The 56,190-nt window shown below is 68.3% G+C and carries 57 protein-coding genes and 1 pseudogene (1 of these 58 only partly in view); 22 read left to right on the top strand and 36 right to left on the bottom strand.

Translation table 11 applies throughout. The annotated features are described in order from the left end of the window. Positions 1-352: 352 nt before the first annotated feature. Positions 353-1,450: a S1 family peptidase gene (locus tag JX005_RS12155; protein WP_214467817.1), complete on the bottom strand. Its 1,098-nt coding sequence runs from the start codon at positions 1,448-1,450 to the stop codon at positions 353-355. A gap of 109 nt (positions 1,451-1,559) precedes the next feature. Between JX005_RS12155 and JX005_RS12160 the strand changes: the two genes are divergently transcribed. Then, positions 1,560-1,913 (top strand): DUF6188 family protein, encoded by a 354-nt coding sequence (locus tag JX005_RS12160; RefSeq protein WP_214467818.1) that lies wholly within the window; start codon positions 1,560-1,562, stop codon positions 1,911-1,913. A gap of 303 nt (positions 1,914-2,216) precedes the next feature. Here JX005_RS12160 and JX005_RS12165 read toward each other — a convergent pair whose 3' ends face one another. The 3 genes from JX005_RS12165 to JX005_RS12175 all read right to left on the bottom strand — a co-directional run bounded on the left by JX005_RS12165 (position 2,217) and on the right by JX005_RS12175 (position 3,650). Next, on the bottom strand, positions 2,217-2,906 hold the full coding sequence (locus JX005_RS12165; RefSeq protein WP_214467819.1) for a hypothetical protein: 690 nt from the start codon (positions 2,904-2,906) through the stop codon (positions 2,217-2,219). A 186-nt stretch (positions 2,907-3,092) separates the two neighbouring features. Continuing rightward, positions 3,093-3,242 carry a hypothetical protein gene (locus tag JX005_RS12170; protein ID WP_214467820.1) on the bottom strand — a complete coding sequence of 50 codons (150 nt, stop codon included), beginning with the start codon at positions 3,240-3,242 and terminating at the stop codon, positions 3,093-3,095. A 183-nt stretch (positions 3,243-3,425) separates the two neighbouring features. Continuing rightward, the gene (locus JX005_RS12175; protein WP_214467821.1) at positions 3,426-3,650 is read right to left on the bottom strand and encodes a hypothetical protein; all 225 of its coding nucleotides are present in this window, start codon (positions 3,648-3,650) and stop codon (positions 3,426-3,428) included. A gap of 213 nt (positions 3,651-3,863) precedes the next feature. Here JX005_RS12175 and JX005_RS12180 point away from each other — a divergent pair, with 213 nt between their 5' ends. Then, the gene (locus JX005_RS12180) at positions 3,864-4,028 is read left to right on the top strand and encodes a hypothetical protein (protein ID WP_214467822.1); all 165 of its coding nucleotides are present in this window, start codon (positions 3,864-3,866) and stop codon (positions 4,026-4,028) included. Between the two features lie 133 nt (positions 4,029-4,161). Here the strand turns inward: JX005_RS12180 and JX005_RS12185 are convergent, their stop codons facing one another. The 6 genes from JX005_RS12185 to JX005_RS12210 form a co-directional block, all read right to left on the bottom strand. Further along, positions 4,162-4,629, bottom strand: a complete 468-nt coding sequence (locus tag JX005_RS12185; RefSeq protein WP_214467823.1) for a hypothetical protein — start codon at positions 4,627-4,629, stop codon at positions 4,162-4,164. After that, positions 4,626-4,823: a hypothetical protein gene (locus JX005_RS12190; protein ID WP_214467824.1), complete on the bottom strand. Its 198-nt coding sequence runs from the start codon at positions 4,821-4,823 to the stop codon at positions 4,626-4,628. Before JX005_RS12190 ends, JX005_RS12185 begins: the two co-directional genes overlap by 4 nt. Positions 4,824-4,965: 142 nt before the next feature. Further along, on the bottom strand, positions 4,966-5,217 hold the full coding sequence (locus JX005_RS12195; RefSeq protein ID WP_214467825.1) for a hypothetical protein: 252 nt from the start codon (positions 5,215-5,217) through the stop codon (positions 4,966-4,968). 96 nt (positions 5,218-5,313) lie between these two features. Next, the gene (locus JX005_RS12200) at positions 5,314-5,901 is read right to left on the bottom strand and encodes a recombinase family protein (protein ID WP_214467826.1); all 588 of its coding nucleotides are present in this window, start codon (positions 5,899-5,901) and stop codon (positions 5,314-5,316) included. 320 nt (positions 5,902-6,221) lie between these two features. Then, a complete protein-coding gene (locus JX005_RS12205; protein ID WP_214467827.1) occupies positions 6,222-7,352 on the bottom strand; it encodes a Gfo/Idh/MocA family protein in 1,131 nt (376 codons plus the stop codon). Then, positions 7,352-8,158, bottom strand: coding sequence for a sugar phosphate isomerase/epimerase family protein (locus tag JX005_RS12210; protein ID WP_214467828.1), 807 nt, complete (start codon positions 8,156-8,158; stop codon positions 7,352-7,354). The genes JX005_RS12205 and JX005_RS12210 overlap by 1 nt, the downstream gene beginning before the upstream one ends. 107 nt (positions 8,159-8,265) lie before the next feature. On the opposite strand from JX005_RS12210, the gene JX005_RS12215 reads away from it, so the two are divergent. After that, complete coding sequence (locus JX005_RS12215) at positions 8,266-8,913, top strand: TetR/AcrR family transcriptional regulator (RefSeq protein ID WP_214467829.1); 648 nt, start codon at positions 8,266-8,268, stop codon at positions 8,911-8,913. A gap of 9 nt (positions 8,914-8,922) precedes the next feature. Further along, positions 8,923-9,225, top strand: a pseudogene (locus tag JX005_RS12220) (DUF7882 family protein); the annotation flags it as partial. A 139-nt stretch (positions 9,226-9,364) separates the two neighbouring features. On the opposite strand, the gene JX005_RS12225 reads toward JX005_RS12220, so the two are convergent. From JX005_RS12225 to JX005_RS12250, 6 genes are all read right to left on the bottom strand, one after another. Further along, positions 9,365-9,679, bottom strand: coding sequence for a DUF7882 family protein (locus tag JX005_RS12225; RefSeq protein WP_214467830.1), 315 nt, complete (start codon positions 9,677-9,679; stop codon positions 9,365-9,367). Between the two features lie 21 nt (positions 9,680-9,700). Then, complete coding sequence (locus tag JX005_RS12230; protein WP_214467831.1) at positions 9,701-10,264, bottom strand: TetR/AcrR family transcriptional regulator; 564 nt, start codon at positions 10,262-10,264, stop codon at positions 9,701-9,703. Positions 10,265-10,363: 99 nt separating this feature from the next. Further along, complete coding sequence (locus JX005_RS12235; protein WP_214467832.1) at positions 10,364-11,926, bottom strand: SLC13 family permease; 1,563 nt, start codon at positions 11,924-11,926, stop codon at positions 10,364-10,366. A 72-nt stretch (positions 11,927-11,998) separates the two neighbouring features. Beyond that, positions 11,999-14,011: an oxidoreductase gene (locus JX005_RS12240; RefSeq protein ID WP_214467833.1), complete on the bottom strand. Its 2,013-nt coding sequence runs from the start codon at positions 14,009-14,011 to the stop codon at positions 11,999-12,001. Between the two features lie 47 nt (positions 14,012-14,058). Continuing rightward, entirely contained in the window at positions 14,059-15,219 is a 1,161-nt protein-coding gene (locus tag JX005_RS12245) for a cystathionine gamma-synthase (RefSeq protein WP_214467834.1), read from the bottom strand. Further along, on the bottom strand, positions 15,216-16,229 hold the full coding sequence (locus tag JX005_RS12250) for a pyridoxal-phosphate dependent enzyme (protein WP_214467835.1): 1,014 nt from the start codon (positions 16,227-16,229) through the stop codon (positions 15,216-15,218). Before JX005_RS12250 ends, JX005_RS12245 begins: the two co-directional genes overlap by 4 nt. 302 nt (positions 16,230-16,531) lie before the next feature. Here JX005_RS12250 and JX005_RS12255 point away from each other — a divergent pair, with 302 nt between their 5' ends. The 5 genes from JX005_RS12255 to panB all read left to right on the top strand — a co-directional run bounded on the left by JX005_RS12255 (position 16,532) and on the right by panB (position 20,279). Then, a complete protein-coding gene (locus JX005_RS12255) occupies positions 16,532-16,810 on the top strand; it encodes a DUF6412 domain-containing protein (RefSeq protein ID WP_214467836.1) in 279 nt (92 codons plus the stop codon). Between the two features lie 114 nt (positions 16,811-16,924). Continuing rightward, positions 16,925-17,677, top strand: coding sequence for a YidC/Oxa1 family membrane protein insertase (locus JX005_RS12260; RefSeq protein ID WP_214467837.1), 753 nt, complete (start codon positions 16,925-16,927; stop codon positions 17,675-17,677). 72 nt (positions 17,678-17,749) lie between these two features. After that, the gene (locus JX005_RS12265) at positions 17,750-18,511 is read left to right on the top strand and encodes a DUF2520 domain-containing protein (RefSeq protein ID WP_214467838.1); all 762 of its coding nucleotides are present in this window, start codon (positions 17,750-17,752) and stop codon (positions 18,509-18,511) included. Next, positions 18,508-19,359 (top strand): pantoate--beta-alanine ligase, encoded by an 852-nt coding sequence (panC, locus tag JX005_RS12270; RefSeq protein WP_214467839.1) that lies wholly within the window; start codon positions 18,508-18,510, stop codon positions 19,357-19,359. Before JX005_RS12265 ends, panC begins: the two co-directional genes overlap by 4 nt. Further along, entirely contained in the window at positions 19,356-20,279 is a 924-nt protein-coding gene (panB, locus tag JX005_RS12275) for a 3-methyl-2-oxobutanoate hydroxymethyltransferase (RefSeq protein ID WP_214467840.1), read from the top strand. The genes panC and panB overlap by 4 nt, the downstream gene beginning before the upstream one ends. 61 nt (positions 20,280-20,340) lie before the next feature. On the opposite strand, the gene JX005_RS12280 is transcribed toward panB, so the two are convergent. The 5 genes from JX005_RS12280 to JX005_RS12300 all read right to left on the bottom strand — a co-directional run bounded on the left by JX005_RS12280 (position 20,341) and on the right by JX005_RS12300 (position 23,674). Continuing rightward, a complete protein-coding gene (locus tag JX005_RS12280) occupies positions 20,341-20,520 on the bottom strand; it encodes a CsbD family protein (protein WP_214467841.1) in 180 nt (59 codons plus the stop codon). A gap of 41 nt (positions 20,521-20,561) precedes the next feature. Further along, positions 20,562-21,224, bottom strand: a complete 663-nt coding sequence (locus JX005_RS12285) for a hypothetical protein (protein WP_214467842.1) — start codon at positions 21,222-21,224, stop codon at positions 20,562-20,564. A gap of 190 nt (positions 21,225-21,414) precedes the next feature. Then, a complete protein-coding gene (locus tag JX005_RS12290) occupies positions 21,415-21,954 on the bottom strand; it encodes a YaeQ family protein (protein ID WP_214467843.1) in 540 nt (179 codons plus the stop codon). Positions 21,955-21,965: 11 nt separating this feature from the next. Next, positions 21,966-22,178, bottom strand: a complete 213-nt coding sequence (locus JX005_RS12295; RefSeq protein WP_214467844.1) for a putative acetyltransferase — start codon at positions 22,176-22,178, stop codon at positions 21,966-21,968. After that, positions 22,172-23,674: an SDR family NAD(P)-dependent oxidoreductase gene (locus JX005_RS12300; RefSeq protein ID WP_214467845.1), complete on the bottom strand. Its 1,503-nt coding sequence runs from the start codon at positions 23,672-23,674 to the stop codon at positions 22,172-22,174. Before JX005_RS12300 ends, JX005_RS12295 begins: the two co-directional genes overlap by 7 nt. Before the next feature lie 25 nt (positions 23,675-23,699). Between JX005_RS12300 and JX005_RS12305 the strand changes: the two genes are divergently transcribed. After that, positions 23,700-24,116, top strand: coding sequence for an NUDIX hydrolase (locus tag JX005_RS12305; protein WP_214467846.1), 417 nt, complete (start codon positions 23,700-23,702; stop codon positions 24,114-24,116). Positions 24,117-24,285: 169 nt separating this feature from the next. Then, on the top strand, positions 24,286-25,500 hold the full coding sequence (locus JX005_RS12310) for an MFS transporter (RefSeq protein ID WP_214468069.1): 1,215 nt from the start codon (positions 24,286-24,288) through the stop codon (positions 25,498-25,500). Positions 25,501-25,528: 28 nt separating this feature from the next. On the opposite strand, the gene JX005_RS12315 is transcribed toward JX005_RS12310, so the two are convergent. Then, positions 25,529-26,200, bottom strand: a complete 672-nt coding sequence (locus JX005_RS12315; protein WP_214467847.1) for a GAP family protein — start codon at positions 26,198-26,200, stop codon at positions 25,529-25,531. Positions 26,201-26,306: 106 nt separating this feature from the next. Between JX005_RS12315 and ctaD the strand changes: the two genes are divergently transcribed. Further along, a complete protein-coding gene (ctaD, locus tag JX005_RS12320; RefSeq protein ID WP_214467848.1) occupies positions 26,307-28,067 on the top strand; it encodes an aa3-type cytochrome oxidase subunit I in 1,761 nt (586 codons plus the stop codon). 61 nt (positions 28,068-28,128) lie between these two features. Here ctaD and JX005_RS12325 read toward each other — a convergent pair whose 3' ends face one another. Together JX005_RS12325 and JX005_RS12330 are read right to left on the bottom strand one after the other, a co-directional pair. Beyond that, on the bottom strand, positions 28,129-29,010 hold the full coding sequence (locus tag JX005_RS12325; protein WP_214467849.1) for a manganese catalase: 882 nt from the start codon (positions 29,008-29,010) through the stop codon (positions 28,129-28,131). Positions 29,011-29,160: 150 nt separating this feature from the next. Continuing rightward, positions 29,161-29,889, bottom strand: coding sequence for an MBL fold metallo-hydrolase (locus tag JX005_RS12330; RefSeq protein WP_307858576.1), 729 nt, complete (start codon positions 29,887-29,889; stop codon positions 29,161-29,163). A gap of 268 nt (positions 29,890-30,157) precedes the next feature. Between JX005_RS12330 and JX005_RS12335 the strand changes: the two genes are divergently transcribed. Next, positions 30,158-30,955 (top strand): SDR family oxidoreductase, encoded by a 798-nt coding sequence (locus tag JX005_RS12335; RefSeq protein ID WP_214467851.1) that lies wholly within the window; start codon positions 30,158-30,160, stop codon positions 30,953-30,955. Between the two features lie 21 nt (positions 30,956-30,976). Here the strand turns inward: JX005_RS12335 and JX005_RS12340 are convergent, their stop codons facing one another. The 7 genes from JX005_RS12340 to JX005_RS12370 all read right to left on the bottom strand — a co-directional run bounded on the left by JX005_RS12340 (position 30,977) and on the right by JX005_RS12370 (position 39,534). Beyond that, positions 30,977-31,525, bottom strand: coding sequence for a type 1 glutamine amidotransferase domain-containing protein (locus JX005_RS12340; protein WP_214467852.1), 549 nt, complete (start codon positions 31,523-31,525; stop codon positions 30,977-30,979). Positions 31,526-31,646: 121 nt separating this feature from the next. Further along, a complete protein-coding gene (locus JX005_RS12345) occupies positions 31,647-32,525 on the bottom strand; it encodes a rhamnogalacturonan lyase family protein (protein ID WP_214467853.1) in 879 nt (292 codons plus the stop codon). Beyond that, positions 32,446-34,788 carry a rhamnogalacturonan lyase family protein gene (locus tag JX005_RS12350; protein ID WP_214467854.1) on the bottom strand — a complete coding sequence of 781 codons (2,343 nt, stop codon included), beginning with the start codon at positions 34,786-34,788 and terminating at the stop codon, positions 32,446-32,448. Before JX005_RS12350 ends, JX005_RS12345 begins: the two co-directional genes overlap by 80 nt. A 467-nt stretch (positions 34,789-35,255) precedes the next feature. Further along, a complete protein-coding gene (locus tag JX005_RS12355; RefSeq protein ID WP_214467855.1) occupies positions 35,256-36,701 on the bottom strand; it encodes a DUF1254 domain-containing protein in 1,446 nt (481 codons plus the stop codon). A gap of 141 nt (positions 36,702-36,842) precedes the next feature. Further along, positions 36,843-37,418 (bottom strand): TetR/AcrR family transcriptional regulator, encoded by a 576-nt coding sequence (locus JX005_RS12360; protein ID WP_214467856.1) that lies wholly within the window; start codon positions 37,416-37,418, stop codon positions 36,843-36,845. Positions 37,419-37,493: 75 nt separating this feature from the next. Continuing rightward, positions 37,494-37,847, bottom strand: coding sequence for a hypothetical protein (locus tag JX005_RS12365; protein WP_214467857.1), 354 nt, complete (start codon positions 37,845-37,847; stop codon positions 37,494-37,496). 73 nt (positions 37,848-37,920) lie between these two features. Further along, positions 37,921-39,534 carry an MFS transporter gene (locus JX005_RS12370; RefSeq protein ID WP_307858577.1) on the bottom strand — a complete coding sequence of 538 codons (1,614 nt, stop codon included), beginning with the start codon at positions 39,532-39,534 and terminating at the stop codon, positions 37,921-37,923. A gap of 94 nt (positions 39,535-39,628) precedes the next feature. Here JX005_RS12370 and JX005_RS12375 point away from each other — a divergent pair, with 94 nt between their 5' ends. Genes JX005_RS12375 through JX005_RS12395 form a run of 5 tightly spaced genes read left to right on the top strand, consistent with a single transcriptional unit; the run spans position 39,629 to position 47,637 of the window. Next, positions 39,629-43,330: a nitrate reductase subunit alpha gene (locus JX005_RS12375; RefSeq protein WP_214467858.1), complete on the top strand. Its 3,702-nt coding sequence runs from the start codon at positions 39,629-39,631 to the stop codon at positions 43,328-43,330. Next, positions 43,330-45,021 carry a nitrate reductase subunit beta gene (narH, locus tag JX005_RS12380; protein ID WP_214467859.1) on the top strand — a complete coding sequence of 564 codons (1,692 nt, stop codon included), beginning with the start codon at positions 43,330-43,332 and terminating at the stop codon, positions 45,019-45,021. Before JX005_RS12375 ends, narH begins: the two co-directional genes overlap by 1 nt. Next, complete coding sequence (gene narJ, locus JX005_RS12385) at positions 45,018-45,638, top strand: nitrate reductase molybdenum cofactor assembly chaperone (protein ID WP_214467860.1); 621 nt, start codon at positions 45,018-45,020, stop codon at positions 45,636-45,638. The genes narH and narJ overlap by 4 nt, the downstream gene beginning before the upstream one ends. Beyond that, the gene (gene narI / locus JX005_RS12390; RefSeq protein WP_214467861.1) at positions 45,638-46,420 is read left to right on the top strand and encodes a respiratory nitrate reductase subunit gamma; all 783 of its coding nucleotides are present in this window, start codon (positions 45,638-45,640) and stop codon (positions 46,418-46,420) included. Before narJ ends, narI begins: the two co-directional genes overlap by 1 nt. After that, the gene (locus tag JX005_RS12395) at positions 46,417-47,637 is read left to right on the top strand and encodes an MFS transporter (protein WP_214467862.1); all 1,221 of its coding nucleotides are present in this window, start codon (positions 46,417-46,419) and stop codon (positions 47,635-47,637) included. The genes narI and JX005_RS12395 overlap by 4 nt, the downstream gene beginning before the upstream one ends. A 21-nt stretch (positions 47,638-47,658) precedes the next feature. Here JX005_RS12395 and JX005_RS12400 read toward each other — a convergent pair whose 3' ends face one another. Both JX005_RS12400 and JX005_RS12405 read right to left on the bottom strand, forming a co-directional pair. Then, complete coding sequence (locus tag JX005_RS12400; RefSeq protein WP_214467863.1) at positions 47,659-47,991, bottom strand: cupin domain-containing protein; 333 nt, start codon at positions 47,989-47,991, stop codon at positions 47,659-47,661. A gap of 130 nt (positions 47,992-48,121) precedes the next feature. Next, positions 48,122-48,898, bottom strand: coding sequence for an alpha/beta fold hydrolase (locus JX005_RS12405; protein WP_214467864.1), 777 nt, complete (start codon positions 48,896-48,898; stop codon positions 48,122-48,124). Between the two features lie 34 nt (positions 48,899-48,932). Between JX005_RS12405 and JX005_RS16305 the strand changes: the two genes are divergently transcribed. Next, positions 48,933-51,716: a GH32 C-terminal domain-containing protein gene (locus JX005_RS16305; protein ID WP_281422072.1), complete on the top strand. Its 2,784-nt coding sequence runs from the start codon at positions 48,933-48,935 to the stop codon at positions 51,714-51,716. A gap of 297 nt (positions 51,717-52,013) precedes the next feature. Here the strand turns inward: JX005_RS16305 and JX005_RS12415 are convergent, their stop codons facing one another. The 3 genes from JX005_RS12415 to JX005_RS12425 are packed head-to-tail and all read right to left on the bottom strand — an operon-like array spanning position 52,014 to position 54,204. Further along, a complete protein-coding gene (locus JX005_RS12415; RefSeq protein WP_214467865.1) occupies positions 52,014-53,168 on the bottom strand; it encodes an MFS transporter in 1,155 nt (384 codons plus the stop codon). Beyond that, positions 53,168-53,857, bottom strand: a complete 690-nt coding sequence (locus tag JX005_RS12420) for an aquaporin (protein WP_214467866.1) — start codon at positions 53,855-53,857, stop codon at positions 53,168-53,170. Before JX005_RS12420 ends, JX005_RS12415 begins: the two co-directional genes overlap by 1 nt. Continuing rightward, complete coding sequence (locus JX005_RS12425; protein WP_214467867.1) at positions 53,854-54,204, bottom strand: ArsR/SmtB family transcription factor; 351 nt, start codon at positions 54,202-54,204, stop codon at positions 53,854-53,856. The genes JX005_RS12420 and JX005_RS12425 overlap by 4 nt, the downstream gene beginning before the upstream one ends. A gap of 87 nt (positions 54,205-54,291) precedes the next feature. On the opposite strand from JX005_RS12425, the gene JX005_RS12430 reads away from it, so the two are divergent. The 3 genes in view from JX005_RS12430 to JX005_RS12440 are tightly spaced (at most 14 nt apart) and all read left to right on the top strand, a layout consistent with a single transcriptional unit that may run on beyond the window. Beyond that, positions 54,292-55,608, top strand: a complete 1,317-nt coding sequence (locus tag JX005_RS12430) for an FAD-dependent oxidoreductase (protein WP_214467868.1) — start codon at positions 54,292-54,294, stop codon at positions 55,606-55,608. 14 nt (positions 55,609-55,622) lie between these two features. Further along, complete coding sequence (locus JX005_RS12435; protein WP_214467869.1) at positions 55,623-56,111, top strand: GNAT family N-acetyltransferase; 489 nt, start codon at positions 55,623-55,625, stop codon at positions 56,109-56,111. Positions 56,112-56,115: 4 nt separating this feature from the next. Beyond that, on the top strand, positions 56,116-56,190 hold the beginning of the coding sequence (locus JX005_RS12440) for a hypothetical protein (protein ID WP_214467870.1). The gene runs 204 nt beyond the window's last position; 75 of the gene's 279 nt are visible here — the first part of the coding sequence; its start codon is at positions 56,116-56,118; its stop codon lies beyond the right edge, outside the window.

Here is a 56,190-nt window from a genome sequence, read left to right on the forward strand (position 1 = left end):
CCCCCCGCCGCAAGAGCCCCCCCCCCCCCCCCCCCCCCCGAGCGATGAAGTCGGAGCGCGGGCGATCCCAGATCAACTTGGGCCAGGCTTCAAGCGATGTGCCGGATTTCCTAAAGTGCCCCACGGAACCAGGCAATGACTTTCGCACCGTCGTGTCCGCCACTCGGCCTACGTTCGACGCGGCACCGATCGGTGTCGACGAGCACGTTCGGCGTCACACCCGGTTCGGCGACAAGTACGCGACCGCGATCTTCGACCTCCCGCCGGCCCGCGAGAAGACCAAGAATGGAGCAGCCAGCTCGATCTCGCCTGGGCTGCGTCAAAGTCAACCCGACGGCATCGAGCGGTCTACCTAACCCGGAACTATCTCGAGGCTCGTGTAGTAGGACTTGATCCGTTGCCACGGCGTGAAATAGACCGTGGACGAGTTGCCACCAAGAACGATTCCCCGGGCTAGGGCGTAAGAGGCGGGCTTGCCGTAGAACGGCCCACCCGAATCCCCAGGGATGACCCCCGTGTTGTTCGTGGTGACGAGGCTCGGCGTGCATCCGCCCGAGTCGCAGAAGGTTGCGGAGAGACTTGTGACGCCCATTCCGCAATGCTCGTAGCCGAACGCACCAGACGCGCAGTAGTTGCCACCCATTCCGGGATTCCCGACGCTGCCGCCCACCAACATCGCCGTTCCGGTGGATCCGCCTCCATAAACGACTCCGGTGTATGTGCTCGACGCGAGCCATGCCACGTCGTACGCCGGGAAAGGCAGCCTGTATGTCATCGTTCCGACATAGTGCAAGCCCGATGTCGCGACTGAGTTCAAGGCGCCACAGTGCGCTGCTGTTAGCATGCGCCTCACGTTGTCGTTGAACTTAGTCGTGAACCCAGTAGAGCAATTCGAGTTGATACGAGCCCCACCATAGTGGGGCGTGCTGTCACTCGTCCGGGTTCCAGAGAACCTGGCGGGTGCGTCCTCAGGAACGAAGCGATAAACATAGACGACGTCGCCAAGTTGTTCCGCCAGCAGTTCAGGTGCGAGGTTGCCTTCAAATGCAAGAACATCGGCGCGGGGATCGTACGAACTGCCCACGCTGACTCCGTCGCTCAATTCTAATTGCGAGCTAGCAAGAACAACTGCGTTGAAACCTTCGGCCGAGTACGCAGAGCGTTCGAAGATGACCGGATGCTCTAGGTTCGCAGCTGCTCGTCGTACGCTGCCGTCGCTGTCAGCGAACTCGCGGACTACTGCAATTCCGTCATCGCGGATGTAGTAGCCAGGACTGAACCCGGCCGTTACCAACGAACTTGGCTCGCTCCTACGTTGCTCGTCCTCCAGGAACTCGTCCTCCGCTTCCTGCTCGGCCTTCTCATCCATACTGGCCCGCAGCGCCTCGTTCGCCGCGTCCGGATCGCTCGACGACGCGACAGCAGGGTCAGCCAGTGCCCCGAGAAGCACGCACGCGCTCACAGCAAGCGCTAGCGTTCGCAATCGACGCATCCTCTGTCCTTTCATGGTTGGGAGGATCATTCCACCGAACCGGGTATCTGGAAAGGTCGTCCGGCAATTGGCGATCCCGCAGGGCGAGAATTTCGAGTTACTCAGAGGGAGATCTCTGGATCAGCTTCGCTTCGGGCGCCATGCGCTCACGCTCCAGTTCGACGAGATGGTCTGGATTACTGTCGAGAGTGATCTTCGCGTTCGTGATGCCGGTGGCGAGGAGACCGTGGTGCAGGACTCTCGATTGGTAGCCACCCCCTTGCTTAGCTCGCTCGTTAACCGAGTCGCCGACGTCCGCGTGGACGATCCCCGCAGCTTGTCTATCGTCTTCGACGGCGGATTGACGGTCCGATTCATCGACGGTCATGACCGATACGAGGCATTTCAAGTCGGGCACGGCGAGCGGCTGATCATCGTCTGAGTGGGCGGGCCCTCCCGCCAGGAGGACGCCCGCCGGACGGTCCCTCGCCGCGCATCATGGGCGTCTGTTGATGTCCGCGTATCGGCGATACTGATCGGTTCACGGCGAGAAGGGCCGGCGCTGGGGCCGACCCTTCTTGCGGTGCGGTGCAGGAGGAGCTACTGAGGGCGCTTCTTGCGAGCGCGCGCCCAGAGCACTGCGCCGACGATGAGGGCCGCGATGACGACCACCGAAACAATCACGTATGTGTTCCACACTGCCAGAGAGTCCATGGTTGGTTCCTTTCCTCGACGGGCCGCCGCGTCAGCTATAGACGTGCGTGGCCTGGTTGCCGCCGACGTGGAGGTACGACGGGAAATTGACCGTGAAGCTCGTCGCGCACATTGTGGCCTGCGCCGTCAAGCCCGCGACTGCCTTGCCCGTGGACGATTCGGTGCCCTTCACGACTCGGGCCTCGGGGACGTTCTGGCTGCACGCGCCGCCGGCGAACAGGGTACCGCTCCACGCGCTGGTGATCTTGTCGTACCCCGTCTTACTGATCGTGAAGTTCGCGTAGAAGCCCAACTGGACCACGCCGACCCAATAGTAGATGTGACACGACGAGAAGTTGCCTGTGGCGCCTGCCTTGTAGCCGCAGCCATCCACGCCGAACGGGGTAACGCCGCCCGCGCTGGCCGGACCCTCGCCGATGCCTTCTGCCCTTACTGAGCCATCAGCGTAGGTGCTGACGGTCCAGGACACGCCGTCGATCTCGCGGACGGACTTCTTGCGGGCCTTCGCCGTAGAGGACTGTGCGTCCCATGTGCCGCCGGCTTCAAACTCCGCGATAAGTCGATCTTGCGTGTCTTCTGCCACGTTGAATTTGTCGAAGAACTCTCGGACCTTGACCTCGTCGGAGTCCGACAGATCGACGATCGGCGCTGGCTCTGCCGCGGCGGCGGGACTCACGATCGAGACACCCATCAGCAAAGCCGCTGTTGTAGCGAGTGCCATCTTTGTGGCGCTACGAATAACCATGTCCATTCCTTCCAGGGGGAGACGAGGTGGGACGTCTTGGAGCCTACGGACCGGCGAACTACACCGATGTAGGACCTTTGGGGGACAGCGTGGGCCTCGGGCTATCGGTCTCGCCGATGGAGGTCGGGCGTACTTCGACCGGTCGCTCACCGCGCGGTGCTCTTACAGGAGATCTCGTTCCGGATCGATGTCGTCGAGACCTAACTCGGTGAGGTCGATACCGAACGCAACTGCTTGCTGTTGCATCAGCGAGATCACCTCGACGTAGGCGAACAGGCGGCCGGCCTCGAACGGACCCTCAGCCTCGTTCAAAGCTGCGTCTCGCCGTGCTCGAGCTTGAACGGCTGACCTCTTCACAAGGTCGCCTAGGTCATGAAGGTATAAGGGGGCGGTCTCACTGCTCACGTCTGCCGGCTCTCGGGTCATTCGGGCGATGTCGAATCGTTCTATCACGTCCATTCCCAGGCCCCGTGCCGGTCCGACACCGGGCGCGTCTCAGTCGGACTCGTCGTTGGCTGCGGCCTCGATCCAGTCGACTGCTTCGTCCGAGAGAAAGAACCCGTCCGGTCCTGACTCGCCGACCCACGCGCCCGAATTGACGGAGCCGCCCACCGCGATGATCTCGCTCAACACTTCGGGAGAGACCGGTTCGCCGTTGTGGGCGATGAGCCACGCCTTAGCGTCAGAGTCCAGCTTCGGCCACCACTCGACAATCTCCATGCGGCCACCCTGACACCGACTGGAGCCGGTCGATAGCCAGTCCGTGACCGAGCATTGCGAAGTCCATCGGCGGACTAGCGTAAACGCATGGAATCGTGGGGCGGGCTAACGATCGACACCGGGGAACTCCGTGAAGTGTTCGAGCGACTAATCTCTCATCTGGAGCAGACGAAGGGCCGGTCCCTCACTCTGCACGAGGACTACTTTTACTCGATGCCATTTCCCGAGATCTACGACGTGACGAGTCGCCCGCCGGCCCCGACGATCGGTCAGCTCACCGAGTCGTGGGCCAACCTCCAGCGCGGCCAGGGCGACACGATCTCGTTCGAACTCGTATGGCTAGCAGACGTTCTCAAAGCCCTGGGGCACCTGACGTAGAGGGGTCCCGCGCCGGACGATGATCGGTCCCGCAGCGGTCACTTCACCCGCCTGACAGGTCGAGCGAGGGTGGCGCGCACGCCGCTCGTGCCTATGTCTCGCCTCTTGCGCTCGATCCGCGGCCGCCGGAAGTTCAGCGCGGCGAGCTTGGGACCTCCTGTGCCAGCCGGAGCGCGCCAAGGAACCCCACTGAAGAAGCGACTGCGCTTGTTGAGGCCACCACGGCGAAGGGCACCAAGAAGGTCTGCCAAAGGAGCATGAGGGCCGCGCCCCCGAGTAGCAGGACGACCGGACCAATCGATGCTGAGACGACCCGCTTCCTTGGCGTGGAAAGTGGTCGAGCCAGCGCCATGACGGTCCCCGAGATCAGTCCCGCAAACAGGCCTGCTCCAGCAAAGAGCCCGAAGTCGGTCACCTCGTAAGGGCCGAGGTAGATGTGGACTTCGCCATTCCTGTCCGCGAAGAACAGCGGGTCATATGCGAGTGCCCAGAACCCGGCGACGGCTACGACGACGATCGCCATGCCCGCAACAAGTACGGCTGCGCCTAGCGCCGTCCCGTGGCGGGTGTTGGTGCCCCCGATCCGGTTGTTGGAGGTCACACGTTCACCTCGGCGATCATGTCGAGCAGTTCCCGGAGCGGTCCGAGACCGGCGAGCTCACGCAGGGCTTCTCCATTTCGGCCGGCGACGAGAGCCGCCAACGCGCCGTCGACTGCGAGCACCGCGAATCCGCCGCCGGCGATGGCGCGCGCCCGCGCAGTGACGAGCAGGTCCACAGCATCCCGAAAAGACATCGACCCCCCCCTCACGCTCGAGTACGCCAGCGTACAACCATTCCGGCCGGCGGCCTCGCCCAATCGCGGGCCCCGAGCGGTCTGTGAAGTGAGCGGCTCGTCGGGCGAGCCCGCTCGACCGCGCGAGCAATCGCGATGACGTTTAGGCGAGCCCGAACCCGTTGAGTAGGCGCCAGATCAGTATGCAGAGACTTAGGCCGCCAAACGGGACAAATCCGACTCCTGCAGCTTTCGCGCCGCTCTCTGTGTAGATCTTGTCGCGCTTCGCGGCGCTATAGAGCGGTTCGGCCGCGTGATGGAAGAACTGGGCGACTTTTCTGGGCCACCGCAGAATCGCCAACCCGCCTCCGATGCCCACAAGCGTAAAGATGAGCATCGCGATATTGGCCGCCATGACTGAGAACCTACGGGGTGTCCCGAGACCAGACCGCAAACCGGTCCATTTGCGAGCACGACAGTGCGCCCGCGTCGGACGCGGGCGCTGCCGTGATTACGGATGGGGCGTCGCCGCTCGGCGTCGTGTCTCACGATAGATGGTTGCCCGTGAGACCCCGAAGAGTTCGGCGATCTCGGTCTGGGTGTAGGCGCCACCGTCGAGCAACTCATAGAGATGCGCTCGTTGAGTGCGGGTCAGTTTGGGTTGCTTGCCCTTGAGCTTGCCCTTGGCACGCGCGATCGCCATCCCCTCCTTGGTGCGCATGCGGATCAGGTCTGCTTCGAATTCGGCCACCATTCCAAGCACATTGAACAGCAGCTTGCCGATCGGGTCGGTCGGGTCATATGTGCTGCCGCCCATGCTCAGCGCTACGCCCTTGGCGGTCAGCTCATCGGCGATGTCCCGGGCGTCGCGCAGCGAACGGGCGAGTCGGTCGAGCTTCGTGACGACGAGCGTGTCGCCGGATCTCACCGCTGCCAGCGCTTCGCGTAAGCCGGGACGCGCTCGATTCGCTCCCGTCATCCCGTGGTCGACGAAGATGTGGTCCTCGTCGACACCCAGCCGCCTGAGCGCTTCACGTTGAGCAGAGAGGTCCTGCTCGATCGTGGACACCCTGGCATATCCAATCTTGATCTCATTCATGACCAAGGGTCCGCCCGCGGGCAGCGATCCACCAGAGCTGCAGTGCCCGATTAGCCCGCCCGCAGATTCTGCGCGGTTGGGTGCGGTATGCGAGCGCGTTTGCGGGGGAGGCAGGATGCGCTTCGTCTCGTCGCTTCGTCTCGTCGCTTCGCTCCTCGCTCAATGACCCGGAGAGGGAGAGTGCCCGCGCGAACGCGTTTCGTCTCGTCGCTTCGCTCCTCGCTCAACGACCCGGGAGTCAGCGCGTTTCGTCTCGTCGCTCAACGACCCGGGAGTGGGAGAGTGCCCGCGCGAACGCGACCGGAGAGCGAGAGACGGGGTCAGAGGGTGGCGGCGTAGGGGTCGAAGTCCGCCGCGATCGAGCCGACCTCGTCGACCGTGCTCTGCACCGGCACGAAGGCGCCCAACTCGACGGACTCCTCGATCGAGAGCAGCGTATCGAGCACGTGGTAGCCGAACCGGCCGGTCGCGACGTGCGGACGACCGGCATGGATCGAGCGCACCATATCGAGCAGCCCGAGTCCGCGCCCGGCGAGCACGCCTTCCTGCTCGACCTCGACGACCTCCTGCACGATGGGCGCCGGCGGCACGATCATCTCAGCGAGCGGGCGCGTGATCACGATGCGCCCGCCGAACGTGTTCGGGTCGGGAATGACGAGCGTGCCCTCGGTGCCGGTGATCTCGACGATCCCCTGCCGAAGTAGCGGCGAGTCGGTGCTGTAGAGACTCGACGCTTGGCCGCCGTCCTCGAACTGCGTCAGCACCGAGACGGTCGACGGGATCTCGACGGGGAACTCCTGACCGGCGAGCGGCCCGACCTGCACCACGCGAGAGTCGGTCGCGCGCTGGCCGACAGCTGCGACAGAGGCGACCGGACCGAAGACGTGGATGAGCGCCGACACGTAGTACGGCCCCATGTCGAGAAGCGGTCCGCCGCCCCGGGCGTAGAGGAAGGAGGGGTTCGGGTGGAAGATCTCGGGACCCTGCCACTGGAACGTCGTCTGCGCGAAGAGCGGACGCCCGATGTCGCCGCGCGCGATCGCACGCTTCGCGGTCTGCACGCCGGGGCCGAGCACGGTGTCGGGCGCGACGCCGACGCGCAGGCCCGCGGCATCCGCTCTCTCCAGCATGCGCAGCGACGACTCGCGATCCACGCCGATCGGCTTCTCGGTCCACACGTGCTTGCCGGCGGCCAGAATCGCCTCGGACACCTCGACGTGCACGGCCGGGATCGTGAGGTTGACGACGATCTCGATGTCGGGGTCGCCCAGCACGAGATCGACGCCGCCCGCCTGGGGAACGCCGTACTTCGCCGCCTGCTCGCGCGCGCGGTCCTCCATGAGGTCGCCGATGGCGATGACCTTCACGTCGGGGAACTTCGTGAGGTTCGTCAGGTACTGATCGCTGATGTTCCCCGCGCCGATGATGCCGACGCCGACGGGCGCAGCCATCAGCGAGCCGCCCGCTCGTCGAGGAAGACCCGGCTCTGCTCGATCGCCTCGAAGAGATCGCCCGCGTAGGTGTCGAACTCCACGATCGCGAATTCGAGAGCGGATGCCGCGTCCAGCGCCTCGGCCAGCGGAACGCCGCCCATCCCGGCCGGCACCTGGTCGGCCGGCGGATAGGCCTGGATCGCTTCGGCGTCGAGCGTGCCGTCCTTGACGTGCACGGCGACCACACGGTCGCCCAGCCGCTGCAGAAGGGCGACCGGGTCGACTCCGGCGCGGGCGGCCCAGTAGAGGTCGACCTCGAGCACGACCCGGGGGTCGAGCAGCTCGGCGAGCAGTTCCAGCCCGGTCTGCCCGTCGAACTGCGCCTCGAGCTCGTGAGCGTGGTTGTGATAGCCGACGCGCAGCCCCCGGCCGGCCGCGATCTCGGCGGCGGCGTTGAGCAGGCGCGCCGTCTCGGCGATCTGCTCGCGCGACTCCCAGCGCGCGGGCTCGGTGTACGGGTCGATGACGGTTCCCATGCCGAGGATCTCGGCTGCGTCGAAGACCTCGTCGGGCGTGGGCACCGGAAGGGTCGTGCCGCTGCCGTCGGGGTTCACGAAGGACGGCGAGGCGAGGAACGCGTGACCGGTCGGCGCTGCGAGTCCATGAGCGGTGAGGGATGCCGCGAGCGGCGCCGCGCGGCGGACGAAGTCGTACGGCTCGACCGCGGAGAACCCACGGCGGGCGACTTCGGCGAGGGTGCCGTCGAGATCGGCTTCCAGTGCGTCCTTCACGGTGAACAGCTGAACCGATGTGAGTGCCGTCATGGAACCTCTCCTGTGCGGTCGACGTCGACGTGCGCCGAGCGGGCGCCACGTCAGCACGCTAGCACAAAACCTCCGCGTGGAGGTTTTGATTCGGTTAGGATGCCTGCATGTCCGAAGAGCCTGCGGCCGTCGCCGACGACGACTTCGCCGCGCGTGCTCGCGGACCGTACGCGAAGGGACTCGCCCGGCGGCAGCAGATCCTCGACCAGGCCATCGAGGTGTTCGCGCGGCGCGGATCGGCCGGCACGAGCCTCCGCTCGATCGCCCAGGAGATCGGCGTCTCGCACGCCGCGCTGACGCACTACTTCTCCTCGCGCGAGCAGCTGCTGGTCGAGGTGTACCGCGAGGCGGAGCGGCAGAAGGGCGAGGCCGAGCCGCACAGCGCCGACGCCTCGCCCGTCGACATCATGACCGAGTCCGCGCGGCGCAATCACACCGTGCCCGGACTCGTGCAGCTGTATTCGACGCTGGTGGCGGCGGCACTCGAGCCGGGACATCCCGACGCGACTGCCTTCGCCGTCGAGCGATTCTCCGCCGTGCGCGCAGATCTCGTCGCCCGCGTCGAGCGCGGTCAGGCCGCCGGACGCATCCGGAAGGACGTCGACGCCGAAGCTGTCGCGTCGCTCGTGATCGCCGCGTCGGACGGACTGCAGACCCAGTGGATGCTCGATGAGTCGGTGACCCAGTCGGAGTCGCTCGGCCTTCTCGCGCGTCTGCTCGAACCGGAACCGCCGTCCCGGAGCGGCGAGGCATAGGATCTCACCGTGGGCACCATCTACTACGGAGGGTCGGCGACTCCGATTCACATCGAGGATCGGGCGCTGGCTCACCTCAAGGTCGTGATCGCGACGAAGCTGCGTCGCGGCGAGAGCTTCACCGTCTCCTGGCAGCATCCCGACGATCAGCCGCGAGGCCGCAGCACGATCTGGCTGCACCCCTCCATCCCTCTGCGGTTCGTCTTCGACGACCCCGAGCCGGCGAAGCTCAGCCGCGAGTGGATCGAAGATCTCGCGAACTCGGCGAACTCCTCCGGCGGCATCACACTCGTCGCCGAGCACTTCGACACCGGGCCCATCCCGACGGTGAACGGCGTGGAGGGTGACGTGTCGCTCGGCAGCGTCGAGGTGGAGAATCTGGATGTCGGGAGCCTGACAGTCGCCGGTCAGGAAGTGCCCGCGACCGAGGTCCCGCGAGACTGAACGGCGGTCAGCCCTTCTCGGGCGTCGGCTCCTCGGGTTCGGGAACGATCGAGAGACCTGAGGGTCCGCTCGCGGACAGCATCAGGGCTTCGATCCAGTGGCGGTTGATGCGCGGCTGACGGCTGCCGAAGAAGTGGAACTGCAGCGCGACAGCGGGATGGATCCAGAAGCTGCGACGGCCGCTGCCGTCACCCACCTCGACATCGAACATGAACGGCTCCGAACGGCGGAGCTTGTTCATCATGACGATGCGCAGGTGCGCCAATGTTCGGTCGTCTATGTCGACGGCGTTCGCCGACGTGTCGTAGATGAATCTCCCCATGCGAGGAGCATAGAACGCGTATCAGCGCGGCGCGAACGCCGCGTGGAACAGTCGGCGCGCGCGTTCGGCGACGGCGGGCCGGGCGGGCGCCTCGGTGCGGGCGAGTTCGGTCGACAGCATCCTCACCGCCATCATCACGTCCTCGGCGTCGATGTGATCGCTGATGCGACCTTCCGCGCGGTCGCGCTCGACGAGCGAGTTCACCACGGCGGCGAAACGATCGCTGAGCGGCCGCACGCGGGAGTCGTTCAGATCGGCGGTGATGAGCTCGATGAGGGCTGTCGACTCGACCGCCTGCTCGACGACCCGGTCGAGCAGGTCGTCGATCGTCCGATCGGGCGATGAGGTGTACTCCTCGAGGTCGCCGACGTTCTCCTCGAACACCGCGACAGCCAGCGCCGTGCGGTCGGGGAAGTGACGGTAGAGGCTGCCCTGGCCGACGCCGGCGCGCTTGGCGACAGCGCTGAACGGCGCGGCGAGGCCACCATCGGCGTAGACCTCGCGGGCGGCGGCGATGAGCGCTCTTCGGTTCTCGGCGGCGGCGGCGGGACCGCGATTCGCACGGGGGGATGCGGTGCTCTGCACGGCTTCAGCCTAGTTCGAGGACATGGTCGTCCGGTTGAAGCCCCTGACCGATTCGGTCAAGATACCGCTCCGCTCCGCCTCGATCGAGCCTGAACGAGGTCAGAAGGGCCAGACGAGCGGGACGTAGAACACGGCGAAGAGGAGGAAGATCACCGCGAGCGGAAGCCCGAGCTTCCAGTAGTCGCCGAACCGGTAGCCGCCGGGCTCCATCACCATCAGGTTGACGGGGGTCGCGATCGGCGTCAGGAACGATGCCGCCGCGGCGACCGTGAGCGCCATCATGAACGGCTGGACCGACAGGTCGAGGGATGCCGCGACCGATACCGCGATCGGCGCGACGATGAGCACCGTCGCCGTGTTGCTGATCAGCTGGCCCAGCACGACGGTGAGGACGCACAGCGCGGCCAGGGCGACGTGCGGTCCGCGTGCACCGAGCATCGACAGCAGCCCGTCGGCGACGAGGTCGGCCGTGCCCGTCTGGATGAATGCCGTCGACAGCGGGATCATGCCCGCGATGAGCACGATGGTCGTCCACGAGATCGACCGATAGGCCTGGGTGGGCGTCACGGCGCGCGTCAGGATCAGCGCCATGGCCGCGAGCAGCCCGGCTACGACGGGCGGCACGATGCCGGTGGCCAGCAGCACGATCATGCCCGCGAGGACCGCGAGCGACCGCTTCGCGCCACGGCCGAGCGGCACCGAGCGCCGCAGTCTCGCCGGGGAGTCCACCACCAGCACGCCGCTGCCGGCGGCATGACGGGCGAGGTCGTCCCAGGTGCCCTGCATCAGCAGCACGTCTCCGGCCTGGATCGTGATCTCCTGGCCTTTCAGCTCCTCGTCGCCGCGGCGGGCGGCGAGGATCACGAGGTCGCCGTCGGGGGCCGCCATGCCGCAGTACACCGTCGTGCCGATGAGCGGCGACCGGGGCGGGATCACGACCTCACTGACACCGTTCCGCGGTCCCATGATCACGCCGGTGTCGAGGCTCAGCGAATACTGCTGACGCAGGAGACGCGCGTGCCGCACGAGGTCGAGGGGCATCCGGTCGCCGTTGCGCACGGGAAGCAGCGGCTTGCCGAACAGCGCCATGAACGCGACCGTGACGATGACCAGCGGCACCCCGACGAGCGCGAACTCGAAGTAGCCGAACGCCCGGCCGCCGTTCTCCGCGGCGATTTCCGAGACGATCACGTTCACCGGGGTGCCGGTGAGCAGGAGCAGCGAGCCCGCCGACGCGGCGAACGCGAGCGGCATGAGCAGCTGCGACGTCGGAATGCCCGCCCGCGACGCGACGACCACCACCAGCGGCAGCAGCGCGGCCACCGCGCCGTTGATGCTGATGAGCGCCGACGTCGCGGCGACGAGCAGGCAGATGAGAACGAGCAGGGGGAGGCGGCGCGTGCCCGCCCGGCCGATCACCTTCTGACCCGCCCAGGCTGTGACGCCTGACGCGTCGAGGGACTCGCTCACCACGAACAGCGCGGCGATGAACAGCACCGTCGGATCGCTGAACCCGGCGAGCGCCTCGGGGAGCGTGAGAACTCCCGTGAAGAACAGCGCGAGCGAGACGCCGATGGCGACGACGCCCAGGGGCACGCGATTACTGACGAAGGCGACGATCGCCAGTGCGAGGATGATCAGCGTCGCCGCGACGGGGTCCACCCGGCCCACCCTAGCCAGCGGGCGCCGTCAGCGTCAGCCGCGGGGTTCCGGCGTCGGGCGGCCGGGGCAGCGTCAGCCGCGCAGCACCCCGAGTCCGGCGACGTCGTAGGCGAGCTCGACCGCCTCGAAGATCGCGGCGTCGATCGTACGGGGCGCGTAGGCGTCACCGATCGTGATGACGCGGGGCGCGGCATCCGCCAGTCCGTCGATCACGACCGACGCGCGCGGCTCGATCGCGACGATGCCGTTCAGCCCCGACAGGGTCTCGGCCTGCCCCGTGAGCGTGTCGGCGAGGTCGACGGCACCGGGCCGGACGGCGACGACCGACTGCGACGCGCGCCGCCGGAAGCCGCCGTGCGCGCCGAGCCGCTCCAGCAGCAGCGGCCGGTCGTAGCCCGCGCCGATGTGCGGGAACACCGACTCGAACGGCGTGATGAGCTCGAGCTCGCGGACGTGCTCGAGCAGTGTGAGGACGATCCCGGCCGAGTAAGCCGTGCCGTCCGCGTCGACGACGGCGACCCGCGAGCCGAGGTGTGCGGGATCGGATGCCGCGGCGAACGCGTCGATCGTGCCCTCGAGGGGGAATCCGCCGGCGTACGCGCCGCCCAGCGCGAGCGAGGTCCGGCGGGGTGCCGTGGCACCCGTCGCCATCACGATGCCGTCCGGGCTGCCGGGGCCGTCGGCGCGGAGCTCCGCCGCCGTCGCGCGCACGCCGAGCCGCACCTCGACGCCCGAGTCGGCGAGATCGCGGACCAGGTCGTCGACGAGCAGGCCGACGCTCTCCCGGCCCGGAACGCGCCGCGCGAGCCGGAGCTGGCCGCCGAGCTCCCGCTCCGCCTCGAGAAGGGTCACGTCGTGCCCGTCGTCGGCGAGCTCGATCGCCGCGCGCATGCCCGCGGGTCCGCCGCCGATCACGGTCCATCGCTGAGCGACCTCGGCATGCGGGCGGTCGCCCCGTTCCCGCTCCCGGCCGGCGAGAGGGTTGACGGTGCACGACATCGGCAGTCCGCGGCTGCCGCGGCCGAGGCATCCCTGATTCAGTCGGATGCAATGACGGATGCCGCGCCCCGCCGCCTGCGCGTCGGTGCTCGTGAGCTTGAGGCCGAGGTCGGGATCGGCGATCTGCGCGCGGGTGAGGGCCACCATGTCGGCGATGCCCGACGTGAGGACCTCCTCGGCCTCCTCGACCGATCGCGCAGCCCCGACGCCGAACACCGGCACGTCGGGGTTCGCCGCCTTGACCGCCGCGACGTCGTCGCGCAGCCACGCGACCGGCATAGCCGAGGACGGGAAGACGTAGTGGACGTTGTGGTACCCGCCCGCAGCGAGGTCGAGGAAGTCGATGCGCGCCTCCGCCCGCAGGCGCGCGATCACGGCACGCATGGCCTCGCCGTCGAGTCCGTCGGGGTGGAACTCGTTCGCGACGATGCGGATGCCGACCGGGAAGTCGTCGCCGACACGCGCGCGGACCGCCCGCAGCACCTCGCGCGGGAAGCGGGTGCGCCCCTCGAGGTCGCCGCCGTACTCGTCGCGCCGCGCGTTGTAGAGCGGTGAGAGGAACTGGTGCAGCAGATAGCCGTGCGCCATGTGGATCTCGACGCCGTCGAAGCCGCCCGCGCGCGCGTGGGCCGCCGACGTCGCCCAGCCCTCGACCACCGACGCGATGTCGTCGCGGCTCATGGCGCGTGTGGCGTGGGCGGTCGACGGCGACAGTATGCGCGAAGGGGCATAGACCGTGCGCGGGCCGTCGGCTCCGTCCGGTTGCGCCTGCGCGCCGTGGTGGTTGAGCTGCACGAAGACCCGGGATCCGGCGTCGTGGATGGCGTCGGTCATGCGCCGGCTGGCGGGAACGGACTCGGGGCGGAACGCGTCCTGGAAGCCGCGGATCGAGCCCGAGGGGTGCACGAAGTGGTTGCCCGCGATGAACAGCCCGCAGCCGCCCTCGGCCCGCCGGACGAAGTACGCCGTCTCCCGATCGGACTCGACCCGGTCGGAGTACTGCTTCGAGTGCGCCGTCTGCATGATGCGGTTCGGCACGGTGACGGAGCCGATCCGAAGGGGCTGGGCCAGCGCGCTCTCGGTCATGCTTCGAGCCTACGGTCCTCGCCCCGCGACGAGCGGGCGCGCCCGGCTCAGAGGCGGGCGAGTGCCGCGTCGAGATCCGCGATCAGGTCGTCGACGCTCTCGATGCCCACCGACAGGCGCACCAGCTCCTCGGGAACCGCCAGCTCGGTCCCGCGCACGGACGCGTGGGTCATGGCGTCGGGGTAGTTCATGAGCGACTCCACTCCCCCCAGCGACTCCGCCAGCTGGAAGAGCTTCGTCGACTCCGCGAGACGGCGAGCGGATGCCGCGTCCTCGAGCTCCGCCGACACGATGCCGCCGAACCCGCTCATCTGCCGCGCGGCCAGCTCGTGACCGGGGTGGGTGGGCAGTCCGGGGTAGTGCACGCGCGCGACCTTCGAGTGAGCGCTCAGGAACTCGGCTACGGCCTGCGCGTTCTCGCTGTGCCGCTGCATGCGGAGGGCGAGCGTCTTGATGCCGCGGGTCGTGAGCCAGGCATCCAGGGGTCCGGAGACGGCACCGACCGCGAACTGGTGGAACTTCGCCTGCTCGTACAGCGCGCCGTCGTTGATGATGAGAGCGCCGCCGACGACGTCGGAGTGCCCGCCGAGGTACTTCGTCGTCGAGTGGACGACGACATCGGCGCCGAGTGCGAGCGGCTGCTGCAGGGCCGGCGACGCGAACGTGTTGTCGACGACCACGAGGGCACCGGCGTCGTGTCCGAGCCGCGCGAGGCCCGCGATGTCGGTGATGTGGAGCATGGGGTTGCTCGGCGTCTCGACCCACAGGATCCGCGACGGCCGCTCGGACAGGGCCGCCTCGACCGCACCGAGATCGCTCATGTCGACGACGCGAAGGCCGACGCCCCACGGACCCAGCACGCGGGCCAGCAGCCGGTAGGTGCCCCCGTACACGTCGCTGCCGAGGAGGACCTCGTCGCCGGGCTTCAGCACCGACCGCAGGAGGGCGTCCTCGGCGGCGAGGCCCGACGCGAACGAGAGTCCGTGAGCGCCGCCCTCGAGCGCGGCCAGCTGCGACTCCAGCGCGGTCCGGGTCGGGTTGCCGCTGCGTCCGTACTCGTAGCCCTCGCGCAGACCGCCGATGCCGTCCTGGGCATACGTCGTCGAGAAGTGGACCGGAGGGATGACCGCACCCGTCGTCGCATCGAACGCCTGTCCGGCGTGGACGGCGCGGGTCTCGAATCCGCGAGGCTCGGTCGTGTCGGTCATGCCTGGGTTCCTTCGGGTCGGTGGTGCGGTCGGTCGGCTGCCTGCTCGGGCGCGGCGACGTCGAAGCCCCGCGCGCGCATCCAGTCGTCGTCGTAGATCTTGCTGAGGTATCCGCGCCCGTGGTCCGGCAGCAGCACGACGACCACGGCGTCGGCCGGAAGGGCGCGGGCGGCGCGCAGGGCGCCGACGACGGCCATCCCGCTCGATCCGCCGACGAGCAGTCCCTCCTCGCGGGCGAGCCGCCGGGTCATGGCGAACGCGTCGGCGTCGGACACGCGCAGCACCTCGTGCGGCACCGACGCGTCGTAGGTCTCGGGCCAGAAGTCCTCGCCCACGCCCTCGATGAGATAGCCGTGCACCGGACCGCCGGAGTAGATCGATCCCTCGGGGTCGACCCCGATCACGCGGACCGCGTCGCCCGACACGTCGCGCAGGTATCGCCCCGTGCCGGTGATCGTTCCACCCGTGCCGATGCCGGCGACGAAGTGCGTCACGCGTCCGTCGGTGTCGCGCCAGATCTCGGGGCCGGTGGACTCGTAGTGGCCGCGGGGGCCGTTCTGGTTCGCGAACTGGTTGGGCTTGAAGGCGCCGGGGATCTCTCGCGCGAGGCGGTCCGACACGCTGTAGTACGACCGCGGGTCGTCGGGCGGAACGCTCGTCTCGGTGATCACGACCTCGGCGCCGTAGGCCTGCAGCACCGCGACCTTCTCGCCGGCGAACTTGTCGGGCACCACGAAGATCATCCGATAGCCGCGCTGCTGCGCGATCAGCGCGAGGCCGACGCCGGTGTTGCCGCTCGTCGGCTCGACGATCGTGCCGCCGGGGCGGAGAAGTCCGTCGCGCTCGGCGGCATCGATGATGTTGCGGGCGATGCGGTCCTTAGCGGTGCTGCCCGGGTTGAAGTACTCGACCTTCGCGAGCACCGTGGCGGAGATGCCTTCGGTGACGCGGTTCAGCTGGACGAGAGGGGTGTTGCCGACGAGGTCGGCCACGCTCTTCGCGTAACGCACGGATGTGTCCTCGGTGTCGCCGCGCTCGGCGCGGGTGGGCTGTCGGGGTCGCGGAAGGGTGCCGGCGGCACTCAGCGACAACAGCGACAGGTCAACACGCGGTCAGTCTAGCCCGATCCCCGCAGCCCGCGGCATGCCCCGCCCTACGCCCCCACCCTCTTCGTTGAGTGTCCAGGAAACGCCGTTGCACCGACCCGCGGCGCGGCGTTTCCTGGACACTCAACGAAGAGGGGCGCGAGCGCGAGCGCCCTCCGCCCAGGCGCGCGTGTTAGCGTGAGCGCGATCGACGGAAGGCGGTGAGCATGACCGAGTCCCTGGGTGTTCTGCTCCGCCTGCTGCTCGAGGTCTTCGGAGCCGTCGCGGTCCGCGAGCCGAGCGCGCTGGTGTTCGCCGCCGCCCTGGCGGCGATCGCGATCGTTGCGCTCACCGCCGTCGTGCTCGACGTTCCCGCCTCTGCCGTCGGGTCGTCGCCGCATCCGCGGCGGGCGATCGACGTCTCGGTGCAACTGTCGCAGAGCGATCCGGATGCCCCCGGCCACTCGCGCCCGCGAGCGCCGGGATGCGCGGCCTCGGCCGCCTGACCCGGTTCCGCCCCCGCGCCCTCCGCGCTCCCCCGTCCGCGGGGTGCCGTCGGCGTATGCCGGTGTCGTCGTGGCCGCACGCGACCACTTCGGCATCGACGAACGGAACCACCCTTGGACATCTACGCCTTCCCCCCTGTCGCCGCGATCCTCGACGCGGCCTACACCGCGCTCATGCAGCTCGCCGCCCTGCTCGAGCCTCTCGCGGGAGGGGCCGCGGCTGCGGCATCCGTCCTGCTCGTCACTCTCCTCGTGCGCGCCGCCCTCGTGCCAGCCGGGGTGTCGCAGGCTCGGGCGGAGCAGACGCGCAGCCGTCTCGCGCCGAAGCTGCGTGAGCTGCAGAAGCGCTACGGACGCGACCGCGAGAGGCTGCAGCGCGAGACGATGAAGCTGTACGCCGACGAGAACACCTCGCCGTTCGCCGGCTGTCTGCCGCTGCTGGCCCAGGCGCCGGTCATCGCGATCGTCTACGCCCTGTTCGCCTACCCCGCCATCGCCGGGCACGCCAACGCCCTGCTGACCGAGACGCTCCTCGGCGTGCCGCTCGGAGCGAGTGTCGTCGGATCGCTGGCCGCCGGCACGGCGACCGCGGCGACCTTCGCCGTGTTCGGCGTGCTGATCGTCGTGATCGTGATCGCCGCCGAGATCACACGCCGGGCGTTCCGGCCGCCGGTGATGGAGCGAGCGGATGCCTCGCCCCTCGCCGGCGCGGGAGTCGCAAGAGCCGTCGGCGTGCTGCAATTCACGACCGCCGTCATCGCGCTGTTCGTCCCGCTCGCAGCGGCGATCTACCTCGCGACCACGGTCGTCTGGACGCTGGTGCAGCGCATCATCCTGCGGCGGCGGTTTCCGCTCGCCGTTCCATGAAAGTCCCCGCTGTCCCCCGCCCGGTGACGCAATGGGATACTCGACACGTCCGCCGTCAGCGGCCACCACATCATGAGCACCTCGAATCAGAGTCGCACCGCAGCGAGCGTCAGCGTCAGCGTCGTCGGAGCCGGCCGCGTCGGCCGTGCCGCCGTCGCCGCGCTCGGCGCGGCCGGGTACGAGGTGCACGGACCCACCGGTCGCGGCGAACCCGTCGCCGCTGCGACGATCGTGCTGCTCTGCGTTCCCGATCGGGAGATCCCGGATGCCGCGACCGCCGTCCGCGGCAACGCGGGCTACGTCGGCCACACGTCCGGCGCGACGCCCGTCGCCGACTCCGGCGTCGACTTCGGGCTGCACCCGCTGCGCGCCTTCGTCGGCGACGAGGGCGCGGATGCCTTCGCGGGCATCGGCTGCGCCGTCGCCGGAACCACGCCCGAGGCGCTGCAGATCGCCGAGGAGCTCGCGGTCGCCGTCGGCGGCCGGCCGTTCGAGGTCCGCGACGACCAGCGCGCCGGCTACCACGCGGCCGCCTCGCTCGCGTCGAACTATCTCGTGACCCTCGAGGCCGCCGCCGAGCGGCTGGCCGAGGCATCCGGTCTTCCCGAAGGATTCCGCGCGCACCTCGTACCGCTCGTGCGCGGCACGGTCGATAACTGGGCGGCGCACGGCCCCCGCGACGCGCTCACCGGACCGATCGTGCGCGGCGACGAGCCGACCGTGGACCGGCAGCGGGCGGCGGTCGAGGCATCCGCTCCCGAGCTTCTTCCGCTGTTCGACGAACTGACCGACCGCACCCGCGCGCTCGTCGGCACGGAGGGATCGCCCGCATGAGGATCGTCCGCACCGTCGCCGACGTGCGCGCCGCTGTGCGCGAGGCGCGCTCGCAGGGCGCTTCCGTCGGGCTCGTGCCGACGATGGGGGCGCTCCACGACGGCCACCTCTCGCTCATCCGCCAGGCCCGGGCCGACAACGACCTCGTGGTCATGTCGCTCTTCGTCAACCCCACGCAGTTCGGGCCCACCGAAGACCTCGCCTCGTACCCGCGTGACGAGGCGCGCGACGCGCAGCTCGCGGCCGACGCGGGCACCGATATCCTGTTCGCACCGCCCGTGGAAGAGGTCTACCCGAGCGGGTTCGCGACGACGATCCACGTCGCCGGCATCACGGACGTGCTCGACGGCGCCCACCGCGGGTCCCACCACTTCGACGGAGTGGCGACGGTCGTCACCAAGCTGTTCCAGATGGTGGGGCCGGATGCCGCGTACTTCGGCCAGAAGGATGCGCAGCAGGTGCTCGTGATCCGGCGCCTGGCGCGCGACCTCGACATGCCGGTGCGCATCGTCGCCTGCCCGATCGTGCGCGAGCCCGACGGCCTCGCGATGAGCTCGCGCAACGTCTACCTCGATGCCGCCGCGCGCCAGCAGGCGACCGCCCTCAACCGAGCGCTCGATGCCGCCGAGACGACCGTGCGAAGCGGTGAGACGGGGGCGGATGCCGTCATCGCGGCTGCGCGGACCGTTCTTACGGGTGCGGGCATCGAGCCGGAGTACCTCGAGCTGCGCTCCGCCGAGGATCTGGCCGAACTCGACCGCGTCGATGGCCAGGCCCTCCTCGCCGTGGCCGCACGCGTCGGCGCGGCGCGACTCATCGACAACAGAATCCTGGAGGCCACCCCATGAGTGCCGGATCCTTCTCCTCCGCGACGCCGCCGGCCCGCCGCCGCATGACCTTCGCCGGCCTGGCCGCGCTCAAGGAGCGCGGCGAGCCGATCGCGATGGTCACCGCGTACGACTACCCCAGCGCCCAGATCGCCGAGGCGGCGGGCGTCGACATGGTCCTCGTCGGCGACTCCGCGGCCATGACCGTGCTCGGGCACGAATCGACCGTTCCCGTGACGGTCGAGGAGATGCTGATGCTCACGGCCGCGGTCCGCCGAGGGCTCTCGACGCCGCTCCTCGTCGCCGACCTGCCGTTCGGATCGTACGAGCAGTCCGACGAGCAGGCCGTGGCGACCGCGCAGCGCTTCGTCAAGACGACCGGGTGCGACGCCGTCAAGATCGAGCGCGGCGGCTCGTCGGTCGACCGCGCCCGGGCGATCGTCGCGGCCGGCATCCCCGTCATGGGTCATGTCGGCCTCACGCCGCAGACGGCGGCGACCATCGGCGGCTACCGCGCGCAGGGCCGCACCGCCGAGGAGGCGGTCGCCCTGTGCGAGAGCGCGATCGCGCTGCAGGATGCGGGATGCTTCGCCATCGTGTTCGAGGCGATTCCGACGCCTGTCACCGACGCGATCGTGCCGCAGCTGTCGGTTCCCGTGATCGGCATCGGCGCCGGCCCGGGCACCGACGGGCAGGTGCTGGTGTTCCACGATCTGCTCGGGATCTACGACGGCCACACGGCCCGCTTCGTCAAGCGGTACGCCGAACTGCGCGGCGAGATGATCGCCGCCGTCTCGGCCTATGCCGAAGAGGTCCGCACTCGCGCGTATCCGCAGCCCGAGCACGGGTACGGGATGCCCGCCGACGAGGTGACCCGCCTGCGGGCGATCCTCGACTCGAGCGCCCCACCGCAGGTGCGCACGCGCCGCCCGGGCGCGTGAACCGCAGGTAGACGCAGCAATGCCCCCGGCCGAAGCCGGGGGCACTGCTCGGCACGCCAGATCAGCGGTCGTCCGTGAAGGCGTCCTTCACGTCGTCGCCGGCCTGCTTGATGTTGGCCTTGGCCTGGTCCATCTTGCCTTCGGCCTGGAGTCGTTCGTTGTCGGTCATGTCGCCGACACCCTCCTTGACCTTGCCCTTCATCTCTTCCGCGCCGTGCTTGACGTCATCTCCTGCACCCATGGGCGTCTCCCTTCTCTGATTGGTCTGTGTTCGGATCGTGCTCACATGCCGTCGGCGTCGCGATCCACGCCGAGTCGGTCGACTCGGCGGTGGTACCGCATCCCGAGGATGCCGCCCAGAATCGCGCCACCGAGCGTGATCAGCGCGGCGACGATGGCCGTGATGATTCCTGTGACCGTCGCATCCATCGGGATGCGCGGGAAGCCGTCGAGCGTCGCCAGGACGTCCCACCGGCTGCCGGCCAGCATCGAGAGCAGCGCGACCACGATCGCGATGATGATGCTCCACAGCCACACGGCGAAGCCCTGCAGGGCGCCGCTGAACCGCGCCATGCGGCCGGCGACGTAGCCTCCCGCGAGGTATGCCACGAAGAGGGCGACGGCGAGCGCGATCGCGCCCACGATGCCGACGGTCTGGGGGTCGTCGGATGCCGCGCTCGCGACATCCTCCACGGTGGTGCCGGTCTCCATGCCGATGGCCGCGCCGACAGCGCCGACGACGGCGGACAGGAGGACGACGGCTCCGAAGGCGGCGAGCCAGCCGAAGAACGCCGAGCCGAACTTCATACCGCCGAAGCGGCGCTTCTCCTGGTCGAGTGCATCGCCGTGCGGCAGGTCGGCCGGGGACACCGGTGCGGCGGCGACCGTATCGGCCTCGTGCACAGTGCGATCCCGGTCGTTGCGCGGGGCGTTGTCGTAACTCATGTGGCGAGGTTAGAACGCGCGGCGCTCCACGGCTCCCCCGTTGCGGGAGGCGCGTCGAGGGCCTATCCTCCCGCGCTCGCGCGCCGCCGCGGAGCGTTTTCCGGGCCTTGAGCGGGGCCGGCCGGGCTACGGGGCGTTGAGCGAGGGAGCGGAGCGACCGAGACGAAACGCGTCCGCGAGCGAGCCCCCGTCAGACCACCGGGTGGTCGTGGATCGCCGAGCTCGTGCTGGTGCCGTTGAGCTCGAGGTAGAGCTGCCGCTCGGTGACCGAGAGCGTCATGGTGTTGCGGCGGGCGATCCCGCCGACGGCGGTGTCGACGAAGCCCGGATCGAAGCTGTGCAGCACGATCGACTCGGCGTTGTAGATGCGCTTGCCGGCCCACGGAGCCCGCACTTTCGCCGGGTCGCGATGCGTGTACACGACGGTGCGCTCGGCGAGCCTGCTGCCCTGGTGCAGGCGCTCGGCGTCGGGCGCGCCGACCTCGATCCACGCGGTGAGGCGGCCGGTGAGGTCGCGGACGAGCACCGCGGGCTCGTCGGTCGCCGAGATGCCCTCGCTGAACGCGATCCCCTCCTCGTACTCGAGGCAGTACGCGAGCACGCGCGTCATCATGAACGCGTCCGTCTCGGAGGGATGCCGCGCCACACGCAGCATGAGATCTTCGTAGACCCCTCGATCGACGTCGGCCAACGACACGTCGAAGGTGTGGATGGTCGCGCCGAGTGCCATAGCGGACGAGCCTAGACGATCCGCGGGCGCGGAGCGGGCGGCGGCGGAACCTCTTTCGCCGCGATGATGGCCGCGCGTGCGATCCGCTCGACGCCGCGCTTGCCGTCGACGACGACGGTCTCGGCATCGGCCTCGAGGAGCTCTCCGAGCGCATCGGTCGCCTGCCCCGAGGGCAGGAGGTACCGCACCACGACGCGGCGACCCGGCTCGGGCAGGTTCACCATGCGCCCGGTGCGTAGTCCTTGAGGAAGACGCCGAACAGGTCTTCGCCGGCCTCGCCGCGCACGATCGGGTCGTACACTCGCGCCGCACCGTCGACGAGGTCGAGCGGGGCGTGGAACCCCTCCTCGGCAAGACGGACCTTGGTGGGGTGGGGGCGCTCGTCGGTGATCCAGCCGGTGTCGACGCTCGTCATGAGGATGCGGTCGCTCTCGAACATCTCCCGCGCGCTGGTGCGGGTGAGCATGTTCACGGCCGCTTTGGCCATGTTGGTGTGCGGATGCCCCGGCCCCTTGTAGCCGCGATTGAACACGCCCTCCATCGCACTCACGTTGACCACGTACGTGCGCCGTGCCGAGCTGGAGGCGAGCGACGGCCGCAGGCGGGAGATGAGAAGGAAGGGCGCCGTCGTGTTGGCGAGCTGAACCTCGAGCATCTCGAGGGGGTCGACCTCGTCCACGCGCTGCACCCACGAGTTGGAGTGGTCGAGATCCGGGACGAGCCCGCCGGCGTCGATCGCGGTGCCGGCGGCGAGCCGCTCGAGCGAGCTCGATCCAGCGGCCATCGCCTGCTCGGTGAGCTCGTCGGCCCGCGCGGCCGCCGCGGCGAGGATCGGGTGCGCGCTGACCGAGCGCTCGAGGGCCTGCGGGTGCTGGTCGTTCGTGTGGCCGAACGTGACGAGTTCCGGCAGCGGGCCGTTCGGCAGCGGCGCGAGCTCGGCGTCGACGAGCGGCTGGTACGCGCCCGGCGAGCGGCGCACCGTCTGCGTCGCGTTGTTGATGAGGATGTCGAGCGGTCCGGCGGCGGCGACCTCGTCGGCCAGGCCGATCACCTGGGCCGGGTCGCGCAGGTCGATGCCGACGACCTTGAGCCGGTCGAGCCACTCCGGGGCGTCGGGCAGGCTGCTGAAGCGGCGCACCGCGTCGCGGGGGAAGCGCGTCGTGATCGTCGTGTGCGCGCCGTCGCGCAGCAGCCGGAGGGCGATGTACATGCCGATCTTCGCGCGGCCGCCGGTCAGCAGCGCACGCTTCCCGGTGAGGTCGGTGCGGGCGTTGCGCTTCTCGTGGCTCATGGCCGCGCAGTCGGGGCACAGCTGGTGGTAGAAGGCGTCGACGACCGTGTACGGCTGCTTGCAGATGTAGCAGCCGCGGGCTTTCAGCAGCGTGCCGGCGATCGGCGCGGTCGTCGAGGTGCTGATGGGGATGCCGCGCGTCTCGTCGTCGATCCGGTCGGGGGCGCCCGTGGCCGTCGCCGCGACGACCGCTCTGTCGGCCTGGGCGATGGCGTCGCGGATCTCGCGCCGGCGCACCTTCTTCACGGCCTTGAACATGGCGGCGGTCGCGCGCCGGACGGCGACGAAGTCGGGGTGCGTCTCATCGAGACCGGCCATGCCGTCGAGCACACGGAGGGTGGTCTCGAGGTCTGCGGGGTCGATGCCGCTCGGCGGAAGGTCGGCGGCGGGGGTCTCGTCGGGCACACGCGATTCTACGTCGGCCCGCATGGACGCGACCTGTTAGCGTGCCGGGGTGACGACCCCGACCGACCACCCGACGCAGCCCCGCCGCATCCACGTGTCGGCCGCCGTCATCCACGACGAGCAGGGCCGTCTTCTTCTCGTTCGCAAGGAAGGCACGACCGCCTTCATGCAGCCGGGCGGCAAGCCGGAGCCGGGTGAATCGCCAGACGAGACGCTGAGCCGCGAGCTCGCCGAGGAACTCGGCATCCATGTTCCGGTCAACGCCCTGCGCTCGCTGGGCGCCTACACCGCCGCCGCGGCCAACGAGCCGGGCTTCCTCGTCGTCGCCGACGTGTTCGCCGCCGACATCGGATCGCAGCGACCGATCGTCGGCGCCGAGATCGCCGAACTCCGGTGGATCACCCGCGCGGATGCGGACGACCTCGAGGTCGCCCCGCTCGCGCGCGAGAACTTCCTGCCCGACTGACCCTGCCCTCGGCGGCCGCCGGCACACCCCGTGGACGGCTCCGCGCAACGGGGCTACTGTCGCGTTGTCGTCGAAGCTCGCGCAGAGAGGCGGTGCGGCCATCTCCCACGTCGGTTCCGCGCCCGCTCTTCCCACGCCGCGCCGGGTGCAGGGCACGTACTACACGCTGATGCTCGGCAACACGCTCGCCGCGTCCTTCATCTGGGGTGTCAACACCCTGTTCCTGCTCGACGCCGGGCTGTCGAACCTCGAGGCCTTCTCGGCGAATGCGTTCTTCACGGCGGGCATGCTGATCTTCGAGATCCCCACCGGCGTCGTCGCCGACACCGTCGGACGCCGCGCCTCCTATCTGCTGGGCACGATCACGTTGGCGGTGACCACCGTCATGTACTGGCTGCTGTGGGTGTGGCAGTCGCCGTTCTGGGCATGGGCGATCGTCTCGGTGCTGCTCGGGCTGGGCTTCACCTTCTTCTCGGGCGCGGTGGATGCCTGGCTCGTCGATGCGCTGAAGGCGACGGGCTATCAGGGCAGCCTCGAGACCGTCTTCGGGCGGGCGCAGATCGTGGGCGGCGTCGCCATGCTGTCGGGGTCCGTCCTCGGCGGCATCGTCGCGCAGGCGACGAACCTCGGCGTGCCGTTCGTGATCCGCGGCGCCATCCTGCTGGTGATGTTCGTCGTCGCCGCGCTGCTCATGCGCGACCTCGGATTCACGCCCGACCGCAGCGAGACCCCGCTCCGCGCGACGCGCACCATCCTGCGCGCGTCGTTCAGGTACGGCCTCGGCGATCCGCCCGTCCGCTGGCTCATGCTCGCGAGCCCCTTCACCGCCGGCGTCGGCTTCTACGTCTTCTACGCGCTGCAGCCGTATCTGCTGGAACTGTGGGGCGACAAGGAGGCGTACTCGATCGCCGGACTTGCGGCCGCCCTGCTGTCGGGAGCGGCGATCGTCGGCGGGGCACTCGCCCCGTGGGTGCGCAAGCTCTTCCGCCGCCGCACCTCGGCGATCCTGCTCGCCACCGTGTCGAGCGCGTTGGTGCTCCTCGGGCTCGGACTGGTGCAGAACTTCTGGTTCGCCATCGTGCTGGTGGCGCTGTGGGGTATCGCATCTGCGATCGACGACCCTGTGCACCGCGCCTATCTGAACGACATGATCCCGTCGAAGCAGCGAGCGACCGTGCTCTCGTTCGACTCATTGATCGGCTCGAGCGGCGGAGTGGTGATCCAGCCCGTGCTGGGAAGAGCAGCGGATGCCGGAGGCTACGGCACCTCGCTGATCTGGGGCGGTGTCATCTCAGCCGTCGCGATCCCGTTCGTGCTCTTGAGCAGGGCGCAGCGTCCACCCGCCGACACGGCGCGCGAGGTCACGGTGTCCGCGGAGGTGTAGCCCGTCCGACGGAGGGCCCGCGGCTCGTCTAGAAGCTGCCGATGCCCTTGCCGATGAGCACGACGCCGATGACGAGCAGAAGGATGCTCATGATGACTGCGTTCTCCTTCTCGAGCCAGCCGCGCAGGGCGTCGAGCGGTGCACGGAGGCGGTCGGCGGCGATCAGGTACGCGACGACGGGGACGAGTACGGTGGACGCGGCGATCAGCGTGAAGACCGCGATGGCGATCACGGCCGGCCACACGTCCAGCCCGGCGCTGCCGATGTCGACCCCTGCGCCCGCCGCCATCAGCAGGTTCTTGGGGTTGACGGCCGAGAGCAGGAAGCCGAGTCCGAGCGCCACAGGGAACGTGGTCTTGTCAATCGCGGCCATCCACTTCGGCAGGGCCGCGGACTGCCCGGGCCGGGGGCGCCCACGCCACTGGCGCAGCGCCAGTAGAAGCAGCCCCGCGCCCAGCACGATCCGGATGACGCCCTGCGTCGGGTTGGCGGCATCCGGGTCCTGCGGTGTGATGACCGACGCGAGCAGCGTGAACACCGTGACGGCGGCGATGATGCCCACCAACCAGCCGAGCAGGAAGCCGAGGCTCGTGACCCGCGCCCGCGGCGAGAGAAGCATGAGGATCGTTGCGATGATCGGGATCGGGCTGATCGCGATGCCGAGGGCGTACGGCAGGATGGCGCCGATGGTGATGTTCACGGTCTGATACTCCCGCATCTCGGGCGCGTCAACCCCTTTCTCGTCGGAGCGCCCAGCGTCCTACGGTCACGCTGGCGTGATGTGCGCACCTGCGAGGAGCTGAGCCATGGCCGTTGAGACACCACCCGTAGCCCCGTCCGATCGCCCCACCGTGCTGCCGCCGCGACAGGCGGCGCTGCTGAGCGCGACGCGCGTCGAGCACAAGGGCAACATCATCGTGCGGTGGATCACCTCCACCGATCACAAGACAATCGGCTACCTGTATCTGATCTCGTCGGTGCTCTTCTTCCTCCTCGGCGGCGTGATGGCGCTGCTGATCCGTGCTGAGCTCTTCGAGCCGGGGATGCAGGTCCTACCCACGAAGGAGCAGTACAACCAGCTGTTCACGATGCACGGCACGATCATGCTGCTGATGTTCGCGACGCCGCTCTTCGCCGGTTTCGCCAACGTCATCATGCCGCTTCAGATCGGTGCGCCCGACGTGGCGTTCCCCCGTCTGAACGCGTTCGCCTTCTGGCTCTTCCTCTTCGGGTCGGTGATCGCGGTCTCGGGCTTCCTCACCCCGCAGGGCGCGGCCTCCTTCGGCTGGACCGCCTATCGACCACTGGCGGACGACACGTTCACACCGGGCGTCGGCGGCTCGCTCTGGTTCCTGGGGCTCGGCATGAGCGGCTTCGGCACGATCCTCGGCGCCGTGAACTTCATCACCACGATCATCACGCTGCGCGCTCCCGGCATGACGATGTGGCGGATGCCGATCTTCACGTGGAACACGCTGATCACCAGCATCCTCGTCCTCGTCGCGTTCCCCGTGCTGGCGGCGGCCCTCTTCGCCGGCGCGTCCGACCGCATCCTCGACTCGCACATCTACGATCCGGCCAACGGCGGCGTCCTGCTCTGGCAGCACCTGTTCTGGTTCTTCGGGCACCCGGAGGTGTACGTGATCGCGCTGCCGTTCTTCGGCATCGTGTCGGAGGTCTTCCCGGTGTTCAGCCGCAAGCCCATCTTCGGATACAAGACGCTCGTCTATGCGACGATCGCCATCGCGGCACTGTCGGTCGCGGTGTGGGCGCACCACATGTACCCGACGGGCGCCGTGCTGCTGCCGTTCTTCGCGCTGATGACCATGCTGATCGCGGTGCCCACCGGGGTGAAGATCTTCAACTGGATCGGCACCATGTGGCGCGGCTCGGTCACATTCGAGACGCCGATGGTCTTCGCGCTCGGCTTCCTGGTGTCGTTCGTGTTCGGCGGGCTCACCGGCGTGATCCTCGCGTCGCCGCCGCTGGACTTCCACCTCCACGACTCCTACTTCGTCGTCGCGCACTTCCACTACGTCGTGTTCGGCACGGTGGTGTTCGCGATGTTCGCCGGCTTCTACTTCTGGTGGCCGAAGTTCACGGGGAAGATGCTCAACGAGCGCCTCGGCATGGTGCACTTCTGGATGCTGTTCATCGGCTTCCACATGACCTTCCTCATCCAGCACTGGTTGGGTGTCGAGGGCATGCCCCGCCGGTATGCGGACTACGCCTCGGAAGACCGGTTCACCTGGGAGAACCAGGTGTCCACGGTGGGGGCCATGCTGCTCGCGGCGTCGATGCTCCCGTTCCTCTACAACGTGTGGATCACGGCCCGGAAGGCGCCGCGCGTGACGGTGAACGACCCGTGGGGATATGGCGCATCGCTCGAGTGGGCGACCTCATGCCCGCCCCCGCGCCACAACTTCACGTCGATCCCGCGCATCCGCAGCGAGCGTCCGGCGTTCGACCTGAACCACCCCGAGGCGGGGATCCCCGTCGGCGTCGGCCCGGCGAAGGACGCCCCCGACGCACCGACGACCGATGCCGCGACCGGCGAGACGAAGTGAGGGAGCCACGTCGAGCGACGCGAAAGGCCCGGCCTCGGCCGGGCCTTTCGGCATCCACTCGTCACTCCTTGTTCATGGCGTCCTGAACGGTGCCCGCGGCCTTCTCCACGATGTTCGGGATCTCGGTCGTGCCGTAGAACCGGGAATCCGGGTGCGTCGGAGGCGGTGCGGGGACGCCCGCCGGCGGCTCGGGGACGTACGAGAACTCTCCGTGCCCGTCCGGCGTCGGACCGCTCGCCCATCGCCCATCGCCGGCCATCGCGCCGTTCGAGAAGTTGATGTACTGGTACGACACGTCGCGGTGCTCCTTCTTCAGCGGGAAGTTGCTCGGCACGGGAAGCGCCTCGACGCCTTCCTCCATGAGCTCTGCGGCGGCTGCCAGCCACTGGTTCTGGTGCATCGTGTCGCGGGCGAGCAGGAAGGCGAGCAGGTCTCGCACACCGTGGTCATCGGTCATGTGGTACAGCCGCGCGACCTGCACCCGCCCCTGCATCTCCGCGTTGGCGTTCGCCTGGAAGTCGGCCAGCAGGTTGCCGCTCGCCGTGATGTACGAGCCCATCCACGGGTTGCCGTTGCTGTCGACGGCACGCGCGCCGGCGCCGGCGACGATCCCGTGCTGCACGTCGGTTCCACCGACGATCGCTGCCACAGTCGGGTCGTCCTGCACCGCGTCGTCGGTAATGCCGAGAGGAGCCTTCTCGAGCAGCTGGGCGATCATGATCGCCAGCATCTCGACGTGCCCCATCTCCTCGGCGCCGATGCCGTAGACGAGATCGCGGTACTTGCCGGGGATGTGCATGTTCCAGGCCTGGAACTGGTACTGGAGGGCGACGGTGATCTCGCCGTACTGACCGCCCAGCACCTCCTGGAGCTTGCGAGCGTAGACGGCATCGGGCTTCTCCGGCGTCGCCGTGTGCTGCAGTTCTTGTCGGTGGAAAAACATGTCTCTCTCCTCATCCGGCCGCGGTTCGGAAGCGGCTGAGGTCCTACCCAAAGGAAGGCGACTCGATTTCGTCACCCGGCTTGCCATCGCCCGCGTCGCGGCGTAGAACCCGCGAGGCGCCCAGGACGACGCCGAGCGACCCCCGCCGAGTCACGCCGCCCCGGCGCGCAGCGCCTCCGCGACCGCGGATCGTGCGCCGGCGGCGTAGGGCAGGCCGTGCCCGGGCAGCACCAGCGCGGCATCCGTGTCGGCGATCTTTCGGAGGCTCAGGAGATTCGCCTCGACGTCGGCCGTTGCCGCCCGCGCGACCAGGCGCGGTCCGGTGCGGCCGGTGTAGGGGTCGAGAGTCACCAGCGCGTCTCCGGTGAAGACCACGCCTCGATCGGGGAGGTGGAACGCGCAGTGCCCGTCGGTGTGACCCGGCGTCCAGATAGGCACGGGTGCCCCGGGCACATCCATCGGCTCCCCGTTGCGCACGTCGGTCCTGGCTTTCACGCCCTCCACCCACAGGGCCCCGGCAGCCGTCATCGGCCCGAGCGTCAGGAGCGCCTTCGGGTACCGGAACGGGTAGCGCAGCGGCGACGACTCGCGACGATAGCGATACGGATGCCTCGCCAGTTCGCGGTCCAGTTCATGAACGTGAGAACGCCGCCGGTACTCGCTGAACAGGCGCTCGCACATGCCCACATGGTCGAAGTGGCCATGGGTGAGCAGCACCGCCTGCACGTCGCCCGGGCCCGCATCCAACGCGCGCAGCGCCCGTTCGAGCAGCGACCACATCCCGGGCAATCCCCCGTCGATCAGGATCACGCCATCGGGCGACTCCACGAGATAGCAGTTGACCCCCGCGCGCTGCAGGCGCGTGACTCCCGGTGCCACGAGGTCGATCCGCGAGCGGGCGCGCACCCCCGGCACATCGTGGGGGCCGGTGCCCGTAGCACTGCCGCCGCGACTTCCTGTAGACGATCGATCGCTCATGGCCGACATGGTCAGGTGGCGCGAATCAACCGACCAGGGGCTTGTCAGACCGCGCGTCGCGTCGTATGAGCGGCGGATGGAACGGCCGACAGAGCTGACCGCCGAAACGGCGCCAGGGCGATTGTCAACCCTGTTCCGGGTCGGTCGGACGGCCGGTCATCCTCGCCGCATGACATTCCAACCCACTCGCGCCATCGTGACCGGCTCTGACTCAGGCATCGGAAAGGCGGTCGCCGTCGCGCTGGCGGCAGCCGGCATGGATGTCGGCATCACCTGGCACTCCGATGAGGAAGGCGCGCGCGACACCGCGCGCGAGGTCGAGTCGCAGGGCCGGCGGGCCGTCGTGCGGCGCCTCGATGCGACCGAGGTGCCCGGATGCGGCGACGTGATCGACGACCTCACGACCGAGCTCGGCGGCCTCGACGTCTTCGTGAACAACGCCGGCACCGGCCACAACGCCCTCTTCGTCGAGCTGACGCTCGACCAATGGCGCCACACGGTGAGCGTCGATCTCGAGGCGGCGTTCATCTGCCTGCAGCGCGCGGCGCGCCACATGCAGCGTGGCGGTCAGGGCGGACGCCTCATCGCCATCACGAGCGTGCACGAGCATCAGCCCCGCGTCGGATCGGCGGCCTACGATGCGGCCAAGCACGGCCTGGGAGGTCTGATGAAGACAATCGCCCTCGAGCTCGGACGCGACGGGATCACCGCCAACTCGGTCGCGCCCGGCGAGATCGCGACCCCGATGACCGACCAGGAGGACGAGGACCCGCGCGGCAAGGATCGCCCCGGGGTTCCGCTCGGCCGCCCGGGCGACGCGCGCGAGGTCGCGGCTGTGGTGGCCTTCCTCGCCTCCCCTGACGCCGCCTACGTCACGGGAGCGTCCTACGCGGTGGACGGCGGCATGCTCCAGATGGGCCCGCAGGCCGGTTCCCACATCGAGTCGGACGACTGGCGTCAGGTCTGACGCACCCGCCGGGCGGCGGTTCTACGCGGACTGCGCGGAGTGCCGCCCCTCGGCGATCTCCTCCACGACCTTGGCGTTGAAGGCCGGCAGGTCGTCGGGGGTGCGGCTCGAGACGAGGCCGTCTTCGACGACCACCTCTTCGTCCACCCAGGTGGCACCGGCGTTGCGCAGGTCGGTCTGCAGGCTCGGGTAGCTCGTCAGCGTGCGTCCGTCGACGACCTTCGCCTCGATGAGCGTCCAGGCGGCGTGGCAGATCGCCGCAACCGGCTTCTGCTGCTCGAAGAACGCACGGGTGAAGGCGACCGCGGCGCCGTCCATGCGCAGGTGATCGGCGTTGACGACTCCGCCGGGGAGCACCAGCGCGTCGAAGTCGCCGGCATCGACGTCGGCCGTCGTCGCGTCCACGGGCTGCGTGTGGCCGTTCTTGCCCGTGATCTCGCCGGACTCCGGAGCGATCATGACAGCTGTGGCCCCGGCATCCGTCACCGCCTGCCAAGGAGAAGTGAGCTCGCTGTCTTCGAATCCATCCGTCGCGACGAAGGCGACGCGCTTTCCGTTCAGATCGGTCATGGTTCCACGCTAGGAGCGGGGAGCAGGCGACCCGAGGGGGTTGACAGCCTCCGCAGCACGCACCGACGCCCAAGGGGGCCGGTCCGACAGGACCGACCCCCTCGAACGTCGCGCTGCCGGGCTACTTCACCAGGACGAAGGTCACGATCGTGACGTTGCCTGCCACGTCGTACACCTTCAGCTCGTTGCTGCCGGCCTTGCCTCCGAACTTGCCCACCTGGAGGTTGTTGACGACGGCCGTCGTCCGGTCGGCCAGGTCCTCCTCGACGCCGTTCAGAACGACCTTGTCGATCTTCCCCGCGTCGAAGAGCTTGAAGGAGACCTTGCTGTAGACGCCGTCCTCGCCCTTGGACGACGGCATGACCGTCACGGTCGGCTTCTTCGTGTCGGGCACGAGGATGTCGGTCCGCATCGAGGGCAGCTCGGCCTCGTCGCCCAGGTAGAAGCTGGCGAAGCCCATCTGGTCGTAGCCGTTGTTCTTGTTGGCCACGCCGTTGCGGTACATCGGGTCGTGCATCAGCGTGCGGATGCCGTACTCGGTCGGCGCCAGGGTGGTGATGATGCCCAGGCGGTTGCCGCTCGCCCGCAGGACGAGCTCCTCGCGCCAGTCGCCGAGCAGGTCGGCCTTGAGCGTGGGGGTGCTCTTGTTGCCGGTCGACGTCATGCCGGTCGCCAGGTAGGACGACGGCGCGAACGTCAGGTCGTTGATCGTGTTGATCGTCGCCCCGTTGACCGCCATGTGCGTCAGCCCACCGCCGAACCAGATGGCGTTCTGGCCCTGAGCGATGCCACGAGCCGTGTTCGTCGTGGTGAGGATCTCACCCGTGACCATGCTCCGCACCTCCCTCGTCGCCGCACCCGAGCCGGCTTGCGCGCCGGGCCAGCGGTTGGAGAAGTTGCCCGCAACGCTGCCCTCGTCATCACTCGCCTGGTACACGCCCCACGGGAGCGAGTTCTCGTAGACGACCTCGCCGTTCTCGTCGAGCCGCTTGCCCTTCATCGGGTCGTAGCCCGCCGGTCCGGGAATCCAGCCGAGGTGGTGACCCGTTCGCAGGTCGTCGAGAAGGTGCTCCTCCATGCCGCCATTCGCGGATGTTGTTGTCCTTGTCGACCGGCAGCAGTGCCCCTCGATCGCCGTGACGCAGCGGAGCCCACACGTTGAGCGGGTTGTTCCGAACCTCGTCGGTGGCGAACTGGAACTGACCGACGACCGGCGGCACGCCGTCCAGGCCCTCGATGGTCGGCATGACGTCGCCGTTGAGCACCTTGGGCAGGATCTTGGTCTTGTCGGCGTTGAGCCCGAGGACCATCGCCTTCAGAACGACCTCATCCCAGCCGTCGCCGTCCAGGTCGGCCGACTTGGTGTCATGGTTTCCGCGGTTCTGGTAGTCGTAGGCGCTGCCGCCCAGCGACCAGTACTCGGGGTCGGCCGAGTCGAAGTTCGCCTGCAGATTGACCTGTCCGTCCTCGATGTTGAAGGCGGCGAGGGTCGTCCGGTGGTAGTACCCGCGCTGCGAGACCGCGTACTTGTTGACGCCGTCCAGTGCAGCCACGACACCGACGTAGCGGTTGGCGCGGTTTCCCTGCGCGTCGCCGTACGAGGCTGCCTTCCACGGATGCTCCAGCCAGTAGGCCTCGGACTCGGCCATGATCTGCGCCTTGTAGTCGCTTGCCGAGCTGCCGGCGCCTGGGCCGGGGAACGCGAGGTACGAGTAGTTGCCTCGCTGGGTGGCGGGGGTCATGGCCCAGTTCTCACCGTCGACGCTGGCCTCGTATGGGAACGGGTACTTCTCGCTGTCCACGAGCACTCCCTCGCCTGCCTCGGCGTCCCACTCGAACGCGGAGAAGAACTCCTGGTCGTCCTTCGCGGGGCCGATGGGACCGACGTGGTACGTCTTGATCCAGCGCTTGATGGCCGGGTCGTTCGGACCGTCGTTGCCGCCGCCCGCTGTGGGGCTGCGGTACGAGATCGCGAAGCTGTTCAGCAGCGACCAGTAGGTGTCGAGCGCCTGATCGTCACCGGTGGAGAAGTACTCCTTGAACTTGTCGGTGGTGGCGTTCAGTCCGTCCTGGCCGCCCACGACTCCCGAGTCGGGGTAGACCACGGACTGCGTCGCCTCGTCCCAGTTGCCGATGCGCGTTCCCAGTGCGGTCTTGAGCATGAGTTCCGACTTGCCGTCGCCGTCGAAGTCCTCGGCGAACAGCGTCGTCTCGTGGTCGTTGGCGGCTCGCACGTTGTAGCCCATGTCGATGCGGAACAGCAGCGTGCCGTCCTGCTTGTAGGCGTCGATGTACTCGGGGGCGGTCGTGGTGTTGCCACCGCCGAAGATGGGCTCCGAGTACATCGGATCCTGCTGCGTGCTGCGCCACTTGACGACGACCTCGTACTCGCCGTCTCCGTCGAAGTCACCCACCGTCATGTCGTGCGTGGAGTACGCGCTGCTCTGCGAGGTGTGGATCGCGCCCGCGCCGGTCTTCGCATAGGGGAGCGACTGGCCGGCGTCGAGGTTCTCGACGTACTTGATGAACTCGCCCTCGAGCTCGTCGTACAGCGCTTCGGTGATCTTGCCGCCCACCAGGCTGTTCGTCAGCGGACGAGGACTCTCGTACGTCGCCACACCGAGCGTGTTCGGGGTCGTGTTCTTCTCGTTGAGTTCGGCGACCCAGGTGTCGAGCTGCTCCTGCGTGACGGTCGTCTGCTCCTCGTGAGCCGACCGGAAGCCCCTCAGAAGGTCCATGTCGACGACGTACCAGTTCTGGCCGCCGGTGCCGGGGATGACCATGTTGGCCGCATTCAGGTTGGTGCCGGGACCGAACCGGTTGCCCTCGCCCCGATAGGTGAAGTGCGCGAGCGGCACGGGTGCCGGCGCAGGCTTCATCGGGATGTAGTGGACGGCACCGCGATTCGCCTGGCCGGCTCCGCCGGGGAGCGCCGACAGCATCGACACGCTCATGCCCTGTCGATCGCCTTCGACCCCGTCGATGACCGGGGCGACCTCGTAGACCGAGGTGATGGTGCCATCCGGGTCGGTGTAGTTCGAGGGGGTGACGTGCTCCTTGACGACGCCGGGGTTGGCGTCGTAGTCGCTCTCGGGCTGCACGTCCCTCGGGGCGATGCCGGCGATCTTCACGAACCCCGCGTCACCGTCCTTGCGGTAGACGTTCCACGAGAGGCCGTCGGGCTCATCGCCGAGGAAGCGCCAGCTCAGGAAGACGCCTCCTGGCACCTGCGCGGCGACCAGTCCGCGAGTGAGGCCCTCCACCGGGCGAAGGTCGGGTTGGGGTCCCGCTCCCGCAGCCGGGGGGCCGAAACCGAACAGCGAGACGCCAACCGCCACCGCCAGTGACAGTGGCGCGAGCGAGCGCAGTGTCTTTCGCATTCTTGATTCTCCTCTTCGAGTGATCTCAGTTCGCGAGGGAGCGTGCCAGGACCACCTTGTCGGGCAACCGCTTTCCGGCCATGATGCCCCTTTGCGCTGCCGAGCGCAAGAGTCAGCTTTTAACGTTTCACCCCTGGTCGAGACTTTCTGAGAAAACGCTTCCTAACGAGGCTGTTCGGGAGTAGCGTTCCGGCTCGGACGGCCGTCGGCTCGTTGGACCGGGCGTGACAGCCAGCAGATCAGAGTGGATCGAACTGGAGGAGTACCGATGCTGACGTCACAAGAGAAACCCGCGACTCACATCCCCAGGGTCGCGGGGCTTCGCGGCGGCGTCGGGGCGCGGCATCCGCTCAGTTCTTCTCGCGAGTGATCTCGGGCAGCCGCCACGTCATGTTGAACCAGGGCTCGAGCGGACCGTAGAGCCTGAGCAGCGGCCACCACGACTTGCCCGGGAGTGTGGGGATCCAGTTGGACTCCTTGCCCTCCGGGGCGACCGGGGCGAACCACAGCACGTGGGAGCCGTCGTCCTCCGGCTGGAGCGCTTCGGACAGGCTCGACACGGCGGGGAATGGCGCGGACTGCAGCAGTGACCGTGTCTGGGTGTCGTAGACGTCGATCGCCCAGAAGTTCTTCGCAGGCGCGTCCGCCGGAATGGTGAGCGTGTAGGTGGCCGCTCCGTCGAGAATGGCGCCGTCGGAGTCCTCGGCTGTGTAGAGGTAGGCGGAGCCCGCTCCGATCTGGGCGTGCGCCATCGCCGGCGTGATCACGGTCGCCGCGTAGTGGAAGAGCGTGCGTGCGTCGAGGTTGCGCGCGCCATCGCTCAGGAACTCGTAGCTTCCGCCGACGAAGCCCTCCTTCCACGAGGAGCCTTCCCACCGGAACGACTGTGCGTTCCTCGAGGCGTACAGCGTGGCCCGTGCCATCGCCGCACCTGTGCGAGCCGCATTGTCGAGAATCGCGCGGAGCCGGTCGTCGGGCTCGAACGGTGCACCGTGCGCGATGCCGAGCGAAGCCAGTGCTCCGGCACGCTCGGGGTCAAGGGATCCCGCCGGTTCCTCGGCGATGAGCTCCGCGATCTCTTCGAAGAACGAGTAGTCGTTGGCATGGACGGTGTTGATGGCCTGCTCGCCGATGTTCACGAACGTGTTCTCGGGTGCCGTGTCGGCGTCCTCGAGGCGGTAGATGCGCGACCGTTTGATGGCCGCGACTCCTGCGAGTGCCCGGATCACGAGGAAGTTCGTGAAGGTCGGGCTCTCGTAGACGTGATATCCCTCGGGTCGCTCGCCCTCGTAGCCCGGGGGGACGAAGAGGTACTTGCCACCCGCACCGCGATCGGGGCCCGCAATGCCCATGTCAGCGACGTAGCGGAACCAGAAGTCGTCCACGACGCACAGCGACTGCGGCGGCACCTCGATGACCGTGGGCCCCCACGCCTTGAGATCGAGGAACGTCACTCCGTAGGTCGTCTCGGTGTTCGGCGTGAGGAAGATCGGCGTGGAGGTGCACCTCGGGTCGGTGTAGCCGATCTTGTCTGGCGAGTCCACGCCGGCGGAGCGAAGCCCGCGCCGCATGGCGACGAGGGAGGCGCCGGGAACGGCGTCGAGGAAGGCTGTGATGCCGCGGACCATATCGAGCCCGTCGAAGATCGCCTGCCGCGACTCCCGCTGGGGCACACCGTCGAAGAACTCGAAGTCGCCGAACGGAGTCGACAGCCGGTCGGGCGTGGAGACGTGCGAAACCTCTTCGGCGAGCTGCTCGGCTGTGAGACCCGGTCCGTTGGTTGGCTCTGTTGCCATGCTCGTCTCCTCGTCGCTGGATGTCAGGCGATGCTTCCAGCATCCCCAGGCGGCGTCATCACCCGCGGGGTGTGAGGTCTGGGTGGCGACGGCGGCTGATCGTCCGAATTGCACCCGGCGGACCGGCGCAACGATGCGAGGTCAGTCGGTCAGCCCGCGCGTGATGAGGCGGTAGACGTCGTCCGCGACGGCGCGGTGGTCGACGCCATGCGAGACGAGTTGGACACCGGCGCCGAGGATCCCCTGGACGAGCGCCACAGCGGACTTCGACTCCGACAGCCCCAGGTGGGAGAGCACCCGGACGAGCGGCCTCAGCAGTGCGTCGTGCAGGGTCATCAGATCCTCGAGCCGACTCGGACTGAGATTCGCATCGCTGAGCGCCCCGGCGATCGCGTGCTTGCCAGCAGCGGTCATCTCCATGGTCGCGTCGATGAATCGGCGCAGCTCTCCGAGGCCGGGCTCGGCCCCGGTCAGCTCCTGCTCGATCTCGGCATCCCACTGCTCGATCGCAGCGATGGCGATCGCCACCAGCAGGTCGTCCTTGGTGGCGAAGTAGTCGTAGAAGCTGGAGCGCGCCAGCCCCGCCCGCTCGCAGACGCTGCGCGGCGTGACCGCTGCCAAGCCGGACTCGAGCAGGACCGCTTCGCCCGCGCGGACGAGAGCCGCCCGCTGCATCGCACGATGCTCGGCCACCGTCGGCGCAGAGATCTTGGGCATCTCGCAATTATGCGCGGCGGCCGCGTCCAAGTCGAAACCTCACCGGCGCCTTCGTTCGCGCCGGCTGTGCGGCGTTCACCGCCAGACGGTCGCGAGCAGGATGTTGACGACAGTCAGTCCCCCGATCACCGGGAGCACCCACGCGGCGACGGTTTCGCGCTTGCGATTGATGAGGGCAATCGCGATGATCGCGATGAGGACCACGAGCTTCACGGAGATCTTGACGTTGTTCACGTCGTTGCCCAGCGGATACTGCAGGCCGACGAGCAGCAGCCCGGTCAGGAGCATCGTCCACGCGCCATGCATCATGGCGGGCAGGATCCGGGCCTTGCCTTCGCGCATCGCGCCGATCTGATACAGGACACCGCCCAGCAGCGCGACGACGCCGATGATGTGCAGGGCGAGGATGACGTTCTTGAGGATCTCCATACACACACCTTACCGACACTGTGTCGGATAATTTACCGCTGCGAAACCGCGCCCGGGTTCGATCGGGGCGACTTCAGCTCTCCGTATCGACGACGACCGGGGCCTCGACGGCGGCCTCCGCGCTCCGTCGTCCCAGCGGGATCGTGGTGAGCAGCCCGACGATGAGAGCGCCGACAGCGACCCACGCGGCGACCGAGACACCCTGAGAGAGCGCCTCTCGAGCGGCGTCCGCGATGGGGGCGGTTGCGGGGTTCTCCGCCAGCTCGGCGATGAGTGCGCCAGCCGAGTCGGAGACCCCGACGACGAGGTCCGCGACGGCGGGGTCCGCCGCGATCTGGTCGCTCAGACGCGCCTCCGTCCCCACGCGTAGGGTCGTGAAGAGCGCGGTCCCCAGGACCGCAATGCCCAGGGCGGACCCGACCTGACGGGCGGTCGACTGGGTGGACGAAGCCTGGCCCGACTTGTCGAGGGGAACATCGACGAGGATCAGCTGAGTCAGCTGAGCAGTCGCGAACCCCACGCCCATGCCGTAGAAGAACAAGGGCACTCCGGTGACCCACAGGGTCGAGTCGGGGCGGATGAGGAGCGCCATCACCGCGAGGGAGACGATCTCGAGCAGGATGCCGAGGCGAACCATCTGCACGGGGGTCAGGTGCTTCCCCAGCGAGTGAATCGATCCGCTCGCCACGAACGACCCCACAGCGAGGGGAAGGAGTGCGAGGCCGGCCTGCAGCGCATCCATGCCGACGACGTACTGGAACCACAGCGGGAGCGACAGGATGAGCCCGAACTCGCCGAGTGAGACGGTCAGGGCGGTGACATTGCCGTTGCTGAACGAAGGGATGCGGAACAGCGTGACATCCAGCAGCACCGACTTGCCGGCGGTGACCCGCGATCTCTCCCGGAGGACAAGTGCGCCGAGGACGAGGACGGCGAGGACGAAGAGGATCGGGATGATGCTGAAGCCGCCGAGGCTGACCGGGGCGGAGTCGGTCGCCTCCCACCAGCCATATGCGCGTCCTTCGATCAACGCGAACACGAGCATGCCGAAGCCGAGGATGGACGCGCCCGCCCCGATCCAGTCGGTGAAGCGACGCGCGCCGAGCTGGCGGGACTCGGGGACGCAGATCAGCACTCCGATGATGACCAGGATGCCGAAGGGCAGATTGATCCAGAACGCCCAGTGCCAGGAGAAGGCCGATGTCAGCCAGCCGCCGAGGACCGGGCCGACGGCCGCCATGGAGCCGATGGTGGATCCCCAGACGGCGAAGGCGATGCTGCGCTCGCTCCCGCGGAAGGTGGCGTTCAACAGGGCCAGGGTGGTGGGCAGGATCATCGATCCGCCGACCCCCTGGAGCGCGCGGGCGGCGATCAGCCAGGTGCCGCTCGTGGCGAAGGCGCACAGGATGCTGGCGCCGACGAAAATGCTGAGCCCGATCACGAGCAGACGGCGTCGGCCGATCCGATCGCTCATCGTGCCCCACACCATCAGCAGCGCCGCGAACACGAGCGTATAGACCTCTTGCACCCATTGGACCTGCATGGTGGTGAGGTCGAGCGACTCGATGATGGCCGGCGTCGCGACGGCGACGATCGTGGCGTCCATGATGATGAGCGCCACGCCCAGCGAGATCGCGGCGAGCCCCCACCAGCGGAGGCGATGGAATCGATCGGTGTCGTGAATCACGAGAACCTACGATACCCTGTTTCCGACACAGTGTCGGAAAGAACCGGCGCGCGGCATCTAGCGCCGCTTCGGACTGGTCGCTATCGTCCTGAACATGACCCCCCACATCGGTGTGGACGGTCGAGCGTCTGATGCTCTCCTCGCGGCGGGCCGGTTCTTCACGAGGTGGGAAGAGACGCCCGATCACCGGGCGGCGTTCCTCGAAGGCGGTCGCGACGGCGATGCCTTCTACCGCGACAGGTGGAGCCACGACAAGGTCGTACGGTCGACGCACGGAGTGAACTGCACAGGGTCGTGCTCGTGGAAGGTGTACGTCAAGGACGGAATCATCACCTGGGAGGCCCAGGAGACCGACTACCCGAGCGTCGGCCCCGACCGTCCGGAGTATGAGCCACGCGGCTGTCCTCGGGGCGCCGCGTTCTCCTGGTACACATACTCGCCGACACGAGTGCGCTATCCGTATGTGCGGGGCGTGCTGCTCGAGGCCTTTCGCGAGGCGAAGGCTCGACTCGGCGACCCGGTGCTCGCGTTCGGCGAGATCTCGACCGATCCCGAGACGCGGCGCCGGTACCAGCGCGCGCGCGGCAAGGGCGGTCTCGTGCGCGCGTCCTGGACCGAGGCGGTCGAACTGATCGCGGCAGGCTATGTGCACACGATCAAGGAGTACGGACCGGATCGGGTGGCGGGGTTCTCGCCGATCCCTGCGATGTCGATGGTCTCGCACTGCATCGGCACCCGATTCACGCAACTCGTCGGCGGCGTGATGACCTCCTTCTACGACTGGTACGCCGATCTGCCCGTTGCGAGCCCCCAGGTCTTCGGCGACCAGACCGATGTTCCGGAGTCAGGGGACTGGTGGGACGCGACCTACCTCATGATGTGGGGCTCGAACGTGCCCGTCACCCGCACCCCCGACGCCCACTGGATGGCGGAGGTGCGCTACCGAGGCACCAAGGTGGTCACTGTCAGTCCGGACTACGCGGATAACACCAAGTTCGCCGACGAGTGGCTGCCGTGCCAGGCCGGGACTGACGCCGCGCTTGCGATGGCCATGGGCCACGTCGTGCTCAAAGAGAACTACGTGGACCGGCGAGTGCCGTTCTTCGTGGACTTCGCGCGTACGTACACCGACCTTCCTCACCTCATCACTCTGATCGAACGCGAAGGTGGCGGATTCGTCCCGGGCAAGTTCATGACCGCGGCGGACCTCGGCGGTACAGCGCCCGAGGACGCCTGGAAGACGGTGGTGATGGATGCCGCGACCGGCGCACCGCAAGTCCCCAACGGGTCTATGGGGTTCCGCTACGCCGAGTCCGGTGTGGGGCGCTGGAATCTCGACCTCGAGGATGTCGTGCCGGCACTGTCCGTGCGCGACGCGAAGGTCAGCGAGGAGGCCATCGAAGTCCTTCTGCCCCGGTTCGATTCCGCCGACGGATCCGGGGCGGTGCTCCGTCGCGGGGTTCCGGCCACCCGGGTGGGCGGCGTCGTCGTCACGACGGTGCTCGATCTGATGCTCGCCCAGTACGGGGTCGGGCGGGAGGGTCTCCCGGGCGACTGGCCTCGGGGCTACGACGATGTCGACTCGCCCTACACTCCGGCGTGGCAGGAGGAGATCACCGGGGTCCCTGCGGCGGCGTGCACGCGCATCGCCCGCGAGTTTGCCGCGAACTCGATGGAGTCGCAGGGTCGCTCGATGATCATCATGGGCGCGGGAATCTGCCAGTGGTTCCACGGCGACGCTACCTACCGAGCGATCCTCGCCCTCCTCATACTCACCGGTGCGATGGGCCGCAACGGCGGCGGGTGGGCTCACTACGTGGGTCAGGAGAAGTGCCGGCCGATCACGGGCTGGCTGTCACTGGCGAACGCGCTGGACTGGGCGCGCCCGCCACGGACCATGATCGGCACCGCCTACTGGTACATGCACACGGACCAATGGCGATTCGACGGCTACGCGGCTGACGCTCTCGCCTCGCCGCTCGCAGACGGCCACCTGACCGGCATGCACACGGCTGACACGATCGCGCAGGCGGCACGCCTCGGCTGGATGCCCTTCTACCCGCAGTTCGACGTCAATCCGCTCGACCTCGCCGACCGCGCCCAAGCGGCGGTCGACCGAGGAGAGGCGGCGAATGCGGCATCCTACGTGACCGGCGCGCTCGCGAGCGGCAGCCTCCAGACAGCGATCTCCGACGTCGACGCGCCACGCAACTGGCCCCGACTCCTGACCCTGTGGCGCTCGAACCTGATGGGATCCAGCGCCAAGGGGAACGAATACTTCCTCAAGCACCTGCTCGGCACCCACAGCAACCTGATGGCCAGCGACGAGGCGGCGGTCCGCCCGACCGAGGTCGCCTGGCACGACGACGTCCCCGAAGGAAAGCTCGACCTCCTCGTCTCCGCGGACTTCCGCATGACCTCGACGACCCTCCTGTCCGATGTCGTGCTCCCGGCAGCCACCTGGTACGAGAAGCACGACCTGTCCTCGACCGACATGCATCCCTTCGTGCATGCCTTCACACCTGCGATCGACCCGCCCTGGGAAGCCAGAAGCGACTTCGACATGTTCCACGCGATCGCCCAAGAGTTCTCGAGGATGGCGGTCACTCACCTTGGCACCCGCCGAGACCTCGTCTCCGTGCCGCTTCAGCACGACACCCCCGGCGAGACCGCGCAACCGGGGGGCACCGTCCGCGATTGGATGCGGGGCGATGTCGCCCCCATTCCAGGCAAGACGATGCCCCAGCTGACCATCGTCGAACGCGACTACACCGCAATCGCCGACAAGCTCGGCGCACTCGGTCCGCTCGCCGACGAACTCGGGTTCACCACCAAGAACGTGACCTACGACGTCGTGCACGAGGTCGACCGGCTTGCACACCTGAACGGCGTGATGCTCGGCGGGGCCGCCGACGGACGCCCCGCGCTCGACACGGACGTCAAGATGGCCGAGGCGATCCTCACGCTCTCGGGAACGACCAACGGAGAACTCGCCGCGCAGGGGTTCCGCACCCTCGAGAAGCGGGTCGGCAAGCCGCTCGCGGACCTCGCCGAAGGGTCGGAGGAGAAGCGGATCACGTTCGCGATGACACAGGCGGCTCCCGTCCCGGTGATCACCTCGCCCGAGTGGTCGGGTTCTGAGACCGGCGGACGCCGCTATGCGCCGTTCACCGTGAACATCGAGCGGCTGAAGCCCTTTCACACTCTCACGGGCCGCATGCACTTCTACCTCGACCACGACTGGATGCGAGATCTCGGCGAGGCACTGCCGATCTACCGCCCTCCGCTGGACATGCATCTCCTGTTCGGGGAGCCGAAGCTCGGACCCGACGGCGCTCAGCAGGTCGTGGTGAGATACCTCACTCCGCACTCGAAGTGGTCGATCCACTCCGAGTACCAGGACAACCTCTTCATGCTCTCGCTCTCACGCGGAGGACCGACTGTGTGGATGAGCCCGGCGGACGCCGCCTCCATCGGCGCGGCCGACAACGACTGGGTGGAGTGCGTGAACTCGAACGGCGTCCTGGTCGCGCGGGCGATCGTGTCCCATCGGATGCCGACGGGAGTCGTCTACGTGCACCATGCGCAGGAGCGCACGATCGACGTGCCCAAGTCGGAGGCGACCGGCCGACGCGGCGGCATCCACAATTCGGTGACCCGCTTGCTCGTCAAGCCCACGCATCTGATCGGCGCCTATGCGCAGCTGTCCTACGCGTTCAATTACCTCGGCCCTACCGGTAACCAGCGCGACATGGTCGCGACGATCCGACGCCGGTCGCAGGAGGTGACCTACTGATGCGTGTGATGGCCCAGATGGGCATGGTCATGAACCTCGACAAGTGCATCGGCTGTCACACCTGCTCAGTCACCTGCAAGCAGGCTTGGACGAACCGGGCCGGCACCGAGTACGTCTGGTTCAACAATGTCGAGACGCGGCCCGGCCAAGGGTACCCGCGCCGCTACGAGGACCAGGAGCAGTGGCGGGGCGGGTGGACGCTCAATCGCCGCGGACGAATCTCCCTGCGCACGGGGAGCCGCATGCGGCGGCTGCTCTCCATCTTCTCCTCCCCCGTGCAGCCGAAGCTCGAGGACTACTACGAGCCGTGGACCTACGACTACGAGACTTTGATCAACGCGCCACTGGGAGATGACTTCCCCGTCGCGAGGCCGAAGTCGCTCATCACAGGCGAGGACACCAAGATCACGTGGTCGGCGAACTGGGACGACGATCTCGGCGGGTCGAGCGAGATGGGTCACCTCGACCCGATCGTCGAGAAGGTGCGGCGCGAGTCGGAAGACAAGATCAAGCTCCAGTTCGAGCAGACCTTCATGTTCTACCTGCCGCGCATCTGCGAGCACTGCCTGAACCCGTCCTGCATGGCCTCCTGCCCGTCAGGTGCGATCTACAAGCGGGAAGAAGACGGCATCGTTCTGGTGGACCAGGATCGCTGCCGAGGCTGGCGACAGTGCATCACGGGATGCCCCTACAAGAAGATCTACTTCAACCACAAGACCGGCAAGGCCGAGAAGTGCACTCTGTGCTACCCGCGACTCGAAGTCGGGCTGCCGACGGTGTGTTCGGAGACCTGCGTCGGTCGCCTCCGTTATCTCGGGCTGTTCCTCTACGACGCAGACCGCGTGACCGAGGCGGCGTCGACGCCCGAAGAGCGCGACCTCTATGAAGCGCAGCTCGACCTCATCCTGGATCCGAGCGATCCCGCGGTGATCGCCTCTGCGCACGCTCAAGGGATTCCCGACGACTGGTTGGATGCCGCACGCCGCTCGCCGGTGTATGCGCTGGCCAAGAAGTACCGGGTCGCGCTGCCTCTGCACCCCGAGTACCGGACCATGCCGATGGTCTGGTACATTCCACCGCTGTCGCCGATCGTCGATCTGCTACGCGACCAGGGCCACGATGCGGAGTCGGCCGGCACCCTCTTCGGAGCCATCGACGCACTGCGGATCCCCGTCGAGTACCTCGCCGAGCTGTTCACCGCCGGGGACGCCGACATCATCACCGGGGTGCTGCTCAAGCTCGCCGCGATGCGCGCGTACCTGCGCGACATCTCCCTCGAGCGCGAGCGGGACGAGTCCATTCCCGCAGCGGTCGGAATGACGGGGGAGACGATCTACGAGATGTATCGCCTGCTCGCGATCGCGAAGTACGAGGACCGGTATGTCATTCCGACCGCCCATTTCGAGCGCGCGCATGAGCTCGAGGAACTCGGCTGCTCGCTGGACTTCGACGGCGGCCCGTACGCGAACGAGTCGGGCCCGTTCGGCGAGGCGAGCGGACGCCCCGTGCCGGTCGCCGTGGAGACGTTCCAGGCCCTCCAGGAGCGGCAGACGTCGGACACCAGAGCCGGTGAGCAGTCGATGCGGGGTCGGGTCAACCTTCTCAACTGGGATGGCAATGGAGCCCCACCCGGCCTGTTTCCGGCCCGCAGGACGGACGATCCGGATGCCGAAGCGGGGACCGGGCCATGAAGCGAGAGATCGTCTACCAGGCGGCATCGCTGTGCCTGAGCTACCCGGATGACACCGTACTGGGGGCGGCACGCCTGATCGCCGATGCCCTGCAGGAGGAAGCGCCGGCGGCCGCGGCATCCTTCGCTCCCCTACTGACCTGGTGGCACGAGACCCCGTCCGAACAGGTGCGGGAGGCGTACGTCGAGACCTTCGACATGTCCAAGCGGCACGCGCTCTACCTGAGCTACTGGACAGACGGCGACACCCGCCGCCGCGGGGCGGTGCTCGCCGACCTCAAGCAGAGATACCGGGATGCCGGACTCGCGCTGTCGGGGACCGGCGAGCTTCCCGACTACGTGCCGCTCGTGCTGGAGTTCGCGCGCCATCGCCCGGACGACGGCGCGGCGCTCCTGCAGGAGTATCGCGCCAGTCTCGAGCTGATCCGCATCGCGCTGACTGAACGAGGCTCGCCCTACGCCGATGTGGTCGCCGCAGTGTGCGCCACTCTCCCCGGTCGCTCACCTGCCGACCGGCAGCAGGCGATGGCTCTGGCGGCCGCGGGTCCGCCCACCGAGTCGGTGGGTCTCGACCCGCACGATCCGCGATTGATCCCGCTCGAACCGGCGGGGCGGTAATGACTCTGCTGCTGTGGGGGATCCTCCCCTACGTGATGGTGGGGGTGCTCGTCGGCGGCACGATCTGGCGCTACCGGTACGACCAGTTCGGCTGGACGACGCGCTCGTCGCAGCTCTACGAGTCGCGCCTGCTGCGCATCGGCTCCCCGCTCTTCCACTTCGGGATTCTCGTGGTGATCGTGGGGCACGTCGCCGGACTCGTGATTCCCCGGGCGTGGACCGACGCGCTGGGAATCTCGGACGACATGTACCACGTCGCAGCTCTCGGGCTCGGAACGATCGCGGGCATCGCAACCCTTGCCGGCGTGGTGATCCTTATCTATCGGCGCCGGACGACCGGTCCGGTCTTCATGGCGACAACGAAGAACGACAAGGGCATGTACGTGGTGCTCGTCGCGGCGATCGTCGCGGGCCTCGCCACGACGCTGCTGAGTGTCCTCGGGCCGCATCAGGAAGTCACCTACCGCGACACGGTAGCGCCCTGGTTCAGGTCGCTGTTCATCCTCCAGCCCGACATCCAGGCGATGGCCGCGGCATCCCTCGACTTCCAGATCCACACGCTCATCGGGATGGCGCTGTTCATGATCTGGCCGTTCACCCGGCTCGTCCACGCCTTCACGGCTCCCCTGCACTATCTCTTCCGTCCCTACATCGTCTATCGCTCGCGCGATGCGCGCCCCACGACCGCGCGTGCCATCCGAAGGGGCTGGGCGCCGGTGGGAACCTCCGATCGCACCTCGGACAAGGCCGCCGCAGCGAAGCCGCGACGGACACCCCGATGACACAGCAGGCGTCAGGCCCCATCGGCTCGGACGCACTCCCCGGGCGCGGACGGAATCTCTCGCTCGCGCTGTTGGCGTTCACGATCACGTTCTGGGCGTGGAACATCATCGGGCCCCTCGCGGTCCGCTACGCCGACGAGCTCGATCTCGACGCGACGCAGACCTCGCTCCTGATCGCGACCCCGGTGCTCGTCGGATCCGTAGGACGCATCCTGACGGGGGCGCTCACAGATCGGTACGGTGGACGGCTGATGTTCACCGTGCTCACCGCAGCCTCCGCGGTCCCGGTGCTCCTCGTGGCGCTCGCCGGCGCGCTCGGCTCGTACACGCTGCTCATCGTCTTCGGCTTCCTGCTCGGCATCGCCGGAACGACCTTCGCGATCGGCATCCCGTTCGTGAACGCGTGGTATCCGCCGTCCAAGCGCGGATTCGCGACCGGGCTCTTCGGAGCGGGCATGGGCGGCACCGCACTCTCAGCGTTCTTCACCCCACGCATGGTGGCATGGTTCGGCTACGCCGCGACCCATGTCATCATCGCGGTCGTCCTTCTCGTCGTGGCCGCTGTCATGTGGCTGATGATGCGGGACTCCCCGGTATGGACGGCGAATAAAAGCCCGGTGGTGCCGAAGCTGGCGGCCGCAGCCAGACTGGCCGTGACGTGGCAGATGGCCGTCCTCTACGCCGTCACGTTCGGCGGCTTCGTCGCCTTCTCGACGTATCTGCCGACGTACTTGAAGGAGGTGTACTCGTACGATCTCGCCGATGCCGGTGCGCGCACCGCGGGGTTCGCGATCGCCGCGGTGATCGCCCGGCCGGTGGGCGGGTGGCTCTCCGACCGCATCGGCCCGGCCGTGGTCCTCTGCATCTCGCTCGCCGGTGCCGCCGTCATGGCCGTCGTCATCGCTCTGCAACCGCCTCCCGAGCTCGCCGCCGGCACGTCATTCGTGCTCATGGCGATCGCTCTCGGACTCGGCACGGGCGCCGTGTTCACCTGGGTCGCGCAGCGTGCACCCGCAGAACGGGTCGGAAGCGTCACCGGGATCGTGGGTGCCGCGGGCGGTCTTGGCGGATTCTTGCCGCCACTCGTGATGGGAGCCACGTACAACGCCGAGTCGCACAGCTACGCGGTGGGTCTCGGGCTGCTCTGCCTGACTGCGATCGCAGCGCTCGGATTCACGATCTTCCTAGCGCGCCGGCAGAGGGTGGTCCAGGCGTGACGGCGACTCGTCACGATGGGTTCAGCGGATCTTGACCACCGTCAGGAGCACAACGGAGTCTTCGACAGCATCCAGCGAGTGCAATCCATCGGGAATCGTCATCAGGTCGCCGACGGATCCGTTCCACGAGACGTCGCCGGCCTTGAGAAGCACCCGCCCCTCGAGCACCTGCAGCGTCGCCTCTCCCGGGTTCTCGTGCTCGGACAGCTCCTGGCCCGCGCGAAGTGCGATGACCGTCTGCCGAAGCTGATGCTCGTGGCCACCGAACACCGTCTTGGAGCTCCGGCCGCTGGACGCTTCGAGCGCATGCGCCAGTTCGTGACGAGCGAGGGCGATCAACGATGTCTTCTGCATGCGGGTTGCTCCGTTCAGGGGCTGAGTGTCGTCCAGACGCTACGCCGCTCGTAAGGCGGTCAGTCGGCATCCTCGCGGAGCCCGCCGGTTCGCGCCAGCCCCGGGCCGGCTGCTTCGTCGCCTCGGCCGCTCAGAGCTCGCCGTGGAGCCAGCGCCGGATCCACTCGCGGCGAGCTCGGTGCGCCTCCACGGAGACGATCGCCGTCTCGACCACCCCGTCGAACGAGTGGAATCCCCCCGACCAGACGTGCAGCTCCGTGCTGACGCCGTGGACCCACAGCGCGCTCGCGAATGCGACGATGTCGTCGCGGAACAGCTCCGCGGATCCGCTGTCGAGGTAGGTGGGAGGCAGTCCGCTCAGATCGTCGCGCTCGCCGGGCGGCAGCATCCGGGATCCCGCCAGTGCGACGTCCCATCCCGTCGCGTTGCTGCGCGCGCTCCACGACGGATCGTCCGCGTGCTGACGCTTGGAGGCGGTCGGCCGCCGCGAGAGCATGGGGCAGATGAGCAGTTGGCCGTCGATCCGGACGCCGGTCTGACGACTGGCGAGGGCACTGGCGGCCGCCACTGCGCCGCCGGCGCTCTGCCCCGCGATGAGGACCCGGGTCGCATCGGCACCGGCCGCCGAGAGGACACGCAGAGCCGCGGCGACCATGTCGTCGAAGCTGTGCTCGGGTGCCAGCGGATATTCCACGCTCCACACCTCCAGCACCAGGTCGGCGGCGTGGCGGGCGACCACGTCGAGACCGTCAGTCCGAGTACCGGCGATGAGCCCGCCGCCATGCAAGAAGACGACCCTCCCCGAAGTCTCGGAGGCGGAAGCGCGCAGCGCGGTCACCGGAGTGCCATCGATGTCCAGCACGCGGGAGGACAGCCCGAATCGTGCGGCGAACTCCTCGGCGGTCAACCGCGTAGCCTCCCCGGCGCGCCGGTAGGCGACGATGTCGTCCCCCGTCGTGACGTCTGTCGGCAGTCGCTCGGACAGCGAGCTCCCCGTGGACGGCGATCCGAACAACACCAAGTGGGTGATGGTCGTCAACCTCAACCCCGGCGCGGTCGCCGGAGGCAGCGGCGGCCAGTACTTCGTCGGCGAGTTCGACGGGACCACCTTTACCAGCGAGAGCACCCAGGGCGCCGAGGACCTCCCTGCCGGCGACGTTCTCGCCGGATTCGACAACGGTTCGTTCGACGGCTGGACCGTCTCCAACGAACCGGGCAATCACCTGAACGGACCGTGGGGGCTCGAGCCCGCGGCGGGCACCCTGCCCGGTCAGAACACGGTCACCGGCTACGTCGGCGGCGGCCTGGTGAACGGCTTCTACGACGGCGACTGGCCCATCGGCACCCTCGAGTCGCCGGCGTTCACCGTCTCGGACGACTACGTCAACCTGCTCGTCGGCGGAGGACGGCATCCCCACGTCGCCGGATCCCAGCTGACCAACGATCCACCCGCGGGCACGACGGTCTTCGACTTCGAGCTGCCCGATGGCCAGACCCTGGCCGACTCCGGCTGGCAGATCACCGGCGACTTCGCCACCGATCCGGCCCGCAATCCCTCGACCAATGGGGGCGAGCACCACCTCGGCACCAAGCGGCTGAACACCTGGGAAGGCGGCCCGCGCGGCGACGACAACGTCGGCGAGCTGCTCTCCCCCGCGTTCACCCTCGACGGCGACGTCGTCTCGTTCCTCATCGGCGGCGGAAAGCGCACCGACGGCACCCTCCAGGCGGAGCTCGTCATCGACGGCGCAGTCGTCAGGACGAAGACCGGCCCTGAGTCGGGGGCCCTCAACTGGGTGTCCTGGGACGTGTCTGAGTTCGCGGGTGAGCAGGCGCAGATTCGCATCCGTGACGAGGCGACCGGCGGGTGGGGCCACCTCACCTTCGACCACGTCGTGGCCGGCGATGTCGAGGCCAAGCTGCGCAGCGACGAGACGTCCGTGAACCTGGTCGTCGATGGCGAGGTCGTCCGATCCGCCACCGGCTCGAACAGCGAGCACCTCGACTGGGCCAGCTGGGACGTCCGCGAGTTCGCCGGGCAGCAGGCGACCGTGCGCGTCGTCGACAACAACCGCGGCGGGTGGGGACACATCCTGCTCGACCAGGTGATGACGTCGGATGCCGCGGCCGCCACGCGCCTGGAGAGCTACGACTGGCTCGACTGGGGCCGCGATTACTACGCGACCGTCTCGTACTTCGGCACGCCGGACAGCAGGACGCGCATCATGCAGGGCTGGATGAACAACTGGGACTACGCCAACGACATCCCCACGGCGCCCTGGCGCAGCTCGATGACCCTGCCCCGCGAGGTCAAGCTGACCGAGACACCCGACGGCCCGCGGCTCACGCAGAAGGTCGTCTCGCAGATCGACGACCAGCTTCAGACCGACGCCGCGCAGAGGCGATCCGACGTCACGGTGACAGGCGACACCGCGCTGGATCTGTCGGGCGAGGTCGTCAAGGTCGACCTGACGCTGCAGCCTGGTGACGCCGACCGCGCCGGCATCGTCGTCTTCGGCGACGGCGAGACAGGCACCCGAATCGGCTACGACGCGGACACCGAGCGCGTCTTCGTCGACCGGCGCGACTCCGGCGACGTGGACTTCCACCCGGCGTTCGTCTCCGTCGAGGACGCGCCCGTCGCGCTCAGCGAGGACGGGACCGTCACCCTGGAGCTGTACCTCGACCGGGCGTCGGTGGAGTTGTTCGCCGCCGAGGGCCGCGTCACGATCACGGACCAGGTCTTCCCTCGGGCCGGGGCCGACGACATCACGGCATGGTCCGAGGGCGGCACCGCAGTGATCCAGGCGATCACGGTCACCCCGATCACCCCGACGATGTGGAAGATCCCCGCGCCGGTAGAGGTGCCGGGCACTCCCACCGAGGTCACCGCGGCGGCCACGGCCGACGGGGCGACGGTGGCATGGACGGCGCCGGCGGACGATGGCGGCGCACCGGTCAGCGAGTACCGGGTCTACCGCGAGGGCGTCGAGGCGCCCGTCGCGACAGCGTCGACGACGTCGGCTGCGGTCACCGGCCTGGTGTCGGGAACGAGCGCCCGGTTCGCCGTCAGCGCCGTGAACAGCGCCGGTGAGGGACCGAAGTCCGAGTGGAGCGCGGCGGTCGTCGTTCCCGACGGCGCGGCCTTCGCTCCCGCGAAGGGAGTCCTGTCGCACGACAACGGATGGGACACCGGGCTGGCCGACGGAGAGTACAACGTCACCATGAACCTGTGGTGGGGTCAGAACGCGACGGAGTTCCGCCTGTTCGAGAACGGCGCTCTTCTGGCGACGGTCCCGCTGGCGTATGGCGCATTCTCCGCCCAGCAGGCGAGCGTGCCGGTCTCGGGCAAGTCGAACGGGACCTACGTGTACACGGGCGAGCTCGTCAACTCGAAGGGCGTCACCGCGACGACGAGCCTCAAGGTGAAGGTGAGCGACGCCTCTCCGGCAAAGCCCGTCCTCAGCCACGACAACCACGACGGGGACGGGACGTTCACCCTCACCGCCAACCTCTGGTGGGGCACCAACGCGACGTCGTACCGCTTCCTCGAAGGCGATGCCGTGATCGGTGAAGGACTCCTCACGGCGAGAACTCCCGGCCCGCAGATCGCCCGGCTCGACGTGGTCAGTGCCGCGAAGGGCAAGCACGCCTATCGAGTCGAGTTCACCAATGTGGCCGGCTCAACGGTCAGCGCGCCGGTCACGGTGACCGTGCGGCGCTAACCGAGTGCGACATCGGAGGGGTGCGAGTTCGCTCGCCCCCTCCGCTCACCTCGAGGAGCGCCACATTCGCGCGGCTCGCCGCCCCGAGTCGGTTCCGCAACGAGAGAAGCCCCGCGATCCCAGTGTTTACATGGGATCTCGGAATCAAAGTGCAGGCGATGCGGCCACTTGTCACCTCGGTCCCGAGGGATGGCGCTCGAGCCAACTGATCATCAGCCGAACCTGACAGGCCCAATCAACCGTTGCCCAATCGGTCGCCCCGGCTCAGAGAACGTCAGCATCGACGACATCACCGGGCTAGCGGCGGATGACGAGGAGGCCTCCGGCTGCACACAGGCCGGCCATCACGATCGCCATTGTTTGATACGACCCCATCGCCACCGCGACCATCGCGGCCGCCCCCGGAGCGAGGGCTGTCAGGGCGGTGATCGGCGCGGCGAGCACTCCATTCAGTCTTCCGTAGGAGACTGCCCCCCATCGGTCGGCGACCGCCGATGCTTGGACGAGCGTCAGCGTGCCACGGATCGCGCCGGCGATGACGGCCGTGGCGAACATCGCTATCGAACCCGCCGCCAGCGAGTAGCCGATGAGGATGGTCGCGCCGAGGATCCCCACACCGGCGGGCGCGATCCACGGCGCAGCGGTGTGGGGCATCGCAAGGTAGATGAGGCGTCCCAGGACCTGACCGGCACCGATGAGTCCGAGGACCCAAGCTGCCTGCTGAAGGTCCATTCCCTTCTCGACTGCGGCAGGAACGGCGGCCAGCGTCACTGCGTACAGCGAGAACGACATCAGTGCGAGCGCGAGGGTGAGCATCCAGAACCGCGCGGATCGCAAAGCCTGTCCCGCGGTTCCGCTCGCTGTCCCCGACGCGTCCCGGTGCGGCCACGTGCGCTCGACTGTGACCACGTATGCCGGAATCACCACGGTGGCGAGGATCGCAGCCAGGATCACGAACGTGACTCGCCACCCCACCTCGACGACGAGCCACCCAGTGAGCGGAGCGAAGATGGTCGACGCCAGTCCTCCCGCGAGCGTCACCAGCGTGAGCGGTCCGCGACGTCTTTCCTGGTGGCGGTGCGTGATGATCGTGAACGCGGCCTGGTAGAGGACGGCGGACTGCGCCGCGCCGCAGATGATCCACGCTGCCGTGAAGGTCCAGATGGTGGGGGATGCCGCGGCCGCGAGCATTGCGACCGTCCCGACGATCGCGCCGCTGACCATGACACGTCGCGGATGTCGATCGAGCCGGCGGCCGACAGGTATCGCGCAGACGGCGGAGGTGAGCAGTCCTGCCGTGATGGCGAGGAAGGCGGCCTCGTCCGGCCACCCGGTCTCGGCCGCGATCGCGGGCGCGGCGACGAGCACGGCGTAGTAGAGCACACCCCAGGCGACGATCTGGCTGATCGCGAGGACGCTGAGGGCGAGCCCGGAGCGCCGACTCGGGGACATCAGCCTCGTGCGACGACCGGTTCGGACGCCGCAACGGGGAAGAGGAAGCGGACTGCGGCGAAGCCGAGTGCGGCCCCGATGAACTGGGCGACGATGAAGGGCCACGCGGTTGCCGGGGAGATCCCGGCGAAGGAGTCGGTGAACATGCGCCCGACTGTGATCGCGGGATTGGCGAAGCTCGTCGACGATGTGAAGAAGTACGCCGCACCGATGTAGGCACCCACCGCTGGCGCTGCCAGGTGTGATCGGCCGGTACGGACGAGCGCGAAGATGACCAGGATGAGTCCGGCGGTGGCGACCACCTCGGACAGCAGGAGCGGCCACCCCGATCGGTCCGTGGTGCCCCACGCGACCGCCGGTGCGGCGAACATCACGTTGGCGAGGATGGCGCCGACGATGCACCCGAGAATCTGGACCGGCAGATAGACCGCTGCGGTCGACCAGGCGCGGCGATGAAGCACGATGTCCACAACGGTCACCACAGGGTTGAAGTGCGCGCCCGACACGGTGGCGAAGACAACGATGAGAACCGCCAATCCGAGCGCTGTAGCGAACGCGTTCTCGAAGAGCTGGAGACCGACATCGGTAGGCGACAGGCGTTGCGCGGCGATGCCGGACCCGACGACGGCCGCGGCAAGTCCCGCGCTGCCAAGGAACTCTCCTGCGGCAGCGCGAACAGTGTGGCTCACGAGGCGACGAGGAGCTGCGAGACGCGGTCGAGCGCGCCGGGCACGAGGGTGAAGTACGCCCAGGTGCCGCGCTTGCTGCGGGTGAGGAAGCCTGCCGTGGTCAGGATCTTGAGATGATGAGACACCGTCGGCTGGCTCAGACCGACCGGCTCGACCAGATCACAGACGCAGGCTTCGGAGTTCTCCGAAGCTGCCACGATGGACAGCAGCCGCAACCGAGTCGGGTCGGCCAGAGCCTTGATCGTGGTCGCCAGCTGGTCTGCCTCGGCGGCACTCAGCGGCTCGCGCACCAGAGGTGCGCAGCACGCCCCGGCGGTAACGTCGGTCACGTCGAGCATCGTGGTCATGCATCGAGACTAATCGATATTGACAGATGTCGATAGATCGGTGAAGAATCGGGTATCGAAGTTCATCGATATTCGTTGGAGGATGCTGTGACCCTGCTCGACCTGACTCCCCGCGTCGTTGACACCGACCGTGTGTCCACTCTCCCCGTCGCCATCATCGGCGCAGGGCCGATCGGCCTGGCCGCGGCGGCGAACCTCGCCGAGCGCGGCATCGACTTCGTCGTGTTCGAAGCCGGCGACGAGATCGCCGCCAGCGTGCGGGCGTGGGGCCACACACGCCTGTTCTCGCCGTGGAAGCATCTGGTCGACCCGGCATCCCGCCGCCTTCTCGAAGAAGGCGGTTGGGAGCTGCCGGACCCCGAGCGTGCCCCCACCGGGGCGGAATTGGTAGAGGAGTACATCGTGCCCCTGGCCGAGACTGACGCGATCGCGTCCCGCATCCGCACCGGCGTCGAGGTGATCGGGGTGACGCGCGAGGGCATGGACCGCACACGCACCCGTGCACGCGCCGCCACGCCGTTCGCGCTCCGCGTCCGCACCGCCGACGGTGCCGTCGAAGATGTCACCGCCCGCGCGGTGATCGACGCCTCCGGCACCTACCGCACGCCGAACTCGTTGTCCTCGAGCGGGCTCGAACTGCTTGGTATGGCCGACATCGCCGACGCGGTCACTCCTGCACTGCCCGACGTCCTCGGTCGCGACCGTGCTCTGTTCGCAGGGCGCCGCACCACGGTGGTGGGTGCTGGCCACTCGGCTGCGAACACCTTGCTCGGACTGGCGGAGCTCGCGCGCCAGGTCCCCCGTACCGGCGTCACCTGGCTGATCCGCAACGCCCAGGCCGTCCGCGTGTCGTCCTCCCCAGACGACGAGCTCGCCGATCGGGCACGCCTGGGAAGCCGCGTGGACCGGGCGGTCGCCGACGGCCGCATCACCGTCCTCGACGAGTTCGAGATCATCCGCGGCCGTCGGGTGGCCGATGGCATCGAGCTCGTCGGGTACCGTCGCGGCGAAGTCGTCGCGCACGGCACGGACGTGGTCGTCAATGCCACCGGCTTCCGCCCTGATCTCGACATGCTCCGCGAGATCCGTCTCGAGCTCGACGACATCGTCGAGGCACCCAAGCGACTGGCGCCGCTCATCGACCCGAACGTCCACTCCTGCGGCACGGTCGAGCCTCACGGGTTCCGTGAACTGACGCACCCGGAGCAGGGCTTCTTCATCGTCGGGATGAAGTCCTACGGTCGCGCGCCGACCTTCCTGCTCGCGACGGGGTACGAGCAGGTCCGCTCGGTCACCGCCTGGCTGGCCGGTGACACGACATCGGCATCGAAGGTGGAACTGGTGCTCCCGGCGACGGGCGTGTGCTCGACGAACGTGAGCGACGGAGGCGGCTGCTGCTCGTGATCAGGCTGCGTGAGATGACTGCCGACGACTGGCCGGCCGTCGAGAGGATCTATGCGCAGGGCATCGAGGACGGGGAGGCGACCTTCGAGATCGCCACCCCGACGTGGGAGGCCTTCGACGCTGCCAGGCTCCCCCATATGCGCATCGTGGCCGAGGACACCCAGGGCACGCTGCTGGGCTGGGTGGCGGCATCCGCCATCTCCTCCCGCCCGGCTTATCGCGGCGTCGTCGAGCACTCGGTCTACGTCGACCGCGACGCGCGGGGCCAGGGCGTCGGCAGGAAACTCCTTGACGCGTTCGTCACCGCGGCAGACGAGGCAGGGGTGTGGACGATCCAGTCGAGCATCTTCCCGGAGAACGGTGCCAGCCTGAAGCTCCACGAGGCAGCCGGATTCAGGACGGTCGGCCGCCGTGAGCGCATCGCTCGAGCAGAGGTCGGGCCCCACGCCGGCCGGTGGCGCGACACCATCCTCATCGAGCGTCGAACGACAGCTGACCGCTGACTCCATGAACGACGCCATGATCCGCCGCCACCTCAGCGGCACACGGGTGCTCCTGCTGGACATCATCGACGCGGAAGAC

Source organism: Microbacterium flavescens, assembly GCF_018588945.1.
GTDB classification, from domain to species: domain Bacteria; phylum Actinomycetota; class Actinomycetes; order Actinomycetales; family Microbacteriaceae; genus Microbacterium; species Microbacterium flavescens.

Coding starts and splice junctions, on each gene's coding strand:
- JX005_RS12165 (WP_214467819.1), bottom strand. CDS start 2,906: ATGGCACTCGCTACAACAGCGGCTTTGCTGATGGGTGTCTCGATCGTG.
- JX005_RS12175 (WP_214467821.1), bottom strand. CDS start 3,650: ATGGAGATTGTCGAGTGGTGGCCGAAGCTGGACTCTGACGCTAAGGCG.
- JX005_RS12180 (WP_214467822.1), top strand. CDS start 3,864: ATGCCATTTCCCGAGATCTACGACGTGACGAGTCGCCCGCCGGCCCCG.
- JX005_RS12190 (WP_214467824.1), bottom strand. CDS start 4,823: ATGTCTTTTCGGGATGCTGTGGACCTGCTCGTCACTGCGCGGGCGCGC.
- JX005_RS12195 (WP_214467825.1), bottom strand. CDS start 5,217: ATGGCGGCCAATATCGCGATGCTCATCTTTACGCTTGTGGGCATCGGA.
- JX005_RS12200 (WP_214467826.1), bottom strand. CDS start 5,901: ATGAATGAGATCAAGATTGGATATGCCAGGGTGTCCACGATCGAGCAG.
- JX005_RS12205 (WP_214467827.1), bottom strand. CDS start 7,352: ATGGCTGCGCCCGTCGGCGTCGGCATCATCGGCGCGGGGAACATCAGC.
- JX005_RS12210 (WP_214467828.1), bottom strand. CDS start 8,158: ATGACGGCACTCACATCGGTTCAGCTGTTCACCGTGAAGGACGCACTG.
- JX005_RS12215 (WP_214467829.1), top strand. CDS start 8,266: ATGTCCGAAGAGCCTGCGGCCGTCGCCGACGACGACTTCGCCGCGCGT.
- JX005_RS12225 (WP_214467830.1), bottom strand. CDS start 9,679: ATGGGGAGATTCATCTACGACACGTCGGCGAACGCCGTCGACATAGAC.
- JX005_RS12240 (WP_214467833.1), bottom strand. CDS start 14,011: ATGACCGAGAGCGCGCTGGCCCAGCCCCTTCGGATCGGCTCCGTCACC.
- JX005_RS12245 (WP_214467834.1), bottom strand. CDS start 15,219: ATGACCGACACGACCGAGCCTCGCGGATTCGAGACCCGCGCCGTCCAC.
- JX005_RS12255 (WP_214467836.1), top strand. CDS start 16,532: ATGACCGAGTCCCTGGGTGTTCTGCTCCGCCTGCTGCTCGAGGTCTTC.
- JX005_RS12265 (WP_214467838.1), top strand. CDS start 17,750: ATGAGCACCTCGAATCAGAGTCGCACCGCAGCGAGCGTCAGCGTCAGC.
- panC (WP_214467839.1), top strand. CDS start 18,508: ATGAGGATCGTCCGCACCGTCGCCGACGTGCGCGCCGCTGTGCGCGAG.
- panB (WP_214467840.1), top strand. CDS start 19,356: ATGAGTGCCGGATCCTTCTCCTCCGCGACGCCGCCGGCCCGCCGCCGC.
- JX005_RS12280 (WP_214467841.1), bottom strand. CDS start 20,520: ATGGGTGCAGGAGATGACGTCAAGCACGGCGCGGAAGAGATGAAGGGC.
- JX005_RS12285 (WP_214467842.1), bottom strand. CDS start 21,224: ATGAGTTACGACAACGCCCCGCGCAACGACCGGGATCGCACTGTGCAC.
- JX005_RS12290 (WP_214467843.1), bottom strand. CDS start 21,954: ATGGCACTCGGCGCGACCATCCACACCTTCGACGTGTCGTTGGCCGAC.
- JX005_RS12295 (WP_214467844.1), bottom strand. CDS start 22,178: ATGGTGAACCTGCCCGAGCCGGGTCGCCGCGTCGTGGTGCGGTACCTC.
- JX005_RS12300 (WP_214467845.1), bottom strand. CDS start 23,674: ATGCGGGCCGACGTAGAATCGCGTGTGCCCGACGAGACCCCCGCCGCC.
- JX005_RS12310 (WP_214468069.1), top strand. CDS start 24,286: ATGCTCGGCAACACGCTCGCCGCGTCCTTCATCTGGGGTGTCAACACC.
- ctaD (WP_214467848.1), top strand. CDS start 26,307: ATGGCCGTTGAGACACCACCCGTAGCCCCGTCCGATCGCCCCACCGTG.
- JX005_RS12325 (WP_214467849.1), bottom strand. CDS start 29,010: ATGTTTTTCCACCGACAAGAACTGCAGCACACGGCGACGCCGGAGAAG.
- JX005_RS12335 (WP_214467851.1), top strand. CDS start 30,158: ATGACATTCCAACCCACTCGCGCCATCGTGACCGGCTCTGACTCAGGC.
- JX005_RS12340 (WP_214467852.1), bottom strand. CDS start 31,525: ATGACCGATCTGAACGGAAAGCGCGTCGCCTTCGTCGCGACGGATGGA.
- JX005_RS12345 (WP_214467853.1), bottom strand. CDS start 32,525: ATGAAGGGCAAGCGGCTCGACGAGAACGGCGAGGTCGTCTACGAGAAC.
- JX005_RS12355 (WP_214467855.1), bottom strand. CDS start 36,701: ATGGCAACAGAGCCAACCAACGGACCGGGTCTCACAGCCGAGCAGCTC.
- JX005_RS12360 (WP_214467856.1), bottom strand. CDS start 37,418: ATGCCCAAGATCTCTGCGCCGACGGTGGCCGAGCATCGTGCGATGCAG.
- JX005_RS12365 (WP_214467857.1), bottom strand. CDS start 37,847: ATGGAGATCCTCAAGAACGTCATCCTCGCCCTGCACATCATCGGCGTC.
- JX005_RS12375 (WP_214467858.1), top strand. CDS start 39,629: ATGACCCCCCACATCGGTGTGGACGGTCGAGCGTCTGATGCTCTCCTC.
- narH (WP_214467859.1), top strand. CDS start 43,330: ATGCGTGTGATGGCCCAGATGGGCATGGTCATGAACCTCGACAAGTGC.
- narJ (WP_214467860.1), top strand. CDS start 45,018: ATGAAGCGAGAGATCGTCTACCAGGCGGCATCGCTGTGCCTGAGCTAC.
- narI (WP_214467861.1), top strand. CDS start 45,638: ATGACTCTGCTGCTGTGGGGGATCCTCCCCTACGTGATGGTGGGGGTG.
- JX005_RS12395 (WP_214467862.1), top strand. CDS start 46,417: ATGACACAGCAGGCGTCAGGCCCCATCGGCTCGGACGCACTCCCCGGG.
- JX005_RS12400 (WP_214467863.1), bottom strand. CDS start 47,991: ATGCAGAAGACATCGTTGATCGCCCTCGCTCGTCACGAACTGGCGCAT.
- JX005_RS16305 (WP_281422072.1), top strand. CDS start 48,933: ATGTCGTCCCCCGTCGTGACGTCTGTCGGCAGTCGCTCGGACAGCGAG.
- JX005_RS12415 (WP_214467865.1), bottom strand. CDS start 53,168: ATGTCCCCGAGTCGGCGCTCCGGGCTCGCCCTCAGCGTCCTCGCGATC.
- JX005_RS12425 (WP_214467867.1), bottom strand. CDS start 54,204: ATGACCACGATGCTCGACGTGACCGACGTTACCGCCGGGGCGTGCTGC.
- JX005_RS12435 (WP_214467869.1), top strand. CDS start 55,623: ATGACTGCCGACGACTGGCCGGCCGTCGAGAGGATCTATGCGCAGGGC.